54 protein-coding genes and 1 pseudogene (2 of these 55 only partly in view) are annotated in these 55,413 nt (G+C 69.8%); 31 read left to right on the top strand and 24 right to left on the bottom strand.

Annotated features, from left to right (window positions below; genetic code table 11):
* Positions 1–264, bottom strand: partial view of a carboxymuconolactone decarboxylase family protein gene (locus tag G4X40_RS16480; protein WP_277833999.1) — the 5' portion only. The gene continues 162 nt to the left of window position 1, outside the view; only the first 264 of its 426 coding nucleotides appear in the window; its start codon is at positions 262–264; the stop codon falls past the left edge of the window.
* A gap of 111 nt (positions 265–375) precedes the next feature.
* On the opposite strand from G4X40_RS16480, the gene G4X40_RS16485 reads away from it, so the two are divergent.
* Entirely contained in the window at positions 376–1,311 is a 936-nt protein-coding gene (locus G4X40_RS16485; protein WP_277834001.1) for a LysR family transcriptional regulator, read from the top strand.
* On the opposite strand, the gene G4X40_RS16490 is transcribed toward G4X40_RS16485, so the two are convergent.
* Positions 1,271–2,296 carry an AraC family transcriptional regulator gene (locus G4X40_RS16490; protein ID WP_277834002.1) on the bottom strand — a complete coding sequence of 342 codons (1,026 nt, stop codon included), beginning with the start codon at positions 2,294–2,296 and terminating at the stop codon, positions 1,271–1,273. The two genes, G4X40_RS16485 and G4X40_RS16490, sit on opposite strands and share 41 nt — an antisense overlap.
* A gap of 167 nt (positions 2,297–2,463) precedes the next feature.
* On the opposite strand from G4X40_RS16490, the gene G4X40_RS16495 reads away from it, so the two are divergent.
* The gene (locus tag G4X40_RS16495) at positions 2,464–3,606 is read left to right on the top strand and encodes an acyl-CoA dehydrogenase family protein (protein ID WP_277834003.1); all 1,143 of its coding nucleotides are present in this window, start codon (positions 2,464–2,466) and stop codon (positions 3,604–3,606) included.
* Between the two features lie 2 nt (positions 3,607–3,608).
* Complete coding sequence (locus tag G4X40_RS16500) at positions 3,609–4,694, top strand: CaiB/BaiF CoA transferase family protein (RefSeq protein WP_277834006.1); 1,086 nt, start codon at positions 3,609–3,611, stop codon at positions 4,692–4,694.
* A 65-nt stretch (positions 4,695–4,759) separates the two neighbouring features.
* Here the strand turns inward: G4X40_RS16500 and G4X40_RS16505 are convergent, their stop codons facing one another.
* The 3 genes from G4X40_RS16505 to G4X40_RS16515 form a co-directional block, all read right to left on the bottom strand.
* Positions 4,760–5,830 carry a hypothetical protein gene (locus G4X40_RS16505; protein WP_277834008.1) on the bottom strand — a complete coding sequence of 357 codons (1,071 nt, stop codon included), beginning with the start codon at positions 5,828–5,830 and terminating at the stop codon, positions 4,760–4,762.
* 46 nt (positions 5,831–5,876) lie between these two features.
* Complete coding sequence (locus G4X40_RS16510) at positions 5,877–8,423, bottom strand: ATP-binding protein (RefSeq protein ID WP_277834009.1); 2,547 nt, start codon at positions 8,421–8,423, stop codon at positions 5,877–5,879.
* A 154-nt stretch (positions 8,424–8,577) separates the two neighbouring features.
* Complete coding sequence (locus G4X40_RS16515) at positions 8,578–9,738, bottom strand: pyridoxal phosphate-dependent aminotransferase (RefSeq protein ID WP_277834010.1); 1,161 nt, start codon at positions 9,736–9,738, stop codon at positions 8,578–8,580.
* Between the two features lie 232 nt (positions 9,739–9,970).
* Between G4X40_RS16515 and G4X40_RS16520 the strand changes: the two genes are divergently transcribed.
* Both G4X40_RS16520 and G4X40_RS16525 read left to right on the top strand, forming a co-directional pair.
* Positions 9,971–11,185 carry an acetyl-CoA C-acetyltransferase gene (locus tag G4X40_RS16520; RefSeq protein WP_277834011.1) on the top strand — a complete coding sequence of 405 codons (1,215 nt, stop codon included), beginning with the start codon at positions 9,971–9,973 and terminating at the stop codon, positions 11,183–11,185.
* A 31-nt stretch (positions 11,186–11,216) separates the two neighbouring features.
* Positions 11,217–13,358 carry a 3-hydroxyacyl-CoA dehydrogenase NAD-binding domain-containing protein gene (locus G4X40_RS16525; protein WP_277834012.1) on the top strand — a complete coding sequence of 714 codons (2,142 nt, stop codon included), beginning with the start codon at positions 11,217–11,219 and terminating at the stop codon, positions 13,356–13,358.
* A gap of 111 nt (positions 13,359–13,469) precedes the next feature.
* On the opposite strand, the gene G4X40_RS16530 is transcribed toward G4X40_RS16525, so the two are convergent.
* Entirely contained in the window at positions 13,470–14,885 is a 1,416-nt protein-coding gene (locus G4X40_RS16530; protein WP_277834014.1) for an amidase, read from the bottom strand.
* A gap of 277 nt (positions 14,886–15,162) precedes the next feature.
* On the opposite strand from G4X40_RS16530, the gene G4X40_RS16535 reads away from it, so the two are divergent.
* Entirely contained in the window at positions 15,163–15,543 is a 381-nt protein-coding gene (locus tag G4X40_RS16535; protein WP_277834016.1) for a nuclear transport factor 2 family protein, read from the top strand.
* A gap of 66 nt (positions 15,544–15,609) precedes the next feature.
* Entirely contained in the window at positions 15,610–16,194 is a 585-nt protein-coding gene (locus G4X40_RS16540) for a carboxymuconolactone decarboxylase family protein (RefSeq protein WP_277834017.1), read from the top strand.
* On the opposite strand, the gene G4X40_RS16545 is transcribed toward G4X40_RS16540, so the two are convergent.
* A complete protein-coding gene (locus G4X40_RS16545) occupies positions 16,191–16,811 on the bottom strand; it encodes a TIGR03086 family metal-binding protein (RefSeq protein ID WP_277834018.1) in 621 nt (206 codons plus the stop codon). The genes G4X40_RS16540 and G4X40_RS16545 overlap by 4 nt on opposite strands.
* A gap of 75 nt (positions 16,812–16,886) precedes the next feature.
* On the opposite strand from G4X40_RS16545, the gene G4X40_RS16550 reads away from it, so the two are divergent.
* The gene (locus tag G4X40_RS16550; RefSeq protein ID WP_408642237.1) at positions 16,887–17,288 is read left to right on the top strand and encodes a MarR family winged helix-turn-helix transcriptional regulator; all 402 of its coding nucleotides are present in this window, start codon (positions 16,887–16,889) and stop codon (positions 17,286–17,288) included.
* 14 nt (positions 17,289–17,302) lie between these two features.
* On the opposite strand, the gene G4X40_RS16555 is transcribed toward G4X40_RS16550, so the two are convergent.
* The 3 genes from G4X40_RS16555 to G4X40_RS16565 form a co-directional block, all read right to left on the bottom strand.
* Positions 17,303–17,971, bottom strand: a complete 669-nt coding sequence (locus G4X40_RS16555; RefSeq protein WP_277834022.1) for a DUF3239 domain-containing protein — start codon at positions 17,969–17,971, stop codon at positions 17,303–17,305.
* A gap of 20 nt (positions 17,972–17,991) precedes the next feature.
* Positions 17,992–19,650 carry a DNA repair helicase XPB gene (locus tag G4X40_RS16560; protein ID WP_277834024.1) on the bottom strand — a complete coding sequence of 553 codons (1,659 nt, stop codon included), beginning with the start codon at positions 19,648–19,650 and terminating at the stop codon, positions 17,992–17,994.
* 95 nt (positions 19,651–19,745) lie between these two features.
* A complete protein-coding gene (locus G4X40_RS16565; RefSeq protein ID WP_277834026.1) occupies positions 19,746–22,055 on the bottom strand; it encodes a helicase-associated domain-containing protein in 2,310 nt (769 codons plus the stop codon).
* A gap of 59 nt (positions 22,056–22,114) precedes the next feature.
* On the opposite strand from G4X40_RS16565, the gene G4X40_RS16570 reads away from it, so the two are divergent.
* The 4 genes from G4X40_RS16570 to G4X40_RS16585 are packed head-to-tail and all read left to right on the top strand — an operon-like array spanning position 22,115 to position 23,764.
* Complete coding sequence (locus tag G4X40_RS16570; RefSeq protein WP_277834028.1) at positions 22,115–22,303, top strand: hypothetical protein; 189 nt, start codon at positions 22,115–22,117, stop codon at positions 22,301–22,303.
* A gap of 11 nt (positions 22,304–22,314) precedes the next feature.
* The gene (gene moaC / locus G4X40_RS16575; RefSeq protein WP_277834031.1) at positions 22,315–22,836 is read left to right on the top strand and encodes a cyclic pyranopterin monophosphate synthase MoaC; all 522 of its coding nucleotides are present in this window, start codon (positions 22,315–22,317) and stop codon (positions 22,834–22,836) included.
* A complete protein-coding gene (locus tag G4X40_RS16580; RefSeq protein ID WP_277834032.1) occupies positions 22,833–23,333 on the top strand; it encodes a MogA/MoaB family molybdenum cofactor biosynthesis protein in 501 nt (166 codons plus the stop codon). The genes moaC and G4X40_RS16580 overlap by 4 nt, the downstream gene beginning before the upstream one ends.
* Positions 23,330–23,764 carry a molybdenum cofactor biosynthesis protein MoaE gene (locus G4X40_RS16585; RefSeq protein WP_277834035.1) on the top strand — a complete coding sequence of 145 codons (435 nt, stop codon included), beginning with the start codon at positions 23,330–23,332 and terminating at the stop codon, positions 23,762–23,764. Before G4X40_RS16580 ends, G4X40_RS16585 begins: the two co-directional genes overlap by 4 nt.
* Positions 23,765–23,950: 186 nt before the next feature.
* On the opposite strand, the gene G4X40_RS16590 is transcribed toward G4X40_RS16585, so the two are convergent.
* The 3 genes from G4X40_RS16590 to moaA all read right to left on the bottom strand — a co-directional run bounded on the left by G4X40_RS16590 (position 23,951) and on the right by moaA (position 26,499).
* Positions 23,951–24,598: a transglycosylase family protein gene (locus tag G4X40_RS16590; protein ID WP_277834037.1), complete on the bottom strand. Its 648-nt coding sequence runs from the start codon at positions 24,596–24,598 to the stop codon at positions 23,951–23,953.
* Between the two features lie 511 nt (positions 24,599–25,109).
* Positions 25,110–25,424, bottom strand: a complete 315-nt coding sequence (locus G4X40_RS16595) for a MoaD/ThiS family protein (protein ID WP_277834039.1) — start codon at positions 25,422–25,424, stop codon at positions 25,110–25,112.
* A 1-nt stretch (position 25,425) separates the two neighbouring features.
* Complete coding sequence (moaA, locus tag G4X40_RS16600; protein ID WP_277834041.1) at positions 25,426–26,499, bottom strand: GTP 3',8-cyclase MoaA; 1,074 nt, start codon at positions 26,497–26,499, stop codon at positions 25,426–25,428.
* 104 nt (positions 26,500–26,603) lie between these two features.
* On the opposite strand from moaA, the gene G4X40_RS16605 reads away from it, so the two are divergent.
* Positions 26,604–27,707: an ATP-binding cassette domain-containing protein gene (locus G4X40_RS16605; RefSeq protein WP_277834043.1), complete on the top strand. Its 1,104-nt coding sequence runs from the start codon at positions 26,604–26,606 to the stop codon at positions 27,705–27,707.
* A 4-nt stretch (positions 27,708–27,711) separates the two neighbouring features.
* Here the strand turns inward: G4X40_RS16605 and G4X40_RS16610 are convergent, their stop codons facing one another.
* Both G4X40_RS16610 and G4X40_RS16615 read right to left on the bottom strand, forming a co-directional pair.
* Positions 27,712–28,119, bottom strand: a complete 408-nt coding sequence (locus G4X40_RS16610) for a YccF domain-containing protein (RefSeq protein WP_277834045.1) — start codon at positions 28,117–28,119, stop codon at positions 27,712–27,714.
* Positions 28,120–28,172: 53 nt separating this feature from the next.
* A complete protein-coding gene (locus tag G4X40_RS16615) occupies positions 28,173–28,427 on the bottom strand; it encodes a hypothetical protein (protein WP_277834048.1) in 255 nt (84 codons plus the stop codon).
* 177 nt (positions 28,428–28,604) lie between these two features.
* Between G4X40_RS16615 and G4X40_RS16620 the strand changes: the two genes are divergently transcribed.
* A complete protein-coding gene (locus G4X40_RS16620) occupies positions 28,605–29,012 on the top strand; it encodes a cold-shock protein (protein WP_277834182.1) in 408 nt (135 codons plus the stop codon).
* Between the two features lie 94 nt (positions 29,013–29,106).
* Here the strand turns inward: G4X40_RS16620 and G4X40_RS16625 are convergent, their stop codons facing one another.
* Complete coding sequence (locus G4X40_RS16625) at positions 29,107–29,622, bottom strand: DUF2771 family protein (protein WP_277834050.1); 516 nt, start codon at positions 29,620–29,622, stop codon at positions 29,107–29,109.
* The gene (locus tag G4X40_RS16630) at positions 29,619–31,406 is read right to left on the bottom strand and encodes an MFS transporter (RefSeq protein ID WP_277834052.1); all 1,788 of its coding nucleotides are present in this window, start codon (positions 31,404–31,406) and stop codon (positions 29,619–29,621) included. The genes G4X40_RS16625 and G4X40_RS16630 overlap by 4 nt, the downstream gene beginning before the upstream one ends.
* Before the next feature lie 102 nt (positions 31,407–31,508).
* Between G4X40_RS16630 and G4X40_RS16635 the strand changes: the two genes are divergently transcribed.
* The 6 genes from G4X40_RS16635 (at position 31,509) to G4X40_RS16660 (ending at position 38,184) form a co-directional block, all read left to right on the top strand.
* Positions 31,509–32,444 carry a DUF3027 domain-containing protein gene (locus G4X40_RS16635; protein WP_408642227.1) on the top strand — a complete coding sequence of 312 codons (936 nt, stop codon included), beginning with the start codon at positions 31,509–31,511 and terminating at the stop codon, positions 32,442–32,444.
* Complete coding sequence (locus G4X40_RS16640; RefSeq protein ID WP_277834053.1) at positions 32,441–35,239, top strand: sacsin N-terminal ATP-binding-like domain-containing protein; 2,799 nt, start codon at positions 32,441–32,443, stop codon at positions 35,237–35,239. The genes G4X40_RS16635 and G4X40_RS16640 overlap by 4 nt, the downstream gene beginning before the upstream one ends.
* Positions 35,229–35,387: a hypothetical protein gene (locus G4X40_RS16645; protein WP_277834054.1), complete on the top strand. Its 159-nt coding sequence runs from the start codon at positions 35,229–35,231 to the stop codon at positions 35,385–35,387. Before G4X40_RS16640 ends, G4X40_RS16645 begins: the two co-directional genes overlap by 11 nt.
* A gap of 18 nt (positions 35,388–35,405) precedes the next feature.
* Entirely contained in the window at positions 35,406–35,798 is a 393-nt protein-coding gene (locus tag G4X40_RS16650; protein WP_277834055.1) for a GntR family transcriptional regulator, read from the top strand.
* Positions 35,799–35,802: 4 nt separating this feature from the next.
* Positions 35,803–36,789, top strand: a complete 987-nt coding sequence (locus G4X40_RS16655; RefSeq protein ID WP_277834057.1) for a hypothetical protein — start codon at positions 35,803–35,805, stop codon at positions 36,787–36,789.
* Positions 36,790–36,969: 180 nt separating this feature from the next.
* The gene (locus tag G4X40_RS16660) at positions 36,970–38,184 is read left to right on the top strand and encodes a phosphatase PAP2 family protein (protein WP_408642238.1); all 1,215 of its coding nucleotides are present in this window, start codon (positions 36,970–36,972) and stop codon (positions 38,182–38,184) included.
* Here G4X40_RS16660 and G4X40_RS16665 read toward each other — a convergent pair.
* Positions 38,113–38,313: pseudogene (locus G4X40_RS16665) on the bottom strand (DUF2530 domain-containing protein); the annotation flags it as partial. The gene G4X40_RS16660 and the pseudogene G4X40_RS16665 sit on opposite strands and share 72 nt — an antisense overlap.
* 42 nt (positions 38,314–38,355) lie before the next feature.
* On the opposite strand from G4X40_RS16665, the gene G4X40_RS16670 reads away from it, so the two are divergent.
* The 5 genes from G4X40_RS16670 (at position 38,356) to G4X40_RS16690 (ending at position 42,894) form a co-directional block, all read left to right on the top strand.
* Complete coding sequence (locus G4X40_RS16670) at positions 38,356–39,804, top strand: NCS2 family permease (RefSeq protein WP_277834058.1); 1,449 nt, start codon at positions 38,356–38,358, stop codon at positions 39,802–39,804.
* A gap of 75 nt (positions 39,805–39,879) precedes the next feature.
* The gene (locus G4X40_RS16675) at positions 39,880–40,311 is read left to right on the top strand and encodes an Rv0880 family HTH-type transcriptional regulator (protein ID WP_277834059.1); all 432 of its coding nucleotides are present in this window, start codon (positions 39,880–39,882) and stop codon (positions 40,309–40,311) included.
* A gap of 115 nt (positions 40,312–40,426) precedes the next feature.
* Positions 40,427–40,948 (top strand): hypothetical protein, encoded by a 522-nt coding sequence (locus tag G4X40_RS16680; RefSeq protein ID WP_277834061.1) that lies wholly within the window; start codon positions 40,427–40,429, stop codon positions 40,946–40,948.
* A 78-nt stretch (positions 40,949–41,026) separates the two neighbouring features.
* The gene (locus G4X40_RS16685; RefSeq protein ID WP_277834063.1) at positions 41,027–42,211 is read left to right on the top strand and encodes a sensor histidine kinase; all 1,185 of its coding nucleotides are present in this window, start codon (positions 41,027–41,029) and stop codon (positions 42,209–42,211) included.
* Positions 42,190–42,894 (top strand): response regulator, encoded by a 705-nt coding sequence (locus tag G4X40_RS16690; RefSeq protein ID WP_277834065.1) that lies wholly within the window; start codon positions 42,190–42,192, stop codon positions 42,892–42,894. The genes G4X40_RS16685 and G4X40_RS16690 overlap by 22 nt, the downstream gene beginning before the upstream one ends.
* Before the next feature lie 52 nt (positions 42,895–42,946).
* On the opposite strand, the gene G4X40_RS16695 is transcribed toward G4X40_RS16690, so the two are convergent.
* Entirely contained in the window at positions 42,947–43,846 is a 900-nt protein-coding gene (locus G4X40_RS16695) for an amidohydrolase family protein (RefSeq protein ID WP_277834066.1), read from the bottom strand.
* 98 nt (positions 43,847–43,944) lie between these two features.
* Between G4X40_RS16695 and G4X40_RS16700 the strand changes: the two genes are divergently transcribed.
* From G4X40_RS16700 to G4X40_RS16710, 3 genes are read left to right on the top strand one after another with little or no spacing between them, the layout of a single operon-like run.
* Positions 43,945–44,751, top strand: a complete 807-nt coding sequence (locus tag G4X40_RS16700) for a TrmH family RNA methyltransferase (RefSeq protein WP_277834067.1) — start codon at positions 43,945–43,947, stop codon at positions 44,749–44,751.
* The gene (locus G4X40_RS16705) at positions 44,741–45,022 is read left to right on the top strand and encodes a DUF2537 domain-containing protein (protein ID WP_277834069.1); all 282 of its coding nucleotides are present in this window, start codon (positions 44,741–44,743) and stop codon (positions 45,020–45,022) included. The genes G4X40_RS16700 and G4X40_RS16705 overlap by 11 nt, the downstream gene beginning before the upstream one ends.
* 18 nt (positions 45,023–45,040) lie before the next feature.
* Positions 45,041–46,189, top strand: a complete 1,149-nt coding sequence (locus G4X40_RS16710) for an acyl-CoA dehydrogenase family protein (RefSeq protein ID WP_277834070.1) — start codon at positions 45,041–45,043, stop codon at positions 46,187–46,189.
* On the opposite strand, the gene G4X40_RS16715 is transcribed toward G4X40_RS16710, so the two are convergent.
* The 5 genes from G4X40_RS16715 to G4X40_RS16735 form a co-directional block, all read right to left on the bottom strand.
* Positions 46,122–46,832: a DUF6928 family protein gene (locus G4X40_RS16715; protein ID WP_277834071.1), complete on the bottom strand. Its 711-nt coding sequence runs from the start codon at positions 46,830–46,832 to the stop codon at positions 46,122–46,124. The genes G4X40_RS16710 and G4X40_RS16715 overlap by 68 nt on opposite strands.
* Positions 46,833–46,873: 41 nt before the next feature.
* Positions 46,874–47,830, bottom strand: coding sequence for a septation protein SepH (gene sepH / locus G4X40_RS16720; protein WP_277834072.1), 957 nt, complete (start codon positions 47,828–47,830; stop codon positions 46,874–46,876).
* Positions 47,831–47,918: 88 nt separating this feature from the next.
* On the bottom strand, positions 47,919–49,373 hold the full coding sequence (locus G4X40_RS16725) for a flavin-containing monooxygenase (RefSeq protein ID WP_277834073.1): 1,455 nt from the start codon (positions 49,371–49,373) through the stop codon (positions 47,919–47,921).
* Between the two features lie 137 nt (positions 49,374–49,510).
* Positions 49,511–50,629 carry a phosphoserine transaminase gene (gene serC, locus G4X40_RS16730; protein ID WP_277834074.1) on the bottom strand — a complete coding sequence of 373 codons (1,119 nt, stop codon included), beginning with the start codon at positions 50,627–50,629 and terminating at the stop codon, positions 49,511–49,513.
* Between the two features lie 62 nt (positions 50,630–50,691).
* A complete protein-coding gene (locus tag G4X40_RS16735) occupies positions 50,692–51,825 on the bottom strand; it encodes a citrate synthase 2 (protein WP_277834075.1) in 1,134 nt (377 codons plus the stop codon).
* A gap of 282 nt (positions 51,826–52,107) precedes the next feature.
* Between G4X40_RS16735 and pdxH the strand changes: the two genes are divergently transcribed.
* The 3 genes from pdxH to G4X40_RS16750 form a co-directional block, all read left to right on the top strand.
* Positions 52,108–52,758, top strand: coding sequence for a pyridoxamine 5'-phosphate oxidase (gene pdxH / locus G4X40_RS16740; RefSeq protein ID WP_277834188.1), 651 nt, complete (start codon positions 52,108–52,110; stop codon positions 52,756–52,758).
* A 37-nt stretch (positions 52,759–52,795) separates the two neighbouring features.
* Positions 52,796–54,052 (top strand): MFS transporter, encoded by a 1,257-nt coding sequence (locus G4X40_RS16745; protein WP_277834190.1) that lies wholly within the window; start codon positions 52,796–52,798, stop codon positions 54,050–54,052.
* Positions 54,053–54,251: 199 nt separating this feature from the next.
* Positions 54,252–55,413, top strand: partial view of a citrate synthase gene (locus G4X40_RS16750; protein ID WP_277834077.1) — the 5' portion only. 137 nt of this gene lie beyond the right edge of the window; 1,162 of the gene's 1,299 nt are visible here — the first part of the coding sequence; its start codon is at positions 54,252–54,254; its stop codon lies off the right edge, out of view.

The raw sequence follows: 55,413 nt of genomic DNA on the forward strand, positions 1-55,413 counted from the left end.
GTGGACCTCCAGCTCGATCTCGCATCCGCCCAGCGCCGCCAGCACGCCGAGGGTCACCAACTGGCGCTCGCGCGCCACGAGTTCGGGACGGGCGTACATGTCGCCGAAGGCCCACGCGACCACCTGGTGCCCCAACTCCGGCGAGATGTCGGCCAGCGTATCGACGATCCGTCGGCCGGCCTCGCCGTCGATCCGCCGCAGGACCTCCATTCCGTCGGTGTAGCGGTCGGCGCGGGAGGCGGCGGGGGTCTGGGTGGTGGTCATGGCGGGCTCCTTCGAGTCGTGGGTTCGGGATGGACCAAGGTTCTCCCGGCGCCGGAGCCGCTACGCCTATTAGGCTTCGGAAGGTATGGGTTCCATGCTCAGGAGGCATTGATGCTGGAGCTTCGGCTCCTCGGCTACATCGTGGCCGTGGCAGAGGAGGGCGGGGTCAGTGGCGCTGCCCGACGCCTCGGCGTCACCCAGCCCACCCTCAGCCGCCAGCTCAAAGACCTCGAACGGCGATTGGGTGTCGAACTCTTCGAGCGGGACGGCCGTCACCTCACGCCCACAGACGCTGGGGCCGCGCTCGTGCGCCGGTCCACCGCATTGCTCGCCGCGGCCGAGGCCGCTGTCGAGGACGTCCGGTTCGCGGCCGAAGGCCGCAGCGGACAGCTCACCGTGGCCTTCGCCGGCTCCGGCATCAACGGACCACTGGGCGCCGCGCTCGGTCGCGTCCGGCGCGAACTGCCTCGGGTGGCGCTGCGACTGGAGGAGAGCTTCAGCGACACCGAGATGTCGCAGGGGGTACTGGACGGCCGCTTCGACATGGCGGTCCAGCGACTGCCGCTGCGCGATGCGCGCCTGGTGGCGCAGGAGTGGTGGCACGAGCCGCTGACGTTCTTCCTGCCCGAGGGACACCCCCTCGCAGGCAGCCGAGGTCCGGCGCCCCTGACAGAACTGGGGCGGATCCCGCTGGTGCTGTGGCCTCGTGACGTCTCTCCGCAGTCACACGACGAGATCTACGCGCTGTGCGCGCGGGCGGGCGTCGTGCCACGGATCGGCGCGGAGGGACGCAGCGTGCAGACGGTCCTGGCCCTGGTCGCTGCGGGTTTCGGCGGTGCGGTCATGTCGCAGTCGCATCGGGCCCTGCGCCGCGTCGGTGTCGTCCCACGCGACCTGGCCGGCACGCGCACCACCCTCCACCTCGTCGGGCGGGCCGCGGACCGCAGCCCGCTCGTCGAGCGCTTTCGCGAGGTCCTGGCCGACGTCGTCGAAGGACGAAACCCTCCTACCGATACGCCCCAGGCGGCCGCCCGGTCCAGCGTTTGAACGCCCGGCGGAACGCACTTGGCTCGGAGAAGCCCAGCCTGTCCGAGATGTGCTCGACCGAGTCGCCGCGCATGAGGGCGGCGATGGCCTTGTCGCGCAGCACCTCCTCGCGCAGCTGGTTGATCGTGGTGCCCTCCTGGCGCAGCAGGCGGCGCAGGTGCGGTTCGCTGATCGACAGCCGCGCGGCGATGGTCGCGGCACTGGCGAAGCGTCCCCGCGAGCCGGACTCGGGGTCGGTCTGCAGGCCGGTCTCGAGCAGCTTGCGCACCCGCGCGGACACCCCGGTGTCGTAGTCGCGTTCGGCGAACAGCCGTCCGGGGGAGTGCCGCAGATAGTCGGTGAGGGTCTCCTCGTCCTGCACGATCGGGCAGTCGAGCAGTGCCGTGTCGAACTCGACCGCGGCGACCGGACGGGCGAAGTCCACCGGCACCCCGAACATCGCGGTGTAGGCGGCCGCCATGACCGGATCGGGATCGACGTAGGGCAGTTCGACGGCGAGTGGCCGGATCCGCTGACCGATCAGCCACGCCGCGAACCGGTGGATCACCATCAGGCCGAAGTCACACACCAACTCGGTGGTCTCGTCGACGGTGCGCATGCCACGGGTGTCGAACTCAATGCGCACCCGCTCGTCGCCGAAGGTCATCTTCACCGGCGACGACGACGGCAGCGCCGGCAGGAACCCGGCCATCCGCCGCCAGGCGGTGCCCAGGTCGGGGGCGTGGATCAACGCGAAACACAACAGCTGGAAGGTGCCGCGAGGCACCGGCGCGAGCCCCAGCCCGAACAGTTCGTCGTCGGTGATCTCCCAGCCGACCTGGACGAAACGGGCCATCTGCTCGCTGGTCAGCCGCGCCGCCGGGTCGAGCAACTGGGCACGGTCGATCGCGGCGGCGGCCAGCGCCGGGTCCAGGTCGTCGCCCTGCCGGGCGGTCACGTCCAGCAGCCGTGTCACAAAGCTGATGGGGATGGCGGGTGCGGCCACCGCGGGTTCCTCCCGTCCACATGATCGGTACGGCTTTCACTGTAGGCAGCGTCCGATCCGGTCATGGACCGTGCTCAGTTCGGTCCTACTCCGACCACTGTGACGAGCGTTACCGTCGGTTGCAGACAAGTCTGTCATCTGGCCTTCTCGTGACTGGAGCCTGCTTCATGGAGCGCACCCTCTTCGATAGCGATCACACCCTCTTCCGCGACTCGTACCGCAGCTTTCTCGCCGAGCACGTCGCCCCGCACCACGACCGGTGGGAGGAGCAGAACATCGTCGACCGCGACGTGTGGATCGAAGCCGGCAAGCACGGCTTCCTGGGCATGTCGATGGACGAGGACTTCGGTGGCGGCGGGGTCAAGGACTTCCGCTACAACGCGATCATCGACGAGGAGACCACCAAGGGCGGGTTCAGCGGCATCGGCTTCACGCTGCACAACGACGTCGTCGAGCCGTACCTGCGCAAGCTCGCCACCGACGAGCAGAAGCAGCGCTGGTTCCCCGGCTTCTGCAGTGGCGAGCTGATTACCGCGATCGCGATGACCGAGCCCGGCACCGGCTCGGACCTGCAGGGCATCAAGACCAACGCCAAACGCGACGGCAGCGACTGGATCCTCAACGGCGCCAAGACGTTCATCACCAACGGCATCAACGCCGACCTGGTCATCGTCGTCGCGCAGACCGACCCCGACAAGGGCGCGCAGGGTTTCTCGCTGTTCGTCGTCGAGCGCGGCATGCCCGGCTTCGAGCGGGGCCGCAACCTCGACAAGGTCGGCATGAAGGCGCAGGACACCGCGGAGCTGAGCTTCAGTGATGTCCGGGTGCCCGCCGAGAACCTGCTCGGCGAGGAGGGGATGGGCTTCGTCTACCTGATGCAGAACCTGCCGCAGGAGCGGCTGTCGATCGCGGTGGTCGCCGCCGCGGCGATGGAGTCGGTGCTGGCCAAGACCGTCGAGTACTGCCGCGACCGCAAGGCCTTCGGCCGCAGCATCGGCACCTTCCAGAACACCCGGTTCGTCATGGCCGAGCTGGCCACCGAGACCAAGATCGCGCGCATCTTCGTCGACCGCTGCATCGAGGCACTGAACGAGTCGAACCTGACCATCGAAGAGGCCGCCATGGCCAAGTGGTGGACCACCGAGAAGCAGGTCGCGCTCATCGACCGGTGCCTGCAGCTGCACGGTGGCTACGGCTACATGCGCGAATACCCGGTCGCGAAGGCGTATCTCGACTCGCGGGTGCAGACGATCTACGGCGGCACCACCGAGATCATGAAGGAGATCATCGGCCGCGGGTTGGGGATGTAGTGATGGCTGAATCGAAGGGCCCGCTCGCCGGGCTGCGCGTCCTCGAACTCGGCGGCATCGGGCCGGGACCGCACGCGGGCATGGTGCTCGGCGACCTGGGCGCCGACGTGGTCCGCGTGCGCCGCCCCGGCGGCCTGGTGCTGCCGGCCGAGGACCAGGACGTGCTGCTGCGCGGGCGCCGCGTCGTCGACCTGGACATCAAGGCGGAGAAGGACGCGCTGCTCGACCTCGTCGAGTCGGCGGACGTGTTGCTGGAGGGCTTCCGGCCCGGCGTATGCGAGCGGCTCGGGATCGGACCGGACGTGTGCGCGGCCCGCAATCCGCGGCTGATCTACGCCCGGATGACCGGGTGGGGGCAGGACGGGCCGATGGCGCAGCGCGCCGGTCACGACATCAACTATCTCGGTCTGACGGGCATCCTCAGCACGATCGGCCGCGACGGCGAGCCGCCGGTTCCGCCGCTGAACCTGGCCGCCGACTTCGGCGGCGGATCGATGTTCCTGGTCGTCGGCATCCTGTCGGCGCTGTTCGAACGGCAGCGGTCCGGGCTGGGTCAGGTGGTCGACGCGGCGATGGTCGACGGCGTTAGTGCGCTCGCGCAGATGTCGTGGTCGCTGCGCGGCGCGGGCATGTGGCACGACCGGCGCGAGGCGAACATGCTCGACGGCGGTGCCCCGTTCTACCGGGTCTACGAATGCGCGGATGGCGGGTACATGGCGGTCGGCTCGATCGAGCCGCAGTTCTACGCCCAGTTGCTCGAGGGCCTCGGGTTCGAGGATCCAGAGGAACTGCCGTTCTACCTCGACCAGTCCCGTTGGTCCGAGCTGCGGGAGCTGTTCGCGCAGCGGTTCGCGACCCGCACCCGCGACGAGTGGACGAAGGTGTTCGCCGACGTCGACGCCTGTGTGACACCGGTGCTGACGATGGCCGAGGCGCCGGACAACGAGCACCTGCGTGCCCGCGGCACGCTCACCGACGTCGGCGGGACGATGCAGGCTGCGCCCGCCCCGCGGTTCTCTCGCACCCCGGCCGCGCCGCCCGGCCTGCCGCCGCAGGAGTCGACGCCGCGCGATCAGCTCGGCTGGTGAGAATTAGTACTCTCTCGGCCCAGGGCGCGCAGCCGACGGACGGGCAGGCCCGACTCTATGCGTCGTCAGCTGTCGGCCTTGGGCATCGGATCAAGATGGAACAGTCCCATCGAGCCGGCGAGTGCTTCGGCCTTAAACTCTGTGATATTGGTGCCTAGTTCATCGAAATGGAAGCTCATTCCGGTGACGAAGGCTAATTCGGGCACTAATGGGTGATCGACCTGAACAAGGGCTGTACGGGGGAGGTGCGAGTTGGAGTGAAAGCTGATTCGGGTTCCTTCGCGTTCGACCTCTCGTGCGTCGGCTATTAGGGCTGGCTGACCGTAGACAACGAGCTGACCGAGAACCCGGAGAGAAACCCAATCAATCATTTCATCGACCCGTTTGAAAGCAATAGCGTATTCCTTCGTGAAATGCGTTAGATCGTCGATGACAGAGTCGAGTTGGCAGCGGCGATAATCCTCTCGGCGCGCCATGCGCGTGGGTTCGTACTTGTCCACGGCGGTCGGTGAGAGAAGTATGCGTAGGCGTTTACGCGCCTCGCGGAGTTCTCGCCGCGACGTTTCCGTGAGCTCCGTAGCTAGGTGGGAGTAGGAGGTCCACTCAGCACTAACCTGCAGCGACTCCGAGAGCGCCTGGATCGCATGGTTGTATGAGCGCTGCTCGATGCCCAGCAGCTGGTCGACTCCCTGAGGTGCTGCTTGAAACTGGAGACCGCCCTGGATTGCTTCACGGCGCCAGCCAAGATCTCGTCCGATCTCGGGCGTCGTTCGGTGTGTACCCGGCACAAGGTGCGGTGCTGGGATCATCGGATATCCGGGCAAACGTGATCGCAGCCAGGCAGTTTGGACCTCGGCGGCAAAGCCGATCGGTTGTACTGAGCTTAGGAATGCTCGCCCTACCGAGTCGAGCGTGACTGACGGCATCTGCAGAGCGAAGTCTTCCCAGCTATTGGGAATGAGTGGTTGCCGCGATACAAGGCGGGTGCCGGCATCGAGATTCCGCAGCATTTCTGGAACCCCATTATTTGAGCGATTATTCGCGGGTAACTGCGCTGCAAATCGTTGAATCAAGGCGCTTTTCCGCCATTGCTCCGCCAAGTTGTGAGTCGCGGACCATACGGCTGAATTTGTCATCAGATTACCTCCATATTCGCGGAATTCTGAAACCTCGCCCAACATGTCAAAGCCAAATTCTGTTGGTTAGCCTATTGACGGACTGGATGGTCATTGTTGACGCTCTATGGGAGGGATCTTCGTCAAGAAACGAATCCACGCACCCCTGTCCTGTCCAGGTTCCATCTGGATTGAGCTCCATTTCCTGCACTGCAGAATGGGAGTGATCCTGGTCGTTGACGTATCGAAATAGTACGCCCCGATTACGTTGGTCGGCGGCGTCACGGTTGCTGTCGAGAGCGAATTCAATGCGGCATGGACCAACAGCGCCAGCCAGAACTTCGGTCTGGCCCGGTGGTGCGATTTCTCGAGTCAGTTTATGCGACGCGCTCGCGAGTGCGTCCGAGAAGTTTTCAAGCGCGGTGACAGTTTCCTCGTGCGTACGGGGTACCGATGCTGTACCTTGGCGCGCACGATCAAGTTCGATATGCAACTTGTGTCGCCAGATCCGGGCTGCCACGGATAAGGGGCCGTTTGCTGCCTCAAACGTGTAGGCGTCAGTCGCCACCTCGCTATAGGTGCATTCGCCGAGCCAACCGGAAGAATTTCCATTTACGGTGACGAAGCAGGAGTCCGCCGCATTCCAGAATGCGACGCAGGGGGCCTCGGTGGCGCTTGGCCACACGTTCGACAAAATTGCCTTGGTTGTTTCGTACCAGGCTTCTTCTGGCTGGAGATCTTCTCGTTCGGCAGCTTCGGGTATGAGAAACGGAAGATCTGAAGATATCTGGATAGAGAGGCTTCTCGTCAACCCGGCGAGTTCGATTAGGAAACGGACTCGGGCGGTATCTCGTGATTTGAGCTTGCGCGGAATTCGGGCTACGCCACGGGCATGTGCCACGGCAGCGAAGTAGTCCGCGAATGAATCATGGACAGCTCTGACCAGATCGCCACCAGATCGGTGGACGAATCCTGATTCAAATCCAAATTCGCGCAGATCTGAGGTGGTTATGTCATGGCCATCGTCCCGGAGTGCTCTGACGGCGGAGTTGAGTTGTTCGGTCCACTCAAAGCTGTCACAGTAGCGCCGCCCAGAATCTGCAAGTGCAGCGAACGCCACCCCTAGCCCAACCTCCAAAACCGTTATGTTCGAATAGCCGCAGTCTTGCGCGCGACTGTGAACGTGTTGCCGATACATTGATGCCGGATTGTTAAATTTGTAACCTGAGGCGATCAGCGCGGCGCCGACTGCGAATAGTTGCGGATTGTCAGCAGCCCCTTTTAGGGCGTGTTCAACCCGTGCTGTAATTTGCCTTTCGATGTCTGGACTCAGTGCACCATGTGAGGCGGTAGACAGAATCTCAAGACGCTGTGCCCTGCAGAGTCGCTCGACCATCATTGGGTGTGTCGGTGAATGCCGTGGAAGCATGCTTTGCAGGATCGTCGAATCGCGGCCAGCGAGCACCAAACTTGCGCGAGCATCGGATGCGAGGAGTTGTCGTAACTCATTCTTCAGTGCGGATCGCTCCTCGGGCGGGATTTCAGACACCCCGTCGATGATCACTGTGACTTCGGGGTCGCGCAATGCGCTGAGTCCGGTTGTTGAATAGGCGCCGAGAAATCTGGAGGTGTTAATTGCCTGAGCCACTAGAGATCCCAGACGTTTCGGGATATATGCTTCCGCATCGACAACGATTACGATCTTTTGGTGTCGGGCAGCAATGATTTGAGCTCTTCTGATAACGGTAGATTTTCCGGAGCCAGAAGGGCCGCTCAGGAGTGGAATCAGAGCTGCTCCGATAATATCTGCAAGGCTGCAGGCTCGATTGCTGGGAGAGTCGCCGACTTGTGCGCCGGTACCGGTGGCCTCACATCGCAATTCCACACCTTCTGGTGTCTCTTGTCTTAGTGCCTGGATGAACTCATTCTTGAGATCTGTGGACCAAGATTCACTGGCTACGTACTCGCTGCGGCTAGAAAGCAGCACATTTAGTTCGGTCTTGGTGATCACACGTGCTTCAGGGTCGAGGTCGCCACTTCGTTGGACAACTATCCGGAGAAGCTCATGGACGAGTTGGGTGCCGCGCTCCTCGGCCTCCAGTTGTCCGCTGACGGTCGGCAATAGGGCGATCACCCGGTCGATCGCGTTAGCGAGGAGCTGATCGAATCCGGGGGTGTCTGCCACGATCCACGCACGGGCGCATTGAACGGGGTCGAGGCTGGCCTGACGGCTCTGCGCCAGCTCGGCGAGGGCCGTGTTCTGCCCCGCTCGCACAGCCTCCAACGCCGCTTGGACCTTGCGACCCGTTGGTCCAAGGCGACCATCAGTAACGAACTCGTATTGAGCGTCAGGGCACGCGACTGCTAACGCTGACCATCGGGCTAGCTCGTCGACTAACTCGGCTTCTCCCCAGGTGTACCTTCTGTCTCGGATCTTGTACTGCGCCGCGTGGACCAGCCTGTCATCCGTGGCAAAAATTTCGACGTCGACAACGTCGTTCGCAGCTTCGACTCGCAGATAGTCGCCATCGTGCAACTCGGCGAGATCGAGTAATCGATGAACGGCTTGAGCGTGCTGGTACGCAAATCCTGCCGACGCGTCGACACCGCCCATAGGAGGTTTTGTCCTTCCGATCTACTGCTGCGGCGCGCGCCCGCCCGGGCCGATATGGGATTCGAACCCTGCTCGTAGCTTGAACTGGGCAGCAGCTTATCTGCGCATACCGACACCGTTGTTGCCTGAGGCGCCGAACTCACGGTGTTGATGTCTAGACCAGCCGGTGTAGCCGCGAGACCGCCTCGGCGAGCACCTCGTCCCGTTTGCAGAAGGCGAACCGGACGAGGTGCTGCCAGTCCTGCGGGTGGTCGGTGAACGGGGTCATCGGCACCGCGGCCACCCCGATGCGGGCGGGCATGTCCCGGCAGAGTTCACCGCCGTCGTGATAGCCGAGCGGGCGCGGGTCGGCGAGCACGAAATAGGTCCCCGCGCTGGCATGCACGCCGAAGCCGACCTCGCGCAGCGCGGCCGAGAGCATGTCCCGTTTCGCTTGCAGCGCCGTGCGATTCGCATCGATCCAGGCCTGCTCGGTGCGCAGCGCCAACGCGACCGCGGGCTGGAACGGGGTGGCGCCGACGTAGCTGAGGAACTGCTTCGCGCCGCGGACCGCGTCGATCAACTCGGCCGGCCCGACCGCCCAGCCGGTCTTCCAACCGGTGACGTTGAAGGTCTTGGCCGCCGACGAGACGGTGACCGTGCGCTCGGCCATGCCTGGCAGCGCCGCGAGCGGGGTGTGCGCGGCGCCGTCGAACAGCAGGTGCTCGTACACCTCGTCGGAGAGCACGAGGACGTCGCGCTCGCAGGCGATCTCGGCGATCGCGGCGAGGTCGTCGGCGGTGAGCACGGTGCCGGTCGGATTGTGCGGGGTGTTGACGATCAGCAGTCGTGTCCGGCCGGTCACCGCGGCGCGCAGCGCGTCGTGGTCGAGCGCGAACCCGTCGCCGTCCGGGACCAGCGGGACCGTGCGGCGCACACCGCCGGCCAGCGCGACCGTCGCGGCGTAGGAGTCGTAGTACGGCTCGATGAGCACGACCTCGTCGCCCGGTTCGACCAGTCCCAGCACCGCCCCGGCGATCGCTTCGGTGGCGCCGACGGTGACCAGCACCTCGCGGTCGGGATCGGTCTGCAGCCCGTAGCGGCGGGCGCGGTCCTCGGCGACGGCGTGGCGCAACTCGGCCATGCCGATGCCGGGGGCGTACTGGTTGAGGCCGTCGGCGATCGCCGCGCGGGCGGCCTCGAGCATGGCGGCCGGGCCGTCCGTGTCGGGGTAGCCCTGGCCGAGGTTGATCGCGTCATGACGCTGCGCGAGCGCCGACATCTCGGCGAAGATGGTCGAGCCGAACGGTCGCATCCGGCGCACGAGGGCGGTCATCCGCGGAGTGTATCCGCCACCGCCGACGAGTCCTGGATTGATCGGCTCGGTCACAGAGCTCGATCGGCTCGGTCCTGGACCCAGTTTTGGAACACGTTCTACTATGACTTGCGTCGAGGCCTGCGCCTCGGGCCGGCGCCGCGTGAGTCGGTGCCCGGAGCAGAAATCGAACTGCCATTGGGACCATGCGGTCCTGCGCCCATGCGCTGGGACGTGCACAGGAAGGAACACCGTGACCACAGAGGCGTTCATTTATGAAGCCATCCGAACCCCCCGCGGTCGGGGGAAGGCGACCGGATCGCTGCACTCGGTGAAGCCGATCGACCTGGTCACCGGCTTGATCGGTGAGCTGCGCACCCGGTTCCCGAACCTCGACGAGGATCGCATCTCCGACGTCGTCCTCGGCGTCGTCTCGCCGCTCGGCGACCAGGGCGCGGACATCGCGCGCACCGCGGTCACCGTCGCGGGCCTGCCCGACACCGTCGGCGGCGTCCAGATCAATCGCTTCTGCGCCTCCGGTCTCGAGGCCGTGAACATGGCCGCGCAGAAGGTGCGCTCCGGCTGGGACGAGCTGGTCATCGCCGGCGGCGTCGAGTCGATGTCCCGCGTGAAGATGGGCTCCGACGGCGGCGCGTGGATGCAGGACCCGGCCACCAACTTCGACACCTACCTGGTGCCGCAGGGCATCGGCGCGGACCTGATCGCCACCATGGAGGGCTTCAGCCGCGAGGACGTCGACGCCTTCGCGGCGCGCTCGCAGGACCTGGCCGCCAAGGCCTGGACCGGCGGCTACTTCGCCAAGTCGATCGTCCCGGTCAAGGACATCAACGGCGTCACCGTGCTCGACCATGACGAGCACATGCGCCCCGGCACCACGGTCGAATCGCTCGCCGGTCTGGCCCCCGCCTTCGCCGGAATCGGCGCGATGGGCGGCTTCGACGCGGTGGCGCTGCAGAAGTACCACTGGGTCGAGAAGATCAACCATGTCCACCACGGCGGCAACAGCTCCGGCATCGTCGACGGCGCCGCGCTGGTGCTGGTCGGTTCCGAGGACGCGGGCAAGGCCATGGGCCTGACCCCGCGCGCCCGTGTCGTCGCGACCGCCACCTCCGGCGCCGACTCGACGATCATGCTGACCGGCCCGACGCCGGCGACGAAGAAGGTCCTCGCCCAGGCCGGGCTGACCATCGACGACATCGACCTGTTCGAGATCAACGAGGCCTTCGCCTCCGTCGCGATGAAGTTCCAGAAGGACCTGAACATCCCCGACGAGAAGCTCAACGTCTGCGGTGGCGCCATCGCGATGGGTCACCCGCTCGGCGCGACCGGCGCCATGATCACCGGCACCATGGTCGACGAGCTCGAGCGCCGCGGCGCCAAGCGTGCCCTGGTGACGCTGTGCATCGGCGGCGGCATGGGCGTGGCCACCATCATCGAGCGCGTCTGACGCTCACGAACCGATTCAGGAGAGACGAAAAGTGAGCGAACAGAACATCATCGCCTGGGAGCAGGACGCCGACGGCATCGTCGTGCTCACCATCGACGACCCCAACCAGGGCGCAAACACCATGAACGACCGGTACATCTCCTCGATGCAGGAGACCGTGGACCGGCTGCACGCGGAAAAGGACTCCATCGCGGGTGTCGTGCTCACCTCCGGCAAGAAGACGTTCTTCGCCGGCGGCGACCTGAACAACCTCCTCGCGGTCCAGCCCGAGCAGGCCGAGCAGATCTACAACCACAGCCTGACCCTCAAGGCCGACCTGCGTCGCCTCGAGACCCTCGGCAAGCCGGTCGTCACCTGCATCAACGGTGCCGCCCTCGGCGGTGGCCTGGAGATCGCGCTGGCCACCCACCATCGCATCGCCGCGGACGTCAAGGGCGTCAAGATCGGCCTGCCCGAGGTCACCCTCGGACTGCTGCCCGGCGGCGGCGGCGTCGTCCGCATGGTCCGCAAGTTCGGCATCCTGACCGCGCTGACCCAGCACCTGCTGCAGGGCCAGCAGCGGGGTCCGCAGCAGGCGCTCGAAGCCGGCGTGATCGATGCGGTCGTCTCGTCGGTCGACGAGCTGGTCCCGGCCGCGAAGGCGTGGATCAAGGCCAACCCCGAGTCCGGCGTGCAGCCCTGGGACGTCAAGGGCTACAAGGTCCCCGGCGGCACCCCGGCCACCCCGGCCCTCGCGGCGAACCTGCCGGCGATCCCGGCGAACCTGCGCAAGCAGCTCAAGGGCGCCAACATGCCGGCGCCGCGCGCGATCATGGCGGCCGCGGTCGAGGGCAGCCAGGTCGACATCGACAACGCGCTGAAGATCGAGTCGCGCTACTTCACCTCGCTGGTCACCGGCCACGTCGCGAAGAACATGATCCAGGCGTTCTTCTTCGACCTGCAGTCGATCAACGGTGGCGGTTCGCGTCCGAAGGACATCCCGAAGCGTGAGATCAAGAAGGTCGGTGTCCTGGGCGCCGGCATGATGGGCGCCGGCATCGCCTACGTGTGCGCGAAGGCCGGAATCCCGGTGGTGCTCAAGGACGTCGAGCAGGCCGCCGCGGAGCGCGGCAAGGGATACGCCGAGAAGATCGAGGCCAAGGCGCTCTCCCGGGGCAAGACCACCGAGGAGAAGTCGAAGGCGCTGCTGTCGCTGATCACCCCGACCGCCGACCCGGCCGACTTCGCCGGTGTCGACTTCGTCGTCGAGGCGGTCTTCGAGTCGCCGGAGCTCAAGAAGAAGGTCTTCCAGGAGATCGAGGACATCGTCGAGCCCGACGCCCTGCTGGGCTCGAACACCTCGACGCTGCCGATCACCGACCTGGCGACCGGCGTCAAGCGCTCCGAGGACTTCATCGGCATCCACTTCTTCTCGCCCGTCGACAAGATGCCGCTGGTGGAGATCATCCGCGGCGAGAAGACCTCGGACGAGACCCTCGCCCGCGTCTTCGACTTCGTGCAGAAGATCCGCAAGACCCCGATCGTCGTGAACGACTCGCGCGGCTTCTTCACCTCGCGCGTCATCGGCACCTTCGTCAACGAGGCCATCGCGATGGTCGCCGAGGGCATCGAGCCGGCCACCATCGAGCAGGCGGGCATGCAGGCCGGCTACCCGGCGGCGCCGCTGCAGCTGTCGGACGAGCTGAACCTGACGCTGATGCAGAAGATCCGTGCCGAGTCCAAGGCCGCCGCCGAGGCCGAGGGCAAGACGCTCCCCGCGGACCCGGCCGGTGACGTCATCAACTACCTGGTCCAGGGCAACGACCGCAAGGGCCGCCTCGGCGGCGCCGGCTTCTACGACTACGAGGACGGCAAGCGCACCGGCCTCTGGCAGGGCCTGCGCGAGCACTTCAAGTCCGGCTCGGCCACCCCGCCGATCCAGGACCTGATCGACCGGATGCTGTTCATCGAGGCGATCGAGACCGTCAAGTGCTTCGACGAGGGCGTCATCACGTCCTCGGCCGACGCCAACATCGGCTCGATCATGGGCATCGGCTACCCGGCGTGGACGGGCGGCGTCAGCCAGTTCATCACCGGCTACCCGGGCGGCAAGGCGGGCTTCGTCGCCCGCGCCCAGGAGCTGGCCGCCGAGTACGGCGAGCGCTTCACCCCGCCCGCCAGCCTGCTGAGCTGATCTCGAGTCCGAACCGCCCCGGGTGCCGCCCGGGGCGGTTCGCGTTTGCGTGGGATTGCCGCCGGAAGCCGGGCGGAATCCCACGCAAACGGATCGACCGCGTGCCTGAGCTCAGTTCACCGGCGGCCACACCGGCGCGATCGACCACGGCTGCGCGGTCTCCAGCTGGGACGCGATCCGGATCAGCAGATCCTCGCGGCCGAACGGGGCGGCAAGTTGCACGCCGAGCGGCATGCCGGTGGCGTCGCGACCGAGCGGCAGCGAGATCGCCGGCTGACCGGTCACGTTGAACGGGCTGGTGATGGCGCCGTACACCCCGCCGTGCTGCCAGGCCTTCTGTAGATCGTTCGCGTCGAGCAGACCGAGCGGCGGCGTCGGCTGGGCCAGCGTCGGGGTCAGCAGCAGGTCGTGGTCGGTGAAGAACGCGCCGACCTGGGCGGCGGTGCGGCCGAGTTCGCGCATCGAGACGTCGAAATCGCCGGCGCTCTTGGTCTTGATGCGGTCGTAGATGGCGCGCGGCAGCGCCTCGAGGTCGTCGTCGCGCAGTTCCCGGCCCAGCCGGGCAAGGCGCTCGTCGATCTGCACCGTCATCGGCACCGCCATGCCCATGGTGAACGCCGCCATCAGCGACTCCATCGGGTAGTCGGGGGCGTCGGCGGTCACCTCGTGGCCCAGTTCGGCGAGCAGCGCCGCGGTCTTCTGCGCGACGGCGGCGCAGTCCGGGTGGACCGGTTCGCCGGTCGGGGTGGTGGTGGAGACGGCGATGCGCAGCCGGCCCGGGTCTGCGCCGACCTCCCGGATGTACGGGCGCTGCGGCAGCGTGATCGGCAGCGGTGCGCCCGGCCACGGGGCCGAGGCGATGTCGAGCAGCAGCGCGGTGTCGCGGACGCTGCGTGTCAGCGCGTGCTGCACTGACAGCGGCGCCTCGAGCGGATTGCCGGCCGCGGTGCGCCCGCGTGAGGGCTTGAGCCCCACCAGCCCGGTCATCGACGACGGGATCCGCAGCGACCCGCCGCCGTCGGAACCGTGTGCGGCGGGCACGATCCCGGCCGCCACCGCGGCCGCGGAACCGCCGGAGGACCCGCCGGGGGAGTGGGAAAGTCGGTGCGGGTTGCGGGCCGGGCCGAACAACAGCGGCTCGGTGCTCGCGTTCTGGCCGAACTCGGGGATGTTCGTCTTGCCGAGCACCACCAGTCCCGCGGCCCGGTAGCGCCGGACCAGTTCGGAATCCCGGTCGGCGACGACGTCGGCGAACAGTCGTGATCCCTCGGTGCTGGGCAGCCCCGCGACGTCGGCGTGCAGGTCCTTGATCAGGAACGGCACGCCGCGCAGCGGGCCGTCGGGGAGGCCGGCGTCGACCTCGTCGAGCGCCTGCTCGATCCGGGTGCTGACCACCGCGTTCAGTGCCGGGTTGCGCTCGGCCAGACGAGCCGCGGAGAACTCGACCACCTCCCGTGGTGAGACCTCGCCGGCGGCGACGGCCTCGGCGAGCCCGGTCATGTCGCGGGCATCGAAGAGTTCCTGCATCCCATCACTCCTGTTCTCGACGAGCTGCCGGCCGGGGGACCGCGCCCGCGACCGGAACCTCTTTGATAGCGCGCCGCGGTGATCGGCGTCACTTCATGATCTCTGACAGCGGGATTCCGCGTCTTCGGCGGGCATCGCCTGCTCGACGCGCTCGTCCGCCGGCGAGGGACCGCACTCACCGGCTTTCCGGCGGATCCGGATCGAGGATGACCGAGACATTCTCGGCGCGGCAGCGCACCATGGACAGTGTCCGATCCCGTTCGAGGAAGGTGGACAGATGCCCCACGGTCCGGCCGGTGACTCTCCCGCGCTGCGCACGGCACTGGCCTACTTCGAGGCCTGGACGAACAAGGATCTGGATGCGGCGGCGGCCCACCTCGCGGACGGCTTTGTGTGCGACGCACCCCCCGGGCGGCTCGAGGGGGTTGCGGCGTTCCGCGCGTTCATGGCGCCGTTCGTGCAGATCCTCGTCGGCGCGCGGTTGATCGCGTCCTTCGGCGACGACACGACTGCCGTCCTCGTCTACGACACCGAGACCGTGCCGGTCACGAGTGCGCCGGCCGCCGAGACCCTCACCGTCGTCGACGGCAAGATCACCTACAACCGCTTCATCTTCGACCGGCTCCCGTTCGATGCCGCCCGGAAGGCCGGTGGCTGAGCGCCCGCCGGAAGTCGGGTGCCGTCGCGTCGTGACCGCGACGGAGTAACCGTGAGGAGGAATGTGATGACCAGGATCGCGGTCGTCACCGCCGAGCAAGCCGGCCCGGCGACCAAGCTCGCCTACCGCTACGCCAAGCGGCGGTTCGGCGAGGTGCCCGAGCCGTTCGCGGTGGCGGCCAACCATCCCGGCTTGTTCCGGGCGAACGCCGTGCACGAGATGCTCGCCGACTGGGCGTCGAAGGTGTTGCCCGCCAACGTCCGGGACATCGCCGTCTATCGGGTGGCGAGCACGGTCGGCTGCTCGTGGTGCGTCGACTTCGGCACCATGCTGCAACGGCTCGAGGGGCTTGACGTGGACCGGTTGCAGTCGATCGACGACTACGACACCTCGGCGTTGTACAGCGACGACGAGCGGGCGGCCATCGCCTATGCCGACGCGGTGTCGGCGACCCCGCTGACCGTGACCGACGAGCAGGTCGCCGACCTGGAACGCCGCTTCGGCAGGGACGGGGTTGTCGAGCTGACCTATCAGGTCGCGCTCGAGCAGATGCGCTCGCGGATGAACGCCGCACTGGGCACCGTCGACCAGGGCTTCAGTTCCGGCGCAGCGTGCCGGATTCCGGGTGCGGCGCAGGAGGATCGGGGCTAGGGCTGCGCCGGCCACCCCGGCGACCGGCCCAGCAGTGTCAGCACGCGGTCGAGGGTGTCGGGGTCGTCGGGTGCGTCACGGCGGGGTGCGAACGCCGCGCCCGGGACCGTCCGCGCCTTGCCGTCCGGGACCAGTTCCGCGGTGACGAGGGCCGCCGCGAGCGTGTCGCGGTCCGGGGCGTAGGGCAGATTCAGCGACCGTGCGACGTCCCAGCCGTGGACGAGATAGTCGAGGAAATGGAAGCTGGTGGCCTGCCCGGCCGGAAACCCGTGGTCCGGCAGGAGTTCTGGAAGTGCGAACGTCCGGTCCTCGGGTGCACGGGCGAAGGCCTCCAGCACGTCGTCGGCCGCGGAGAGATACGCGCCGATCGGGTCGTGATGGTCCCGGACCGCCCAGCGGTCCCGGTCCGCGCCGTGCCCGCGGGCGGCCGCGGCGAACCCCAGGTGCTGGGCGGTCATGTGGGCGAGCAGGTCGGCGAGCGTCCAGCCCGCGCATGGGGTCGGCCGCGTCAGGTCCTCGGGTGCCGCAGCTCGGACCAGGTCGCAGCTGCGGCCGACCACGCCGTGGTCGAGTTCCCGGATGTCCACGGTGTCGAGTAGATCGTCAATCGTAGTCATGTGCATACGGTAAGCATGAACGTACGATATGTCCAGGGGTATCTTTCGGTGGTGGAACGTAGAGACCTCGCGGCGATGGTGGTCCCCCTCGGCCGCGCCCTGACCGAGGCCGAGCTGCCGATCCTGCAGGCGCACGGGTTGACGATGTGGGCCTATGTGGTGCTGTCCGCGCTGCGGGAGCAGCCGGTCCGGACGCAGAGTGCGCTGGCGGCGACGATCGGCGCGGACAAGACGCGGATCATCAAGGTGCTCGACGACCTGGAGGCCAGGGGACTGCTCGAGCGTCGGCCGGATCCGGAGGACCGCCGGGCCCGGCTGCTCTCGCTGACGCCCGAGGGACGCAGCCTGCACGCGGACGCGCAGCGGGAGATCCAGCGCGGGGAGCGGCTTCTCCTCGACCGGCTCTCCGAGGAGGACCGCCGCGGCTTCCTACGGGCTCTGCAGATCCTCTCGCGCCCCACAGATCTCTCGGAGTAGCGAACCAGGGGCCGTCAGCGCATCTCGGTGGGCAACTCCCGCGCCTGCAGTGCCAGCAGCCTGGCCGGCGCCGCGTCGACCTCTTTGAACCGCTTGGTGTTGCGCGCCAGGAACGCCCACTCCCAGGCCGGGATCTCCGCGATGCCCCGCGCGATGACCGCGCGGTCGCGGGTGCCCCACGCGATCGGCATGGGCCCGGCGAGCTGCCAGACGTCCTGCGGCCCCCGGCTGGTGCGGTCGCCGAGGACGGCGGCCGACGGGATCTTGGCACCCACGGCCCAGTTGTGGCCGGGCAGGTTGCTGACGCTGCGGGTCACCAGCGCGTACCGCGGATCGGTGTCCGGGTGCTTGGAGACGTTCACCAGTGCCAGCAACGTCACCCCTCGGGGGCGCTTCTCCGCGATCACCGCGGGGACCAGCTCACCCTTGGCGTACAGCGACGCGAGGGTCCCGACCTGGCGCGGCAGCCAGAACGACAGGAAGATCGCACCCACCGCGAACACCGCGAGGATCACGCCGAGCACGACCACCCAGGTGGAGCCGAAGACGAACGACAACACGGCGCCGGCGATCAGCAGCGCGGCGACGATCAGCGCGGAGATGCGCAGCCGACGCACCTCGGTGTGGTTCTCGTTGACCGACTTGGCATGGTTCAGATCCAGCGGGAATGACAGATTGCGCACCCCGACGATCGTAGTCGCGGTCAATCGAGGGCGGGTCCGAGCAGGTCGTCGGCGTCGGTGATGCGGTAGGCGTACCCCTGCTCGGCGAGGAAACGCTGCCGGTGCGCGGCGTACTCGGAGTCGAGGGTGTCGCGGGCGACCACCGAATAGAAGTGCGCCTGGCCGCCGTCGTGCTTGGGCCGCAGCAGCCGGCCCAGCCGCTGTGCCTCCTCCTGCCGGGAGCCGAACGTGCCCGAGACCTGCACGGCCACCGACGCCTCCGGCAGGTCGATCGAGAAGTTCGCGACCTTGCTGACCACCAGCGTCTGGATCTCGCCGCGGCGGAACGCGTCGAACAGTGCCTCGCGCTCCTTGTTGCGCGTCGAGCCCTGGATCACCGGCGCGTCCAGGGCCTCGCCGAGCTCCTCGAGCTGGTCCAGATAGGCGCCGATGACCAGCGTCTGCGAGTCCGGGTGGCGTTCGAGGATCGAGCGCACCACGGCGACCTTGGTGTGCGCGGTCGAGCACAGCTTGTAGCGTTCGTCCGGCTCGGCGACCGCGTACGACATCCGCTCGGCCTCGGTGAGCGTGACCCGCACCTCGATGCAGTCGGCGGGCGCGATCCAGCCCTGCGCCTCGATGTCCTTCCAGGGCGCGTCGTACCGCTTGGGACCGATCAGCGAGAACACGTCGCCCTCGCGGCCGTCCTCACGCACCAGCGTCGCGGTCAGGCCGAGCCGGCGACGCGACTGCAGGTCCGCGGTCATCCGGAACACCGGCGCCGGCAGCAGGTGCACCTCGTCGTAGATCACCAGCCCCCAGTCGCGCGAATCGAACAGTTCCAGGTGCTTGTACTCGCCCTTGGACTTGCGGGTGATCACCTGATAGGTCGCGATGGTGACCGGGCGGATCTCCTTCTTCTCGCCCGAGTACTCGCCGATCTCCTCCTCGGTGAGCGACGTGCGCGCGATCAGCTCGCGCTTCCACTGCCGGCCCGCCACCGTGTTGGTGACCAGGATCAGCGTGGTCGCCTTGGCCTTCGCCATCGCGGCGGCGCCGACCATCGTCTTGCCCGCCCCGCACGGCAGCACCACCACGCCGGAGCCGCCCGCCCAGAACGAGTCCGCGGCCATCTCCTGGTAGTCGCGCAACTGCCAGTGCCCCTCCTCGAATGCCAGGTCGATGGGGTGGGCCTCGCCGTCGACGTAACCGGCGAGATCCTCGGCCGGCCAGCCGATCTTGAGCAGCATCTGCTTGAGGTGACCGCGTTCGGAGGGATGCACGATCACGGTGTCGTCGTCGATCTGGGCGCCCAGCATCGGGGCGATCTTCTTGTGCCGGCGCACCTCGGTGAGGACCGCGCGGTCCAGGCTGACCAGCACCAGCCCGTGCGCCGGGTTCTTCATCAGCTGCAGCCGGCCGTAGCGGGCGATGGTGTCGACGATGTCGACCAGCAGCGGCTGCGGGACCGCGTAACGCGAGTAGCGCACCAGCGCGTCGACGACCTGCTCGGCGTCGTGACCGGCCGCGCGCGCGTTCCACAGGGCGAGCGGGGTGATCCGATAGGTGTGCACGTGCTCGGGGGCGCGCTCGAGTTCGGCGAACGGGGCGATCGCCTGGCGCGCCTCGTTGGCCAGTTCGTGGTCGACCTCGAGGAGCAGGGTCTTGTCGGACTGGACGATGAGCGGTCCGTCGGTCAACGTGCCTCCACAGCTGGGGGATGTGTGCGCACCTATTGTCCTGTCCGCGGCGGCCTGCTGCCAAGCGGCCGGATCCACCGGTGGCGAGGTCGCGGTCAGTCGACGAGCGCGACCGACGTCACCCGGTGCAGCGTGAACTGCCGCATCGTGCCGGTGACCGGGTCGAGTGCGTCGAGGTGGCCGCCGCCGACGCCGATCGGCACGACGATACGGTCGGTGGCGGTGCCCTTGTCGTCGACGTAGCCGAGTGAGACGCTGCGCCGCTCGCGGACCGCCAGGTTCAGCAGCGCAACCGCCGCGGCGCCTCCGTTGCGCGACCCGTCGGCGCGGACGGTCTCGGACCGGTTGGCGGTGGCCGCGCGGTCGCCGGCGCGGATGCGTGCCACCACGTCGTCGAGTTGCTCGTCGCGCAGCGCGGCTGGAATGCGGCCGGGGGTGCGCCGGGCCGACTGGCGACGCGGGTGCACCCGTGACCCGCGCGGACGCAGGTCGACGAGCGCGCCGGAGGAGTCCTCGCCGGCGGCGGCGTGACCGGAGGCGCGGAGCTGCTCGAGCACCTCGGCCAGCGGGGCCGGCGACACCGCGACCGTCGGTGCGAGCGCGCGCAGCGCCAGGTGCTGCGCGACCGGCGAGGCCATCACCTCGGCGAGCAGCGCCGGGTCCTCCGAGCGCACGAACGACGACGCGACCCCGGCCCGCAGCCGGCCGTGGCGGCGGGCGACGTCGTCGATCAGGTAGCTGAGCGACTGCGGCACCGGGGTGCGCGAGTGCGTCGCGAACAGCGTCTGGATCTCGGCCCCGGTCAGTCCGGCGTCGAGTGCCCGCCGGATGCTGCCCTCGCTGATCCGGAACACCGTCGCGGTGCCGGCCGACTCGACGTCGGCGACCAGATCCATGCGGTCCTGCAGGGCGGGCACCAGCGGCCCCGGCGCGAGCACCGTCAGGTCCGCCTGCACCAGGACGTGGTCGACCGGCTCGGGCAGGGCGGCCTCCATCGCGGCCGTCACGTCGGCCCCGCCGAGCAGCGCGCGGCCCGGGCCGGACAGTGCGCCGTGCGCGACCAGCCCGACCGCGGTCGCCTCGGCGAGGGTCTGCTCGACGATGACCGGGGCGATCCGTGCGGCCCGTCTGGGGTTGCGCCACTGCAGGATCCGGATCAGGCTCGCCGCGGTCGTCGCATGCCCCGCGCGCAGCGCGGCGAGCTGCTGCAGGACCGTGCGCCGCTCCGACTCGGCGGCCGGCGCGCGCACCTCCTCGGACAGGGCGGCCACCGGTTTGTCCGACGCATCGCGCCGTCCGATCATCCAGGGCCGCCGCGGCAGCGTGAGCCAGGCGGTCGCCAGTTGGTCCCACCGCGGCGCGGGCGGCTGGTGCAGCCACAGATCGGCGGCCGGGGTCGGGGTCCAGCAGTCGTCGCCGGTGTCGACGGGCGGGGGAGGATCGGGTTGTCCGAGCGCGACGAGCCCGGCGGCGTGGAGCACTTCGACGACGAAGCCGACCCGGGTCTCGGTGAGCCCGGTGGTCTTCGCGATCCGGCGCAGCTCTCGCACGCCCAGCCCGCCGGCGCGCAGTCCGGGAGCCGGGACCACGCCCAGCGCGGCGAGCACGTTCGCGCCCTGCCGCAACAGTTCCAGCGCCTCGCCTGCCGCGGCGGCGTCGATGTCCGCGGTCTTGTGCCGGGAGGTCTCGACGACCGGCTCGTCCAGGTCGCGGCCGGCGTCCGGGTCGTGGCCGAGCAGGATCCGGCGGACGCGGTGCGGCAGTTCCACGGTCTGGTCGTCGATCCAGACCAGCAACCCGGCGGCGAGCAACCGCTGGACCGGCCGGTCGGCGGGGGTGCCGCGCCCCGCGTCCCGGGTCCGCCCGATGGGCGACCCCTGGGCGAGCGTGTCGAGCAGCGTGCGTTCGGCGGGCGTCAACTCGGCGACCCGTTCCCGGATCTGTTCGGCCGACTGCTCGTCGTCGTCCGGCGGCGCCAACAGCCCGGTGCGCCACGGCAGCGTGTCCGCGGCGGTGGTGACCAGCTGCAGATCGTCGTCGCCCCAGACCAGCGCGAGCCGGCGCAACTGCGCGATCCGCCGGTCGATCGCGTCGTCGGCGGCGCGACCACCGAACGCGGCCAGGACCGCGGCACGCGGCACCGGCTGTTCATAGGCGCGGGCGGCGGTCAGCGCCTCGATCACGGTCAGCGCGAGGGTGTCCAGATCGTCGGCGGCGCGCTGCACCGAGGCGCGCTGTTCGGCCCGGGCGGCGAGCACCGAGGCGTTGGCCGGTGGCTGCAGGGCGAGGTCGGGCCGGGCGCGCAGCAGATCGGCGAGTTCGGCATCGGACCGCCCACGTAACCAGTCGGCGAGGCCGGTGCCGCCCGTACCGGCGTGGCCCGCGAGGGCGGTGGTGGACGTCATCACTACAAGATTAGGCACCTGGAGTGGCAGGTGATGCGGCGTGCTGTCAAAATGACGGCGTGGCCAATAACAAGAGCAACCAGTACGTCGACAATGGCTGGCCGGAGATCGGCGACGGCGAGCACGCCGTGACCGAACTCTCCTCCACCCGTTCGGGTTCGTTGTCGCCGTTCGGCGAGACCACCGCCTTCCCGCTGCCGCAGGACGAACTGCCGTACGTGCACCCGGTCACGGTCGTCAACCGCTGAGGACGGACGACATGAGCGGCTCCGACGGCGTGGTGCTCCCCGGCAGTTCCGAGGGGCGGCCGACTTCGGAGCTCACCCATCTCGACGAACACGGTCGCGCCCAGATGGTGGACGTGACAGCGAAGACGGTGACGGCCCGCGAGGCCGTCGCCGTCGGTGTCTTCCGGACCACAGCGCAGGTGATCACGCTGCTGGCCGAGGGCGGATTGCCCAAGGGCGACGCGCTGGCGACCGCGCGGATCGCCGGGATCATGGCCGCCAAGCGGACCCCCGAGCTGATCCCGCTGTGCCATCCCATCGCCATCTCCGGGGTGCGGGTCGAGTTCGCGCTGCACACCGACGCGGTGGAGGTGACCGCCACGGTGCGCACCGCCGACCGGACCGGCGTGGAGATGGAGGCGCTGACGGCCGTCGCGGTCGCCGGGCTGACCCTGCACGACATGGTCAAGGCGGTCGATCCGCAGGCGCAGATGGACCAGGTCCGGGTGGTCGCCAAGGAAGGCGGCAAGACCGGATCCTGGAGGCGGACATGACCGCTCGGCCTGCCGAGCCGGCCCGGCGCCGCGCCACCGTCGTGGTGGCCTCGACGCGTGCCGCGGGCGGGCTGTACCCGGACCGGACCGGACCTCTGATCGCCGGGTGGCTGCACGAGCGCGGCTTCGCGGTCACCGGGCCGATCGTCGTCGTCGACGGTGAGGCGGTCGGTGAGGCGCTGCGGATGGCCGTCGACGGCGGGGCGCACCTGGTGCTCACCACCGGCGGCACCGGCATCACCCCGACCGACCGGACCCCGGAGGAGACCGCGCCGCTGCTCGACTTCGAGATCTCCGGGCTGGCCGACGCGATCCGGCGCTCCGGGCTGCCCGCGGTGCCGACGGCGGTGCTCTCCCGCGGCCTCGCCGGCGTGTGCGGCCGCACCCTGATCGTGAACCTGCCCGGCTCGACCGGCGGTGTGCGCGACGGGCTCTCGGTGCTCGCCGACGTGCTCGACCATGCGTTGGACCAGATCGCCGGGGGTGATCACCGGTGAGCGCGGAGGCGACGGTGCTGCGCGCGGACGTGACCGAGGACCCGATCAGCCTCGTCGAGCACGAGGAACTGGTCGCGCACGAGTCGGCCGGCGCGGTCGTCGGGTTCTCCGGCGTGGTGCGAGATCACGACGGCGGGCGATCCGTTCGGGCGCTGGACTATTCGGCCCACCCGAGGGCGGGGGAGGTGATCGCCCGGATCGCCGCGGAGGTGGCCTCGACCTCGCCGGGCGTGCGGGCCGTCTCCGTCAGTCACCGCATCGGCCACCTGGAGATCGGCGACCCCGCACTGGTGTGCGCGGTGGCGGCCGACCATCGACGCGCCGCATTCGAGACCTGCGCGCGACTGGTCGACGAGGTCAAGGCGCAACTTCCGGTGTGGAAGCACCAGCTCTTCGCCGACGGCACGGATGAATGGGTCGGCAGCGCCTGACGGTGCGTTCGGCGATGGCGATTACGCGCCCCTGACGCGCCCCTGACGGGCCCCGGGAGCGCCGGACGAGGGTTCTTGGTCGCCCCTCGGCACACACGACGTACATACGAAGGACCCCGCATCGTCTCGGCGATGCGGGGTCCTTCGGCGGGATGAGGGAGTGCGACGGAGGTCGTCGCGAACTCGCTACTTGGCGAGTGCGTCCTTGTTGGCCTGGAAGATCGAGACGGCGCTCGGGTCGACGTGCACCCCGTGATCGGAGGCCGCGGCAAGCGCGTTGTCGACGCCCTGGATGACGGTCGGATCGACCTTGATGCCGTGCTGCTTGGCGATGTCGAACGCCTTCTGCAGGACCGAGCCGGCCTGGTCGACGGCGGGAGCCGGTGCGGGGGCGGGGGCCTCGGGGGCGGCCTGCTGGACCGGGGCGGCGGGGATCTCGTTGACGGCGTCGGTGGGGACGTCGCGCTCGCTGGCGGCGCCGAGGCCGGTGCCGCAGACGGGCCAGGCGCCCTTGCCCTGACCGGCCAGCACCTTCTCGGCGACGGCGATCTGCTGGTCCTTGGTGGCGTCGTTGGCCGACTGCGCGTACTTGGTGCCGCCGTAGGCCGCCCAGGTGCTCTGCGAGAACTGCAGGCCGCCCTGGTAGCCGTTGCCGGTGTTGATGCCCCAGTTGCCGCCCGACTCGCACTGCGCGACGCGGTCCCACTGGGAGTCGGTCGCGGCGTTGGCGGTGCCGGCGAAGGCCACCGAGGCCCCGCCGATCACGACGCCGGTGACGGCGACCTTGGCGACGGTGGAGCCGGTGGTACTGGGCTTGCGATGGCGTCCGCTCATGTGAAGTCTTCGTCCCTCTCCGCACGCGCCTGCGAGGTCAGCTGTCGGGTTCGGGCTGAGAGGTCGCCCGGCCTCGCCGCTCGTGGCATGAGCGGGTCTGGCTTCACCCCAAGGGTTCATGCCGCTTGCGCGACACGAGCCCGGTGTCCGGCCGGAAGTGGCGGTCGCCCCGAGAGGCTTGCCGTCTTCCTGGAGGACCTTTGGGTCCCCCGTCCCCGTCCCTGGGTGGATCGTCGGTATCCGGTACCCGCGGGACGAGGTTTGGCGCGGCGGGCCGGTGGCGGTCGAAGTTTTTCGACCGCGACTGACGGTAATCGGCGGGGGTCGGCCAGTCACATCTTTCGTTGCTGCCGGTCGGCAGCGGGTGATTTGCCCGAGATGTCGGTGGAGTCCGCGAAAGTGGCAGGTCAGAGCGGGGAAATTACGTTCCGTTGCGTCTCTGTTATCGGGTCGTTATGTGACGTATGTCACGGGTTGGTCAAGGGTTGTGCCTTGCCTGTGGCGCGCCGTTTCACCCGCCCGCGAAGGGCGGCAACACGTCGATCGTGCACCCGGGAATCAGGCGCTTTCCGGTGTCGCGCACGGCAATTCCGTCGCACAGATACGAGCAGCGGGCGAGCACGCGGGCCAATTCCCGGCGGCCGGCGCCGAGTCGGGCGACCAGGGTGTCGACCGTTGCCCCGTCCGATACCGGCCAGGACTCCTCATCCGTCTGCGCCGCGGCGGCCGCCGCGGCGAAGAATCGGACGGTGACCGACCCGGTTCCGGGGTCGGCTTCGGCGACCGTGCCGTCGACGGCGGGGACGTTGCCGGAAGGTGTGGTCATCTCATCCTCCGATCGCGCTCATCGGCCGGCCGGGCTGGGTGAAGTCCGGGTCGCCGATCCCGTGCCCGGCGCGCTTGGACCACATCGCGGCCCGCCAACGCCGCGCGATCGCGGCGTCGGAGGCGCCGGACCGGAGCAACGACCGCAGATCGGTTTCCTCGCGTGCGAAGAGACAGTTGCGGATCTGACCGTCCGCGGTGAGCCGGGTGCGGTCGCACGCCGCGCAGAACGGCTCGGTGACCGACGCGATGATGCCGACCGTGGCCGGACCACCGTCGACCAGCCAGCGCTGGGCCGGCGCCGACCCGCGGGGCGTCGGCTCGGGGGTCAGCGTGAACCGCCGCGACAGCAACTCCCGGGCCCGTTCGGCGGTGATCATGTCCGACCGCCGCCAGTCGTGGCCGGCGTCGAGCGGCATCTGCTCGATGATGCGCAACTCGAAGTTGTGGTCCAGACAGAACTGCAGCAGATCCGGCGCGTCGTCGTCGTTGCACCCCGGGCGCAGCACTGCGTTCACCTTGATCGGTGCCAGGCCCGCGTCGTGCGCCGCGCGCAGCCCGGCGAACACGTCGTCGATCCGGTCACGTCGGGTGATGGACTGGAACTCGACGCGGTCGATGGTGTCGAGCGAGACGTTGACCCGGTCCAGCCCGGCCGCGCGCAACTGTCCGGCCCGGCGGGTCAGGCCCAGCCCGTTGGTGGTCAGCGAGATGTCGGGCCGGGGGTCGAGCGCCGCGGCCGCCGCGACGATCTGGGGCAGGTCCTTGCGCAGCAGCGGCTCGCCGCCGGTGAAGCGGATCTCCTCGACGCCGAGGTCGACGACCGCGACCCGCATCAGCCGGGCGATCTCGTCGGCGGTGAGCAGTTGCTCGGTGGGCATCCAGTCGAGCCCCTCGGCCGGCATGCAATAGGTGCAGCGCAGGTTGCACCGGTCGGTCAGTGAGATGCGCAGGTCGGTGGCGACCCGGCCGTAGGTGTCGAGCAGCGGCCCGGAGGCGAAGCGGTCGTCGTTCTCGTCGACCTCCGGTGGTATCTGACCTGCGACGGCGGGTATCCCGAGCGCGACCTGAGTCATGCCCCCAGCGTAGTCACGGTGCCGGCTGAACGCGGGCCCTAGGATGCTTGCGCAGTGGGTGTCCGGAGTGCGCCGGAACCCGGACGCGGAGGGACTGCAGCGGCGTGAGCGAGTGGCTGAAGATACGGGCGCAGCTCGTCGAGCGTGGCATCGATGCCGGCTTCGACGTCTCCCGGGGTGAGGTACTGGCGCTGCTGGGGCCGGAGGGCGCCGGCAAGTCGAGTGTCCTGGCGATGATCGCCGGCACGGTCACCCCGGACCGCGGTGAGGTCACGCTCGCGGATGCGGTGTTGTTCGACAGCGCCGCATCGGTCGACGTGGCCGTGACCGGCCGGCCGATCGCCCTGATGCCCCAGCGCCCGGTCCTCTACACGAGCCTGACGGTCCGGGAGAACGTCGAATACGGACCGCGCAGTCGCGGATCGTCGGCGACGGAGGCCGCGCGGGTGGCGCTCGAGTGGCTCGGCGCGGCGGACATGGCCGACCTGGTCCGGCGCCGGCCCCGCAAGCTGACCGCGGCGCAGGCGCGGGTGGTGGCGCTGACCCGTGCGTTCGCGGAGGAGCCGCGCGTGCTGCTGCTCGACGACCCGTTCGGCGGGCTCGAGCCCGCGGATGTCGCCCCGGTCCGCGCCGCGCTGCGGCGGCTGCTGCGTCGGCGGGCGGATGCGGCCCGGTCGACCTCGACGGTGATCGCCAGCGCGGAGTTCGTCGACGGTCTGGCGTTGGCCGATCGCGCGGTGGTCATGGAGAACGGAATGGTCGTCGACGCCGGCACGCCGACGGGAGTGCTGGCCGAGTCGCGGAGCCTGTTCGCGGCCGACCTCGCCGGGACGAATCTGCTCTTCGGCACCGCGGTCGAAGCCGATCCGGCGCGGCGACCGGCACTGGCGATGAGGACCGAGGCCGGTGCACAGATCGGTGGCGCGGTCGCCGCGGACCTCGGCGCGGGCGACCCGGCGGTCGCGGTGTTCGCGCCCCGGGCGGTGACGGTGCGCCGGGCGCAGGACGGGATGCCGGGTATCCCCGTGCGGGTGGCTCGCCTGCAGGCGTACGGCGCCCGGATCCGGGTGCGGGGAAGTCACGACGATCGGCGTGAACTGATCGCCGAACTCGGCCCGGCGGCGGCGCGGGAGTTGGCGCTGGAAGTCGGGGCCGAGGCGGTGTTCGTGGTGGATCCGGACGCCGTCGAGATCTTCCCGGCGGGCTAGTGCGTCAGTACCGGGGCGCCGGCGGGTAGAGGCCCTGCTGGTCGACCGGCACGATCTCCTTGCCCAGAGGGACCAGCGAAATCGGCACCATCTTGAGGTTGGCGACGGCCAGCGGGATGCCGATGATCGTGATCGCCTGGACGCAGGCGGTGACGATGTGGCCGAGGGCGAGCCAGATGCCGGCGAAGATCAGCCAGATGATGTTGCCGATCAACGCACCGGGGCGGGTGCCGGGCTTGCTGACGACCGTGGAACCGAAGGGCCACAGCGCATAGGCCGCGATGCGGAACGACGCGATCCCGAACGGGATGGTGATGATCAGCACACAGCAGATCACGCCCGCCACGACGTAGCCGAGCGCCAGCCACAGCCCGCCGAACACGAGCCAGATGACGTTCAGGAGGATCCGCACGGGCCCAGCCTACGCAGATCCGGGCGGGTTTTTCCGGTGTTGCCCCGACTGGACTACTCGCGTGCGCGACGGCCCGAGACCAGCGCGGCGACGACGCCGAGCACCAGTCCGAGCGGGCACAGCATGGAGAGCAGGTAGAGCGTGAGATCGGGCTCGCCGCCGCCGAGGGCGGGGATCAGGAACACCGCGGCGATCGAGGCGATGCCGACGAAGAAGGCGACGACCGCCACCCCCATCAGGATCGCGCCGGGCTTGCGGGCCGGGGACGGCTGTGCGATGGGGGTTGCGGCAGGTACCTCGTGTGACACCCCTTCACGGTAGTCCGCGGGCGGCCGCACCGGATGTGAGGCTCACCTGAGCGGGTTAGACTCGGCAGGGTTCGCGCCCTGCGAGAGCGGGGCGCGTTCGTCGTGCAGCGGGCGTTCGCCGGGTGCACGGCAACGTAGTCAGCAGATTCCCAGTCAAGCGATGAGCAGGTGAGCACGGTGCCGACCGGCAGGGTGAAGTGGTACGACGTCGAGAAGGGCTTCGGCTTTCTCTCCCAAGAGGGCGGCGAGGACGTGTACGTCCGCGCGCCGGCCCTGCCTGCCGGAGTCGAGGGGCTCAAGGCCGGTCAGCGCGTCGAGTTCGGCATGGCCGCGGGGCGACGCGGTCCGCAGGCGCTGAGCGTGACGGTGCTCGACCCCACCCCGTCGGTGCGCCAGGGTGCCCGTAAGGAAGCGGCCGCGAAGAAGCACACTCCCGACGAGCTGCACGGCATGGTCGAGGACATGATCACGCTGCTCGAGGCGAAGGTGCAGCCCGACCTGCGCAAGGGCAAGTACCCGGATCGTCAGACCGCGCGACGCATCTCCGAGGTGGTCCGGGCGGTGGCCCGCGAGCTCGATTCCTGAGATTGCGCGCCGGCCTTCACTCAGGCCGGCCGACACACGACTGTGGCCTCCTCCCGTTCCGGGGAGGAGGCCACAGTCGTGTTCGCGGTGCGGTTCAGCGGCGCAGCAGGCCGGCCGGGGTGGTGTCGAGCGCCCAGTAGGCGCGCGAGAACGGCTCACCCTGGGGGTTCACCACCGACGACGGGAGGTTGATCTCGACCGTCAGCAGCTGGCGGTGCTCGCCCGCGCCGCCCACGGCGACCGCGGTGCGGTCGTTGGGGGCGAAGGTGCGCAGTTCGTACTCCGAGCGCATTCCCGGGCCGAGGTATTCGAGCGTCATCGTCCACGGCGCCCGCGAGATCTCCTTGGGCAGCGAGATCTGCACCGGAGAGCCGGTCGGCACGTCGAGGTGCGCCTTGGTGCCGGAGACGCAGTCGGTCACCTTGATCGAGCAGTACTTGACCGGCCCGGCCTGGACCGACTTGCCGTTCGCATAGAACGTGATCTGCGGCGGCGGGGTGGTGGTGTTCGCGTTGACGACCAGTACCCCGACGACGATCAGCACGATGGCGAGCACGGCCGCCCCGCCCAGCCGCAACAGGATCGTCTTGCCGCTCGCCGGGCGGCTCATCGCACGTTCTCCGCGGACGCGCCGGACGTGACGTTGCCCTCGGGGGCGGCCTGACGGGGCCGGTGGCTGCTGCCGAGACCGGGCAGTACGGAGTATCCGCGATAGCTCAGGATGGTTTGCACGAGTCCGATGGTAAGCAACACCGAGATCACGGTGAATCCGATCCAATACTCGGTGGGCAGCAGCACGCCGAGTGCGCCGCCGAAGACCCAGCTGAGCTGAAGGACCGTCTCGGACCGCCCGAAGGCCGAGGCCCTGGACTCGTCGGGCAGATCGTTCTGGATCGACGCGTCGAGCGACACCTTCGCCAGTGCGCTGGCGATGTTGGCGATCAGGGCCGCGACGGCAACGGTGATCATCGTGTGGGTTCCGGCGGCGAGGGCGGCGACCGCCGTGGCCGCGATGGTGCACCGCAGCACCACCATCCCCGGCCGGCCGAGCTTGAGCCGGGCGCCCAGTGCGTTGCCGGCGATGTTGCCGATGCCTGCCGCGGCGCCGATCGCGCCGGCCATGGCCAGCTGGACCAGACCCTCCTTGTCGGTGTGTGCCTTCGCGACGAAGGGGACGTAGAGAAAGAGGAACCCGATCAGCATCTTGATGGTCGCGGTGCCCCACAGGCTGACGATGATCGTGCGGCCCAGCGGTTGACGCAGCCGGCCCGACGTCGCCGACTTGGGGCGATGGGCCAGGTCCTCTTGCCCGGTGGCGGTCTGGTGGCCGTGGTAGCTCAACGTCGCGGGGACCTCGCCCTCGGTCACCTCGACCCAGGACGGGATGCGCATGCTCAGATAGGCGCCGCCCGCGGCGAGCAGCGCGGTGAACCACAGCGCGCCCGCCGAACCTGTGAGCAGCGCGATGGCCCCCGCGATGGCGCCCGCGACGGTCGTGCCGCCGAGCAGGCCGAAGATCTGCAGCCGTGAGTTGACCCGCACCAGATCCATCTCCGGCGGCAGCACGCGCGGGGTCATGGCGGATTTGAGCACGCCGAACGACTTGCTCATCACCAGCATGCCCAGTGCGGCCGGGTAGAGCACCCACGAGTTGAAGTTGAGCGCCAGCACGACCGCCAGGCCGATCCGCACCACGAACGACGCCGCCAGCGCCAGACGTCGACCGCGTTGCAGCCGGTCCAGCGCCGGGCCGATCAGCGGCGCGATGACCGCGAACGGGGCCAGGGTGATCAGCAGGTACAGGGCGACCTTCGACTTGCTCTCGCCGGTGGCCGCCGAGAAGAACAGTGTGTTCGCGAGTGCGACCGCCAACGCGGCGTCGCAGGCGAAGTTCGCCATGTAGGCGTAGATCAGTGCGGTCAGCCCGGACTTGCCCGCGCCGTCGGCGGTGGCGGCCCGGTGGAACGTGGCGATGCCCTGCCGGGTCAGCTCCCGGCTGCGCATCGCGGCGACGCGGGTGACGGTGATCTTGCGGGGCATCCGCGGTGGCCGGTGCGGTCCGTTGGCGCCGTCGGCCGGGTGCCCCCCGGCGCCGTGTCCCGGGCCGAGGTGGGCGCCGCCGTGTCCGGTGCCGGGGCCGTTCAGCGGCGGCAGTCGACGGGAGCTGTGCGCGCTGTGGGTGCCCGGATGCGGGTCGATCGGGTGGTGGTCGACGGGTCGGCCGGTCGGGGTGTCCGCGGGGGTCTCCTCGGGGTAGGGGTAGTTGGCGAATCCCGGATGGCGGGGGTGCTGGGTGACCGGTTCGTCGGCGGACGACGCGCGTGCGCCGGGCAGTGGGTGCCCACCGCGCGCGGGAGTGCCGCGGCGTTCGCCCGGAATGTTCGGATCGGTCACGGCTCGATTCTTCCCCAGGTGCGAGCCATTCGGCCACAGCCGACCCGGGGGTGTTGGACACAGCCGACCGGGCGTGCCGGGCATTTGCGCTGATACGGCAAGATGGACGTCGTGAACGCACTTGACGCCCATGAAGTCGATGCGACCTCCGGTGCCGACGGCGCCGGCCGGACCGTGCAGCCCACGCTCGCAAGTGCCGTGGACCTCGCCCGGGCCGCCCTGGTCGATCTCGACGAGGGAGTCGTCGGTGCGCATCTGGGTGTGCGCGCCGAGGACGAGTTCTCGGCGACGCACCGGTTCGCCGCGGAGTTGCCCGGCTACCGCGGGTGGGAGTGGGTCGCGGTGGTCGCGACCGTCCCGGGATCCGATCGGGTCACGGTCAGCGAACTCGCGCTGCTGCCGGGTGCGGATGCGTTGACCGCGCCGGAGTGGCTGCCGTGGGACGAGCGGGTGCGGCCCGGCGACCTCGGCCCCGGTGATCTGCTGCCGCCGGCCCCGCAGGACCCGCGGCTGGTGCCCGGGTATGTGGCCAACGGAGACCCGGTGGTCGACGAGATGGCCCGCGAGGTCGGCCTGGGGCGCAAGCAGGTGATGAGCCTCGACGGTCGCCTCGATGCCGCGCAGCGCTGGTACGGCGGCGCGCACGGGCCCGAGTCGGACATGGCTCGGTCGGCGCCGTCGATCTGCGCGCTGTGCGGCTTCTATCTGCCGCTGGCCGGGTCGCTGCGCACGGCCTTCGGCGTGTGCGGCAACGAGATGGCCGCCGACGGGCAGGTCGTCTACGCCGAATACGGCTGCGGTGCACACTCGGACACCATGCTTCCGCACGGCGCCGGGTCGCCGGCCTTCGCGCCGTACGACGACGGGGCACTCGAGGAGGTCGTGCTGCCGGCGCCGGCCGAGGTGGAAGCTGCGATCACTGAAGAGGCCGTCACTGAAGAGGCTGCCGTCGAGAGCCCGGAAGGCGACGAAGCCCCCGAGGTGACCGAAACCTCTGACACGGCCGAAGCGTCGGAGTCCACGCAGTCGGCCGAATGAGCCCACGCGACCCGTTCGGTACGGAGTCGCTGCGCGCCGCGACGCTGCAAGCCTGGCTGGCGTCGCCCACCCGGCTGCGTGAGGACGCCGCGACCGAGGCGGATCTGGTCCGCGGCGGGTACCGCGACCGGGTGTGGACCGAGCTCGCGCAGAACGCCGCCGACGCGGCCCAGCGCGCGGACCGACCCGGTGCCCTCACCGTCTGGCTCGACCGCGACCTCGCATCGGACGACCAGGGCGGCCGCGAGCGAATCCACGTGGCCAATACCGGTGCGCCGCTGGACCGGTCGGGCGTCGAGGCGCTGTGTGCGCTGCGCGCCTCCGGAAAGACCGGCGGGGTGGGACGGTTCGGCGTCGGGTTCACCGCGGTGCTGGCGGTGGCCGATCTGGTGGAGGTCCGCTCGAGCACCGGTTCGGTGCGGTTCTCCGCGGAGGAGACAGCGCGGGCGCTCGCGGAGGCGGGTCTAACGCTGCCGCGCGAGGGCACGCCGACGCTGCGGCTCGCCTGGCCGGCGCCCGAACCGCCCGCCGAGGGCGACACCGAGGTGGTGTTGTGGCTGCGGCCGGATGTGGGTGGCCGCGAATTGCTCGACGCCCTGCGCCGGCAGACAGCGGATCTGCTGTTGGAACTTCCCGCGCTGCAGCGCATCTCGGTCGGCGATGCCATGGTGGAGCGGATCTCGGCCGCGGGTCCGGAAGGTCTGGTGGAGCACCGCATCGGCGGTCGGCGCTGGTTCGAGCATGCAGGCCCCGGCGCGCGCTGGCTGGTGCCCATCGAGCACGACCGTGTTCGACCTGTCGGTCACGACGTGCTGCGGGCGCCGACCGCCTCCGACGAGGAGCTGTCGCTGCCGGCGGTGCTGATCGCGGACGTCCCGATGCAGCCCGATCGTCGCCGCGTGCTGCCGGGTGCCCCGCTGGGTGGTCTCGCGCGGTCGTATCCGGATCTGCTTGCGGCGCTGCCGCGTTCGGACCGAGTCGTGCTCGTGCCGCAGGCGGGGTTCGCCCGCGGAGAGGTCGACGGGCTGCTGCGCGAGGCGGTGTTCGCGGCGTTGCGCACGACACCGTGGCTGCCGGCTGCGGACGGCCCCGACCTCGCCGGTGACGCGGCCGTGCTGGTCCCCGGGCTGACGGACGAGCTCGCGGAACTGCTCGCCGACGTGCTGCCGGGCCTGGCCGCGCCGGAGGTGTCGGCCACGGCCCACGCGACGGTGCTCGCACAGGTCGGCGTCCGCGTGTTCGGACCCGCCCGGCTGACCGAGGAACTGGCCGCCGTCGAGCGTTCACCGCAGTGGTGGGGACGGCTGTACGACGCGCTCGAACCGCTGGTGGTGGACGCGGTCGCGGCGGAGGAACTGGCCGCGTTGCCGGTGCCGTTGTCGGACGGCCGCACGGTCACCGGTCCCCGCACCGCGCTGCTCGGCGTCGACCTGCCGGCGCAGACGCCGCCGCTGCCGTGGCTGCGGCTGGTCCACCCGGCCGCCGCCCATCCGCTGCTGGCGCGCCTCGGCGCGGCGACCGCCACCGCCGCCGACCTGGTGGAGGATCCGGCTATCCGGGCGGCGACAGACGACCTCGAACACGACTTCGCCGGAGACGACCCGGTCGAGGACGCCGCCGGGCGACTGGCCGATGCGGTGCTGGCCCTGGTGGCGGCGGCGGGGTCCGGCTATCGGGCCCCTGAGTGGCTGGGCGCGCTGCTGCTGCCCGACACCACGGGGGAGCTGCGGGCCGCGGATGAGCTGCTGCTGCCGGGCGCCCCGCTGGCCGAGGTGCTGGCGGACGATGCGCCGTTCGCCGCGGCGGCGCAGGCGGCGGTCGACCGATACGGCCGCGACGCGCTGCGGGCGGTCGGGGTGGGGTGGGGTTTCACGGTGCTGCGGGCCGAGTTGCCCACCGGACCCGACCACGACCTCGCCGACGAGGAGCAATGGTGGGAGGGTCTGACCCACGAGCCCGAGACCGTCGTCGCGGTCCGCGACCTGGACCTGGTCGACGACGCGCGGTGGGCGCGCGCGCTCGACCTGCTGGCCGCCGACCCGCAGATCCGGGAGGCGCTGGCGGACCGGGACGGATACACCTGCTGGTGGCTGCGCCGGCACGCGCTGCTGCAGGGTGTGCCGCTGGGACTGCACCGATCCGATGGCGGTGCGTTCGCCGGACTGCTCGACCTGCTCGACCACCCGGCGGCGTCCGCACTGACCGCGGTGGTGGCCGGCGACCGCGTCGACTCGCCCGCGCTGGCGCAGTTGCTGGTCGACCGGCTCGCCGATCCGGACCGCACCCCGGCGCCCGCGGTGGTGGCCGACACCCATCGCCGGCTGGCGGCGGCGGTCGACGCCGGCGCGCTCGACCCGCTTGAGGTCACCCCGCCGGAGCGGGTGCGCGCGCTCGACGCGGCGGTCGCCGAACCGGAGACCGCGCTGGTCCTGGACCTGCCGTGGTTCGGCGAGGTGGTCCCGGCCGACCGGCTGGTGCTCGGCGACCTCGCCACCGCCTCGGCGCTGGCCGAGCTGCTCGACCTGCCGCTCGCGTCGAACGCGCTGGTCGTCGAGGTGATCTCGCACGGCCGCACGAGCACGTGGGACAGGGAACCCGGCGCCGTGCTCGCAGCGGTCCAGCTCGGACGGGAGCTGCCCTCGGGAACCGTCGTCGTCCACGACCGGCTCGTCGTCCGGGTGCGCCGGGACGAGGCCGGGGCGCCCGCGACGGAGCACGAGATCGGCTGGTGGGTCGAGCCCGACGGTGTCACGCACTGCACGCCGGGCTGGGTGCGACCGCGTAGTGGTCGTTGACGACGCGGTGACCGGCTGGGTCGTCGAGCACCGGATGCCCGTGCTCACGGCGGTGTTCGAGGTGATCCCACACCTCGGGGGCTCCCGACCGCCGGGCGAGCCGGACGCCGAGCTCCGACGAAGAATCCAGTTGTTCTATCTGAACTAGAACAGTAAAGTCGGGGGCATGCTGTTGCGCGTCGACCACCGGTCCGAGGTGCCGCTGTATCGGCAGTTGGCCGATTCGGTGCGCGCGGCCGTCGTCCGGGACGAGTTGCGACCGGGTGAGCGGCTGCCGTCGGCCCGCGAGGTGGCCGAGGCCCTCGAGGTGAACCTGCACACCGTGCTCAAGGCGTATCACCAGCTGCGCGAGGAGGGTCTCGTCGAGCTGCGCCGGGGCCGCGGCGCGGTGATCGCGCGGGCAGGTCGGGGCGACGACCGCGACTACGGCCGCCTGCGGGATGCCCTGGGCGTCGTCGCCGACGAGGCGCAGCGCCTCGGACTGTCGGGCGAGGCGGTGGCCGCGTTGCTGCGCGACCACACCGACCCCCGCGCACACACCGAATCGAAAGGTCGCTGATCCGATGTCCCGCATCCGTTCGATCCCGCACCTGGGCCGGCTGGTTCTGCTCACGGCGGGTGTGCCGCTGGTGTTCCTCGCGATCTCGCTCGCGCTGATCTCGTCGTGGTCGGACCGGCTGCCGAGCCGGGTCGCCACCCATTGGGGCTCCGGCGGGGTCGACGCCACCGGCACCCGGGCCGGTCTCGTCGTGCCGTTCATCGTGGTCGTGCTGGTCCTGGCGGTGCTGTTCACCGTGATCGGGCTGTGGGCGGGCGCGGGTGCGCTCGGGCGCAGGCTCGCCGCGGGCTTCGGGGTCGGCGTCACCGCGATGATCTGCGCGCTGATGCTGACGCTGACCCACGGGCAACTCGGCCTCGACGACGCGTTGCGCGCGCCGTCGCCGACCGTCCTGCAGATGCTGCTGGTTCTGTTGATCGCACTGGTCTCCGGCACCGCCGCCGCGCTCGCGGTCGGGGCGGATCCGAAGCTGCCCGCCGAGGGTCCGGTCGACCCGGACGCGCCCAGAGCCACGCTGGCGCAGGGCGAGTCGGCGATGTGGACGGGCATCGCGGCGAGCGCACCGATGCTGTGGCTGGGCATCGCGCTGACCGGTGCGCTGGTTCTGGTGCCGCTGTTCACCGGAGGTGCTGCTGCTGCCGCCGTTCCGGTCGGGATCGTCGCGGGGGTGATCGTCGTCGGTGCCTCGTACTGGCGGGTGACGGTGGACCGTCGCGGACTCCGGTGCGTCGGCGTGTTCGGGGCGCCGCGGCTGTCGGTGCCGCTGGACGAGGTCGAGTCCGCCCACGAGACGCAGGTGCGGGCATTGCGCGACTATGGCGGCTACGGGCTGCGGATGGGACGCGACGGGCGTCCGGGGGTGGTCCTGCGCAAGGGGCCGGCGCTGGAGGTGCGCCGCACCGGTGGTCGCGGACTGGTCGTCACCGTCGATCGGGCAGGGGAGGCCGCGGCGCTGCTGAACACACTGGCCGAGCGGCGGGTCTCGCCCTGACGGCAGCTTTCGTGCCGACAGGGCGAGACCCGGCGGGCCACACTGACAGACAGTTTGCAGCCGAATGACAGCGCGCTCCCGGTGCCCGTCCCTAGTCTGAACGAATCGGCGCCACCCGGGTTCCGATGAGACGCGGACGGTGGCCGGCCGACCGACGACGGGAGGTGGCGACCGGTGACCGTGACCCGGACCGGACCGTCTCCTCGGCAGTCGGAGACCGTCGAGCCTGCGGCGGTGGCTGCGGCGCAGCGCCGTCGCCGACGGCTCACGGCAGTCCGGTGGACCGCCCTCGGGATCTGGCTCGCCGTGGTGGTGTTCCGCACGTGGACAACGGGTTTGGCGTTCAACCGGGAATTGCTGCTGCTGTACATCTGCACCGGGCTGATCGCCGCGAGCATCGGCCGGCGCCGGGTGCTGCTGGTGGTGCGCGACTGGCTGCCGTTCGCGCTGATCCTCATCGTCTACGACCTCAGCCGAGGCGCCGCCACGCTCATCGGACGCCCCACGCTGTGGACTGTCCAGCCGGCGGTGGACCGCTGGCTGTTCTTCGGCCACGAGCCGACGGTGTGGCTGCAGGAACACCTGAAACTACCGCAGCCGCCCTGGTGGGAGGTGATCATCAGCACCGTCTACATGTCGTTCTTCATCCTCCCGTACGTGGTCGCTGGGGTGCTGTGGCTGCGCAACCGCGCGGACTGGCGCGCGTTCGTCGTCCGGTTCGTGACCCTGTCGTTCGTGTCGCTGATCGTCTACGCGATCGTCCCGGCGGCCCCGCCCTGGGCGGCGGCGCGCTGCACAGCCGCGCAGGTCGCCGGCGGACCCTCGAACCCGGACTGCATGTCCGCGGCGGCGGGCAGCGCCCCCGGCGACGGACTGCTCGGGGCGATGCACGCACTGCAACCGGGTGCGCACTCGTATGTGGAGCGGCTCTCGACGCGGGGCTTCGACGTACTGCACCTGCACGCGGCGAGCGCGTTGCTCGACGAGGGACAGGCCGGCGTCAACCAGGTCGCCGCGATCCCCTCGCTGCACGCGGCGTTGTCGGCGATGGTGGCGGTGTTCCTGTGGACCCGGGTGCGCCGTCGCTGGCGTCCGCTGCTGGCCGCCTACGCGCTGACCATGGCCTTCACGCTGGTCTATGCGGGCGAGCACTACGTGTTCGACATCCTGCTCGGGTGGGCGACGGCCGCCATCGTGCTGGTGGTGATCAGCCGACTCGAACGCCGTGCCCTCGACCGCCGGGCGCACCCCCGGTCAGTCGATGCCCTTCTGGGCGCCGCGCCGGCCCAATCGGACCGCGCGACGCTGGATCATGAAGATCAGATAGCCCAGGCCGCCGATGACGATCCCGGCGTAGCAGGTCGACAGCAGGGAATCCCAGCGCGACCCGGATAGCAGGATCGCCACGGTAGCGACCACCCAGGCGAGCGTTCCGGCGGCGACCACGGGCCGGGGATCGGTCAGGCGTGCGGGGAGCGGCGGCGCCTGACGGGTGGTCGTGTGATCTGTGCCGTCTTCGCTCACGACGAGCAGGTTACCGGGGCCGCGGTCCTTTACGCTTCCGCTATGTCCTTCCGCACCCGCACGCTCGACGGTTATTTCAAGATCTCCGAGCGTGGCTCCAGTGTGTCGAGGGAAATCCGCGGCGGCGTCATGACGTTCGTCACGATGGCGTACATCATCGTGCTCAATCCGCTGATCCTGGGCAGTTTCTCGGCCGACGACGCGACCGCCAAGCGGGATGTGCTCGGTCACATCCTGCCGGTCAGCCAGGTCGCCGCGGTCACCGCGCTCGTCGCCGGAGTGATGAGCCTGCTCTTCGGTGTGATCGCGAACTTCCCGTTCGGCATCGCCGCGGGGCTGGGCGTGAGCAGTCTGCTGGCGGTGACCATCGCCCCGCAGGTCACCTGGCCCGAGGCGATGGGCCTGGTGATCATCGACGGTCTCGTCATCGTCCTGCTGGCGGTGTCCGGCGTGCGGACCGCGGTGCTCAACGCCATTCCCGGCGCACTGAAGTCGGCGATCACCGTCGGCATCGGCCTGTTCATCGCGTTCATCGGCATGGTCGACGCGGGATTCGTGCGGCGCCTGCCGGACTCGGCGCACACGACCATCCCGGTCGGGTTGGGCATCGACGGGTCGATCGCCTCGTGGCCCACCGCACTGTTCGTGTTCGGGGTGCTGCTGATGGGCGTGCTGGTGGTCAAGAAGGTCCGCGGCGGACTGCTCATCGGCATCGTGGTGACGACGGCACTCGCGATGCTGGTGCAGGCGATCACCCATGTCGGTTCTTCGTCGGGCAACCCGAAGGGCTGGAACCTGTCGGTGCCGGGGGTGCCGCACGTGCTCGCGGAACTGCCCGACCTCTCGCTCGTCGGCGACGTCAGCTTCGGCGCGTTCACCCGCATCGGGGCGCTGTCGGCGAGCCTGCTGGTGTTCACGCTGGTGCTGGCCAACTTCTTCGACGCGATGGGCACCATGACCGGCCTCGGCAAGGAGGCGGACCTGACCGACGAACAGGGAAACCTGCCGGGCATCGGCAAGGCGCTGATGGTCGAGGGCACCGGCGCCATCATCGGCGGCGCGTGCTCAGGGTCGTCGAACACCGTCTTCGTGGAGTCGGCGGCCGGTATCGCCGAGGGAGCCCGCACCGGCCTGGCCAACGTGGTCACCGGGCTGCTGTTCCTCGGCGCGATGTTCCTGACCCCGCTGTATGCGGTGGTGCCGATCGAGGCCGCGGCCCCGGCGCTGGTGGTGGTCGGTGCGCTGATGATCGGGCAGGTTCGGGACATCGACTTCAGCAGCTTCCAGGTGGCGCTGCCGGCGTTCCTGACGATCGTCGTCATGCCGTTCACGTATTCGATCGCCAACGGCATCGGCGTCGGGTTCATCGCGTGGGTCGCCACGCACACCGCCGCGGGCCGGGCACGGGATGCGCATCCGCTGATGTGGGCGGTGGCGCTCGCGTTCGTCGCGTACTTCGCGGTCGGGCCGATCACCGCCGCACTTACCTGAATCCCGCACTGCCGTGGCACCCGCGCTGGCCTGAAAGCGACTGAGCGGTCGGCCCGGTACCGTATCGTTTCGTTTGTGAATGACGGAGACCGCACCCTGGCCGGCGACCTCTCGCTGGCGGTGGTTCGACTGGCTCGGCACCTTCGTGGCCGACGTGGCGACGCTCCGGTGTCCCTGACCCAGCTGTCCGCGCTGTCGACCCTGTACCGGGAGGGGCCGATGACGCCCGGCGCGCTCGCCTCGCGCGAGTGGGTCCAGCCGCCGTCGATGACGCGGGTCATCTCGTCGCTGGCGGAATCGGGTCTGGTCGATCGGGCCCCGCATCCCACCGACGGACGGCAGATCATCGTCTCGCTGTCCGAGTCCGGTAACGCGCTCATCGAGGGCGAGGCGAGCGCCCGCGAGGCGTGGCTGTCCGAGCGCCTCGAGACGCTCGACCCCGCACAGCGCGACGCGCTGCGTTCGGCCGTCGACGTCATCACCATGCTCGTCAACGAGCACGACTGACGCCCGCCCCCGCCCGGATCTCCACCCCCGCCTCCACCCGAGGGTGGATCCGCCGCGAACCCGGACTTCCTAGCGTTGCAGGTGTTCACGACCGCCGCACCAGGAGCCGAACATCATGGGACCCGCCCAGATCGTCCTCGCCGTCGCCGCCGTCTGCTATCTCATGTATCGCCGCTACCTCGGCGACGTGCTGCAGGCCAAGCGGCTCCTGATCCTGCCGGTCGTGCTCACGATCATCGGGCTGAGCAGCCTGGGGGACCTGCGGACACTGTCGGTCGCCGCGCTGGTCCTGATCGCCGTCTCGGTGGCGGTCAGTCTGGTGCTCGGGGTGCTGCGCGGGTTCACCGTGCAGGTCGGGGACCGCGACGGCGTGGTGTGGATGCGCTACCGCGCGGTGACCCTCGTGCTGTGGGCGGTCAACATCGCCGCGAAGGTCGGGCTGGGTATGGTCGCGCACGTCGTCGGCGCGGCGGATTCGACCGGCACCGGCGTGATGGTGGCGCTGGGACTGGGCATCCTGGCCGAGTCGCTGGTCGTCCTGGCCCGCGCGATGAGGATGGAGTCGACGCTGCTCTGGAGCAAGCGGGACCGCCGCACCGGTGCGCCCGTCGCGTTCGGCCCGTCCCTGCCGCGCTGACCCGTGACGGAGCCGGGGACCATGCGTGAGTTGCGGGGCCGGGACCACGCAACTCACGCACAGGCGATACTGTCCGACATGACGTTTCGCGAGCGGTCCGGTGAACGGGATGCGCCGGCGTTGCTCGCGAGCGACCGGATGCGGGACGGCATGCAGCCGTTCGTGTCGCTCGCGCTGATCATCGGATCGGCCTGGACGGTCCGGCCACTGGGTCTGCACGGTTTCGGTCTGGTCCAGCTGATCCTGCTGGTGATCAACTCGTTGGTCGTGCTGCAGCGGTCGATACCGGACCGCTTTGTGCCGGAACGGGTCCGGGCGGGGACGATCTGGATCGGGATGCTCGCCTCCGCAGCCATCCTGGCGACGGCATCGAACAGCATCGCGTCGGCCTTCCCGTTCTTCCTCGCCGGGCACGCCGGCTACCGCTACCCGCTGCGCCGCGCGGTGACGGTCGGCGCAGCGACGGCGCTGTGCAGCGTGGTAGCCCTGCTGATCGCGGCGGCCGTCGGACATGACGCGATGGCGTGGCCGTTCGGTCTGCTCACCGGACTTCCGGTGCTGGCGGGGATCGCCCGGCGGCAGCGCACCGAGGCGCTGCGCAACGCGCGGATCGCCGTCGAGCAGACGCGGCGGGCTTCAGCCTCCGAGGCGCGCGAGCACGCCCTGGCCGAGCGCGCCCGGATCGCCCGCGACATCCACGACGTGCTCGCGCACTCGCTGTCCGGGGTGAACATGCAGCTGCAGCTGGCCGACGCCCTGATCGGACGGGATCGGGTGGTGGAGGGGCGGGTGGCCCTGGGGCAGGCGCAGTCGATGGTGCGCGAGGGCCTCACCGAGGCGCGTAAGGCCGTCTACGCGCTGCGCGACGAGACGTTGTCGCCCGCAGGGGCGATCGCCGCGATGCTCGAGACCGACCCGGCCGCCACGGATTTGGAGCTGACCGGCACCGAGCGCGCCGTCGACACCGCCGTCGCGCAGGCGCTGGTGCGCGCGGTGCAGGAGTCGCTGACCAACGCCCGCAAGCACGCCCCCGGGGCGACGCTCTCCGTACGGCTCGGTTACGGCGACGCGGAGGTGACGGTCGAGGTGCTCAACGGTCCGGGCACGCAGGCCCAGCCGGAACTCGGCCGGTCCGGCGGCGGGATGGGGCTGGTCGGGATGCGTGAACGCGTGAACCTGTTGGGCGGCACGATGGAATCCGGGCCGGTCACGACCGGTCCGTTCGCGGGAGGATGGCGGGTATGGGTGCAGATCCCGGCGTGAAGGATTCGGAACCACGGGACGAGGGCGCCGTGTTGCGGCTGGTGGTGGCCGACGACCAGGCGGTCATCCGCGAGGCCGTGGCCACCATGCTGGACATGATGGACGACGTCGAGGTCGTGGCCCGTGCTGCGAACGGGGCGGAGGCGATCGCCGCGGTCGAGCGGGAGCGCCCGGCTGTCGTGCTGATGGACCTGCGGATGCCCCAGGTCGGCGGCATCGAGGCGACCCGGAACATCACCGAACGGTTCCCGGACGTCGCGGTGCTGGTGCTCACCACATTCGACGACGAGGACTCGATCGTCGCGGCGCTCGGCGCCGGGGCCCGCGGCTACCTTACCAAGGACGCCGGCATCGACGACATCGCCCGCGCAGCACGGTCCGCCGCCGCCGGACAGTCCGTCCTCGATCCCGCGGTGCAACTGCGACTGGTCGCCGCGGCACGCCGCGGGGCGCCCCCGGCCGAACCTGCACGGTCGCCGTCCGGGCCGCCGGTCGACCTGACCGCCCGGGAGGCGGAGGTGCTCGGCCTGATCGCGGAGGGGTTGAGCAACAAGGACATCGCCGCGCGGCTGTTCATCGGCGAGGCGACCGTCAAGACCCACATCAACAACCTGTTCGCCAAGGCACGACTGCGTGACCGCGCACATGCGGTGCACTACGCGTTCACTCACGGCATGGTGTGAATTCGGCTGTGCCGCTTCGGTGTCGGGCGTGGATCGGTGTCGGGCAGAGCCGTCACAGGTCGAACAGCCGCACCGCGTTGTCGTGGCAGACGCCGCGCACCCAGTCGTCGCCGAGGTCCAGGCGGGTCAGCGCGGTGAGCGCGTCGAGATACCGGTAGGGGATGTTTGGGTAGTCGCTGCCGAACAGCACCCGGTCCCCGAGGTCGGCGAGCCGTGGCAGGTCGGCGGCCGGGAACGGGTGGTTCTCCTCGGTGAAGTCGGTGAACGCCATCGTCGTGTCCAGGTGCACGCCGGGATGGTTCTCGGCGAGGTCGAGGAACGCGCTGTACTCGGGCAGCCCCATGTGCGCGACGATCAGCCGCAACTCGGTGTAGCGCGACAGCAGCGCCGCGATCGGCTCGGGACCCGTGAAGGTGCCCGGCGCCGGCCCGGAACCGCAGTGGATCACCACCGGCACCGCGGCGTCCTCGAGGATCCCCCAGACGTGGCTGAGCAGCGGGTCGTTCGGGTCGTAGTCGCCGACCTGCACGTGCGCCTTGAACACGCGCGCGCCGGCGTCGATGGCCGCGGTCACATACTCGGCGGCGCCGGGCTCCGGATGGAAGGTCGCGGTGTGCAGGCAGTCCGGGGTTCGCGCCGCGAACTGCGTCGCCCACTCGTTGAGCCACTGCGCCATGTCCGGCTTGTGCGGATACACCAGCGAGGTGAACGCCCGCACGCCGAACTCGCGCAACCGGGCGACACGGGCGTCCTCGTCCATCCGGTACGTGATCGGCCACTCGCGGGCGGTCAGCGGACCCACCGCGTCGAAGTAGGCCCACACCTTGTCCATCACGTTCTTCGGCATGAAGTGCGTGTGCACGTCGACGAGGCCCGGCAACCCGAGCTGCCGCCAGAACTCGACGACCTCGGCCGCCTCGTGGTCGCCCGCGGTCGTCCCGGATTCGCTCATCGGGCCAACCTAGCGCCGTGCGTGAGTTGCGGGGTCCCGACCCCGCAACTCACGCACGGCGTCGCCTTCCTGCAGTGCACGTTTTCTACAATGACCAGGTGGTTCACGTTATCGACATCGACGACCCCGCCGACCCGAGGCTGGACGACTACCGGGATCTGAACTCCTCGGACCGTCGTCCCGACCTGCCCGACGGCAAGGGACTGGTGATCGCCGAGGGTGTGCTGGTCGTCCAGCGCATGATCGACTCGCGTTTCGACCCGATCAGTCTGCTCGGGGTGGACCGGCGACTGACCGAACTCGGCGCCGACCTCGACGACCTCGGCGTGCCGTTCTACCGCACCTCGGCCGAGGTGATGGCCGAGGTGGTCGGCTTCCACCTCAACCGCGGGGTGCTGGCCGCGGCCAAGCGGGCACCGGCGCTCGCGCTCGACGAGGTGCTCGACGGCGCCCGCACGGTCGCGGTGCTCGAGGGTGTGAACGACCACGAGAACATCGGCTCGATGTTCCGCAACGCCGCCGGCCTCGGCGTCGAGGCGGTGTTGTTCGGCGACCGCTGCGCCGATCCGCTCTACCGGCGCGCGGTGCGGGTGTCGATGGGCCACGTGCTGCGGGTGCCGTTCGCGCGGGCGGCGAACTGGCCGCACGACCTCGAAGCGCTGCGGGAGAAGGGCTTCCAGACCATCTCGCTCACGCCCCATCCGGAGGCGGTCCCACTCGCCGAGGCGATGACGGGCGAGAAGGTCGCGATCCTGCTCGGCGCAGAGGGACCAGGGCTGCAGGAGCGCACCATGCGCGGAACCGATGTGCGCGCCCGCATTCCGATGGCGCCGGGGACCGACTCGCTCAACGTCGCGACCGCCGCCGCGATGGCCTTCTACGAACGGGTGCGCAATGGATGTTGACCGGACCGACTCGGTGACCGCAGCGGCCGGGCTGACCGTGGCGGTGGCCGTGACCATCTGGACCGCACTGGCCGTGGTGTCGCTGAGCATGGCACTCGCGGGGGTCAACCCGTGGCTGGCCTCGGTGACCAACGTGCTGGTCGCGGTGGGTGCGGCCCCGGCCCTGTGGCATCGCCGGCGCGAGCCGGTGTGGCGCTGGTGTGTGTGCGGACTGGCCACCGGAGTGGTGGCGGGCTGGGTCTGGCTACTGGCGAGCGCGCTGTGGGGTTAGGCGCTACCCTGCTCAGTTATGCGCCGTTCACTGTTTGACTCCGATCATGAGGCCTTCCGAGACAGCTTCCGCACGTTCCTGCAGCGTGAGGTGGTCCCGCATGTCGACGAGTGGGACGCGGCCGGGATCGTGTCGCGGGAATTGTTCGCCAAGGCGGGCGCGGGCGGCTTCCTCGGGATGGCGATCCCCGAGGAGTTCGGCGGCGGCGGCGTCGAGGACTTCCGGTTCAACACCGTCATCGGCGAGGAGTTCGCCGCGGCGGGAGCCGGCGCGATCGGCCTCGGACTGACGCTGCACAACGACATCTGCCTGCCCTACTACCTGTCGCTGTGCAACGACGAGCAGAAGCGCCGCTGGTTGCCGGGGATCGCCGCCGGCGAACTCATCACCGCGATCGCGATGACCGAGCCCGGCGTCGGCTCTGACCTGGGCAGCATCGCGACCACCGCGATCCGCGACGGCGACGAGTACGTCCTGAACGGCTCGAAGACGTTCATCACCAACGGCATCAACTCGGATCTGGTGATCGTCGCGGCCAAGACCGACCCCGGCCAGAAGCACAATGGCCTGAGCCTGCTGGTCGTCGAGCGCGGGATGGCCGGCTTCGACCGTGGGCGGAACCTCGACAAGCTGGGACTGCACGCGCAGGACACCGCCGAGTTGTTCTTCGACGACGTGCGGGTGCCGGTGGCGAATCTGCTGGGCGAGGAGGGCAAGGGCTTCTCGTACCTGATGGTGAACCTGCCGCAGGAGCGGCTGTCGATCGCGGTCGCCGGGGTGGCCGCGGCCCGGTCGGCGCTCGAGTGGACCAAGACGTACGTGCGCGAGCGCAAGGCCTTCGGCCAGTCCATCGGTGCGTTCCAGACCACCCGGCACACGCTCGCGGAGATCGCCACCGAGGTGGAGGTGGCCCAGCACTATCTCGACCAGTGCGTGATCGCGCTGAACGCGGGCGAGCTGAGCGCGACCGACGCGTCGATGGCCAAGTACTGGTGCACGGAACTGCAGGGCCGCACCGTCGACCGCTGCCTGCAGCTGTTCGGCGGTTACGGGTTCATGACCGAATACCCGATCGCGCGTGCCTATGCGGACGCCCGCGTCACGCGGATCTACGGCGGAACCACCGAGATAATGAAGGAGATCGTCGCGCGGTCGCTGGACGTGTGAGGCCGGTGCCTGCGGGCCGCAGGCGGAACCCCAGCAGCGGAATCTGTGCGGCATCGACGGCCGCACCGGTGCCGGCGCCCGCCGAGTGGTCGAAGCCAAACCACTCGCGGTGCGCCGCATCGGCGAACTCGGTCGGGTGGAACGGCAGTGCCTGCAGCGGACTGGCCTCACCGTCGTGGAACTGGGGGTGTTCGCCCGCCCAGTACGACCCCTCGAAGACCATGGGCAGGCCGAGGTTCTCGCCGATGTCGCAGGCGCCGGCGCTGAAGGAGCGGCACAGCCTGCCGCGCTGCCAGTGCGCGAACGCGCCCCAGTGTGAATCCTCTTGCAGGACAACCAGGTAGATGTGTTCCGCCGGGTTCGGACCGATCCAGACGGACGGCAACGCGGACGGCAACTGGGTGCCGAGTTCGGGGCTGCAGACCACCGTGAGACCGGGGAAGACACCGACATGGAGGCAGTGGGCGTCGAGGTCCGGACCGGGCGCCAGCGCACCGTCGCTCAGTTGCTCGATCCTCGCGTCCGGATGCAGACGCTGCGCCAGCGCACGGGAGGCGGCGGGATCGGGGCGAGGTCGCGCACGCAGTACCGCGAGCGGATCCTCGACATCGACGTACCAGATCGTCGCCACCGAAGTTCCCACCGCGCCACCTCTCAGCCGGTTCGGTCCCGTGGAGTGTCCGGTCAGCCCCTGCCGTTGCTGCGCACGCCGAGCAGGACGTCCTCCCAGGACGGCATCGCCGGCTTGCCCTTCTTGGTCTTCGACTGCGCCGCTTGAGGACTCGACCCCGCGTGTGAGGTCGGATCGGGCGTAGCCGAGTCGGTTCCGGTCCGGGCGGCCGACAGGGCGAGCTCGGCGGGGGCGACGGACTCCGACGAGACCTCGTCGGAGTCCGTCGACTCCTCGATCGGCTCCATCGGCTCGTCGTCCACGGAGTAGGCGTCGACGTCGACCGTGCGGTCGCCCTCGGCGATCGCCGGCGGGCACGCCTCGGCGACGATCTGCTGACGGTCGGAACCGGTCAGTCGGGACACCGGGGTGAGCGTCCGCAGCGGGCGTGAGAAGTCCGGGTCGATCAGCCCGGTGGCGGCGTCGTCCAGCGCGACGACCGTGCCGCCGTGCCCGTCGCGCTGAAAGCGCCAGTGGGCCTTGTTGTCCGAGTGTCCGGTGCGCCAGATCAGCTGGGCGATCCAGTTGCCGTCCTCGCCCTTCCAGGCGTCCCACTCGGCAGTCGACGGGTCCTGGCCGCGGGCCCCGAACGCGGTGGCGACGACCTCGGCGAGGGTCTGCGCGGCCGGACCGTCGGACCGCACCGGATGTGCCGCCATGGCCAGCTCCGCTGCGCGGGCACGTTCGAGCAGCACCGGATGGGCGAAGCGTTCGACGCGGGCGGTCGAGACCCCGGCCTGCGCGGCGACCTGCTCGACGCTGGCGCCGGAACGGATGCGTGCCTGAATCTCCCTGGGGCGCAGGGTGCTCTCCGCTTCGATCTCGATCTGGCCGAGCCGGCTCAGATCACCCCGCGCGGCCGCTCGCAGGCGGTCGTCCGCTGGTACGGAGAACTTCTCGCCGGTGCCGGGCTCCTGGAAGATCACGTTCTCGCCGTCTGCGTCGAGACCGATCACTCGAAGTTCTCGCACGTGGACCTCCTGTGTGGCAGACGCGGGTGCTACCACACTGTAATGGAATTGCCGCCGCCGTCTGGGAATTGCGGCCAAACGTCACAACTCAGGCGCTGAAACGCATGGCGGCGTCGTCGAGCCTGCCGTGCCGCAGGGACACGAGATCGTGGAAATAGCTCATGCCGAGCTGCCACGGCGCCCTCGAACCGGCGCGGGGGAACTGCGCCACACCGCGCTGGACGTAGCCCGCCTCGAAGTCGAGCAGCGGGCGTGTCTCCAGGGCCGGGTCGTCGTTGACGGCGACGAACACCGACTGGCCGCGCTCGGCCATGCGGGCGTACAGCCGGCAGAAGTACTCGGCGACCAGATCGGCCTTGAGCGTCCAGGATGCGTTGGTGTACCCGATCGTGAAGACGAAGTTCGGCACGTCGCTGAGCATCATGCCCTTGTACGCCAGCGTGTTCGGGAACGACACAGGTGCGCCGTCGACGGACAGTTCGATCCCGCCGCAGACGAGCAGGTTCAGCCCGGTGGCCGTCACGACGATGTCCGCCTCGAGTTCGGCGCCGGACTCGAGTGCGAGCCCGGCTTCGGTGAAGGTGGCGATCCGGTCGGTCGCGATCGAGGCCTTGCCGTGGCGGATGGCGCGGAACAGGTCGCCGTTGGGAACCAGGCACAACCGCTGGTCCCACGGGTTGTAGCGCGGGGTCAGGTGGGTGTCGATGTCGTAACCGGTGGGCAGGCGCCGCTGCTGTGACCGGCGCAGGATGGCCTTGACCAACCGCGGCAGTCGCTGGCTCGCCTGGTAGACGCCGACCGAGACGGCGATGTTCTTCCAGCGGCTGATCGGATAGGCGATCCGGTTGCCCAGTGCCCGGCGCAGTGTGTTGGCGATCGGGTCCTTCGCCGGCAGTGACGCGATGTAGGTGGGGGAGCGCTGCAGCATCGTCACGTGCGCGGCGTCGTCGGCCATCGACGGCACCAGCGTCACCGCGGTGGCGCCGCTGCCGATCACCACGACCTTCTTGCCGGAGTAGTCGAGGTCGGCCGGCCAGTGCTGCGGGTGCACGATCTGCCCGCGGAACCGCTCGGTGCCCGCGAAGTCGGGGGTGTAGCCCTCGTCGTAGCGGTAGTAGCCGGTGCACGTGTACAGGAACCGGCTGGTCAGGGTGACGCTTTGCGTGCCGTGCTCGGCGGTGACCGTCCAGCGGCTCTCGGCCGACGACCATTCGGCGCGCACCACGCGGTGCCCGAAACGGATGTGCCGGTCGATGCCGGTCTCGGCGGCGGTGTCGCGCACGTACTCCAGGATCTTGTGACCGTCGGCGATGGACTTCTCGTCGGTCCACGGGCGGAACCGGTAGCCGAGCGTCTGCATGTCCGAGTCCGAGCGCACGCCCGGGTAACGGAACAGGTCCCAGGTGCCGCCGATCGCCTCGCGGGCCTCGAGGATCGCGAAGCTCGCATCCGGCAGCGAGTCCTGCAGGTGGCGGGCCGCGCCGACGCCGGACAGGCCGGCTCCGACGATGAGGACGTCGACGTCCGCGGTGATGGGGCGCATGGGGCGGCCTTTCCGGTTCGGCGGGGCTACCTCACCATGGTAACTGTGAACTGCGGTATCGCATAGATGCGGTCGGGGCGCCGACACGAACGGCCCCCGGCTGGGCAGCCGGAGGCCGTTCGCGAGCAGGTGCGGACTCAGAGCTGTCCGACGACCCAGTCGATGCAGGCGGTCAGCGCGGTGACGTCCTCGGGGTCGATCGCCGGGAACATGCCGATGCGCAGCTGGTTGCGGCCGAGCTTGCGGTACGGCTCGGTGTCGACGATCCCGTTGGCGCGCAGGATCTTCGCCACCGCGGCGGCGTCGACGTCGTCGTTGAAGTCGATGGTGCCGACGACCTGCGAGCGGTGCGCCGGGTCGGTGACGAACGGGGTGGCGAAGCTCGACGCCTCGGCCCAGTTGTACAGCCGCGAGGAGGAGTCGGCGGTGCGGCCGGTGGTCCAGGCCAGGCCGCCGTTGCGGTTCATCCACTCGATCTGGTCGGCGAACATCAGCAGCGTGGCGAGTGCCGGGGTGTTGTACGTCTGGTCCTTGAGGCTGTTCTCGACCGCGATCGGCAGCGACAGGAAGTCGGGGGTCCAGCGGCCCGACGCCTTTATCTCCTCGACGCGGGCCAGCGCCGCCGGGCTCATCAGCGCGATCCACAGGCCGCCGTCGGCCGCGAAGCACTTCTGCGGCGCGAAGTAGTACACGTCCGCGTCGGCGGCCTCGACCGGCAGACCGCCGGCGCCCGAGGTCGCGTCGATCGCGATCAGCGCATTCTCCGAGCCGGCCGGACGCTGCACCGGCACGGCGACCCCGGTCGAGGTCTCGTTGTGGGCCCAGCCGATCAGGTCGACGGAGGAGTCGGCGACGATCTCGGGTGCGCCGCCCGGCTCCGCGGAGACGACGACCGGGTCGCCGATGAACGGGTTCTTCTTGGCGACCGACGCGAACTTCGACGAGAACTCGCCGTAGGTGAAGTGCTGCGAACGCTCGCGGATCAGGCCGAACGCCGCCGCATCCCAGAACGCGGTGGAGCCGCCGTTGCCGAGCACGACCTCGTAGCCCTCGGGCAGCGCGAACAGGTCACGCAGGCCGGAGCGCACCCGCGCGACGACGTCCTTGACCGGCTTCTGCCGGTGGCTGGTGCCGAACACGGAGGCACCGGTGTCGACGAGGTGCTGCAGCTGTTCGGGACGCACCTTGGACGGACCGCACCCGAATCGTCCGTCGGCTGGCAAGAGGTCGGCGGGGATGATCGGGCTCGTGGTCATCGGTGACAGCGTCCTTACGTCTCGTGCTGAAGGGTTACCACTGGGTATGGTCCGGCTCGAGTTTAGTCGCCGCCGTGGGTGATCTGATCCCAGCCCTCGACGGACTCGGGGCTGCGGGGCTCGGGGCCGACGTACAGCGCGGCCGGCCGGACCAGCTTTCCGAGCCGCTTCTGCTCCATGATGTGCGCGCACCAGCCGGCCGTGCGGCCGCACGTGAACATCGCGGGCATCATGTGCGGCGGCACCTCGGCGAAGTCCAGGATGACCGCCGCCCAGAACTCCACGTTCGTCTCGATGGCGCGGTCGGGGCGGCGCTCGCGCAACTCGGCGAGCGCAGCCTGCTCGAGTGCTGCGGCCACCTCGTAGCGCGGGGCGTCGAGCTCCTTGCAGGTGGCCCGCAGCACGCGGGCGCGCGGATCCTCGGCCCGGTAGACGCGGTGCCCGAAGCCCATCAGCTTCTCCCCGCGGTCGAGAATGCCCGTGACCAGTGCGCGCGGGTCGCCGCTGCGCTCGGTCTCCTCGATCATCGGCAGCACCCGGGCCGGGGCGCCGCCGTGCAGCGGACCGGACATCGCACCGATGGCGCCGGACAGCGACGCGGCCACGTCGGCGCCGGTGGACGCGATGACCCGTGCGGTGAAGGTGGACGCGTTCATGCCGTGCTCCGCCGCCGACACCCAGTAGGCGTCGATCGCGCGGATGTGCCGCGGATCCGGGTCGCCCTTCCAGCGGGTCATGAAACGCGCTGTGATGGTGGGACATTCGTCGATCACCGACTGTGGCACGGCGGGCTGGTAGATGCCGCGGGCGGACTGCGCCACATAGGACAGCGCCATCACCGAGGCGCGGGCGAGGTTGTCGCGTGCGGTCTCGTCGTCGATGTCGAGCAGTGGGCGGTAACCCCAGATGGGTGCGAGCATCGCGAGGCCGGCCTGCACGTCCACGCGTACGTCACCGGTGTGGATCGGCAGCGGGAACGGCTCGGCGGGCGGCAGACCCGGGCCGAAACGCCCGTCGACGAGCAGTGCCCAGACGTTGCCGAAAGTGATGCCCCGCGAGACGAGTTGCTCGATGTCGACGCCGCGGTACCGCAGTGCGCCACCGTCTTTGTCGGGCTCGGCGATCTCGGTGGTGAAGGCCGTCACGCCCTCGAGTCCGTTGACGAAGCCTTCGGGTACTTCCGCGATGGGTGCCATGGTGTCGCATCTCCTCGTCGGCCTGCGGGTCGGCAGGCCCTGGTGTGCGGGGCCGGGCCGGCGTCGCGCCGGCGAACCCGGATGCGGTTCGGGGGCGGGCGGCGTCGTCCGTCGGACCGAGCCTAGACCGTGGTGGTCGGGCGGGGGCGCTTGTGCCGGAGCCGGCTCCGCGCGAGTAGCGTTTTCGCGGTGCAGCCACACGATCCCACGGCCGGTCCGGGACGCCGCGACGACACCGATCCGACGGTGTTCTCGCCGCCCGCCGAGCTCGATCTGGCGGCGATGCGGCAGGCGTACGCCGCGCCGGTGGCGGATGTGCTCGACGAGGCCGCGGTGGGTGGCGGATGGCTCGCGCTGCTGCAGCGCTGGCTCGGCGAGGCCGCCGACTTCGTCGGCCCCGAGGGCGGCCGGGTCGCCGAGCCGAACGCCATGGTTCTGGCCACCGTCGACGAGCACGGCTACCCGCAGTCGCGGGCGGTGTTGTGCAAGGGGGTCGACGAGCGCGGCGCGCGGTTCTTCACCAACTACGACTCCGACAAGGGGCGCGCGCTCGCCGCACTGCCCCGTGCCGCGGTGACCTTCCCCTGGTTCGCGATGCACCGGCAGGTCCATCTGCGCGGCCCGGTCGAGCGGCTCGGTGCCGCCGAGACGCAGGAGTACTGGCGCAGCCGACCCCGCGGCGCGCGGCTGGGCGCGTGGGCGTCGGCCCAGTCGCGGCCGGTCGGCTCGCGCGCCGAACTCGAGGCGAAGCTGGCGGCCGTGGCCGAACGGTTCGCCGGCGTCGACGACATCCCCGTGCCGCCGCAGTGGGGCGGACTGCTGCTGCGCCCGGTGACGGTCGAGTTCTGGCAGGGCCAGGCCGACCGCCTGCACAACCGGATCCGGGTCACCAGGGACGGGGACGAGTGGCGGGTGGCGAGGCTGCAGCCGTGAGCGGGGGAGCGGGAACCGGGTGACGACCTTCCGGCACATGCTTGCCGACACCACGCCGTTGCGGCAGCCGGACTTCCGGCGCCTGTGGACGGCCGGCATCGTCACCGTCATCGGTGCGCAACTGACGGTCGTGGCGGTCCCTGCCCAGGTGTACGACCTGACCGGCAGTTCAGCCTATGTCGGCCTGACCGGGCTGTTCGGGCTGGTGCCGTTGATCGTGTTCGGCCTGTGGGGCGGTGCGCTGGCCGACGCGATGGACCGGCGCACGCTGATGATGATCACCACGGTCGGGCTGTGTCTGACCTCCGCCGGCTTCTGGCTGCAGGCGCTGCTCGGCGCGCGCAACGTGTGGCTGGTGCTGTGCCTGTTCGCGTTGCAGCAGGCGTTCTTCGCGGTCAACTCACCCACCCGCAGCGCGATCTTCCCGCGGCTGCTGCCCGGAGACCAACTGCCCGCGGCGAATTCGCTGCACATGACCGTCATGCAGTTCGGCGCGATCGTCGGCCCGCTGCTCGGCGGGGTGTTCCTGGCCGCGTTCGGGCTCTCGGTGCTGTATCTGATCGACCCGGTCAGTCTGCTGGCCACACTGTGGGCGGCGGTCCGGCTGCCCGCGCTGGCGCCGACCGGACCCGTGCGCCGAGCCGGACTGCGTTCGGTGCTGGACGGATTCGCCTACACGGCACGGCACAAGGTGCTGCTGGCGTCGTTCCTCGTGGACATCATCGCGATGGTGTTCGGCATGCCGCGGGCGCTGTTCCCGCAGATGGCCCACGAACAGTTCGGCGGTCCGGTCGAGGGTGGCACGGTGATGGGCCTGCTGTTCGCGGCCATGTCGGTCGGTGCGGTGTTCGGCGGCGTCTTCTCCGGGTGGTTGCCGCGGGTGAGCCGCCAGGGTCTTGCCGTCGTGGTGGCGATCGTCGTCTGGGGGCTGACGATGGTGGGCTTCGGGCTGGCCGCGGCCGGCGGCACCGGGTGGCTGTGGATCGCGCTGGCATTCCTGGCGGCGGGCGGGGCGGCGGACATGGTGTCGGCGGCGTTCCGCTCGACGATGCTGCAGCAGGCCGCCGGTGACGAGGTCCGCGGACGACTGCAGGGCGTGTTCACGGTGGTGGTCGCCGGGGGCCCGCGCATCGGCGACGTGGCGCACGGCTACGCGGCCGGGATCGTCGGCACGTCGGCCGCCGCGGCGGGCGGTGGAGTGCTGGTGGTGATCGGCGTGGTGATCGCCGCGCTGGCGCTGCCGGCGTTCGTGCGATACCGCGTCGGGCGCAGTGAACCCGAGCACATCGGATGAGAATCGGGCGCTCATCGGTGCAGGTCACCCGGCGTCTCATTTGCGGAGGTAACGATTCGTTGTCCCGCCCGGAGGGGACCTGGCTAGGCAGGGGATCGGGCAACGGACTAGATTTCTGAAGTGGCCGGTACCGCCAAACAGGGGATATCTGGCCTGATGACTTTCACGTTACGCGTGACCGACTTGAGAGGGATGTTCCGTGCCCGCTGAGAATGACCAAAACGCCGTACTCAGCTACCCGGGTGGTGAGCACACCATGTCGGTCACCCGGGCCACCGAGGGCAACGACGGAATCGCGCTCGGCAAGCTCCTGGCCGACACCGGCTATGTGACGCTCGATTCCGGCTTTGTCAACACGGCTTCGTGCAGTTCCGCGATCACCTACATCGACGGCGACCAGGGCATCCTGCGTTACCGCGGGTACCCGATCGACCAGCTGGCAGGGAAGTCCACCTTCCTCGAGGTCAGCTACCTGCTCATCTACGGGGAGCTGCCCACGCAGGCGCAGCTCGACGACTTCACCACCCGCATCCAGCGGCACACGCTGCTGCACGAGGACCTCAAGCGGTTCTTCGACGGGTTCCCCCGCAACGCGCACCCGATGCCGGTGGTCTCCAGTGCGGTCAACGCGCTGTCGGCGTACTACCAGGACTCGCTCGACCCGAGCGACCCCGAGCAGGTCGAGCTCGCGACCATCCGGCTGCTGGCCAAGCTGCCCACGATCGCGGCCTATGCGTACAAGAAGTCCGTCGGGCAGCCGTTCCTGTACCCGGACAACTCGCTGAGCCTGGTCGAGAACTTCCTGCGGATGACCTTCGGCTTCCCCGCGGAGCCCTACGAGGTCGACCCCGAGGTCGCCAAGGCCCTCGACATGCTGCTGATCCTGCACGCCGACCACGAGCAGAACTGCTCCACGTCGACGGTGCGCCTGGTCGGCTCGTCCAACGCGAACCTGTTCACGTCGATCTCCGGCGGCATCAATGCGCTGTGGGGCCCGCTGCACGGCGGCGCCAACCAGGCGGTGCTCGAGATGCTCGACGAGATCAAGGCCCAGGGTGGCGACACCAAGGACTTCATGAAGCGGGTCAAGAACAAGGAAGCCGGCGTCAAGCTGATGGGCTTCGGGCACCGCGTCTACAAGAACTACGACCCGCGTGCCGCGATCGTCAAGAAGACCGCCGACCAGGTGCTCGCGAAGCTCGGCGCCAACGACGAACTGCTCGACATCGCCAAGGGCCTCGAAGAGGTCGCGCTGAGCGACGACTACTTCATCGAGCGCAAGCTGTACCCGAACGTCGACTTCTACACCGGCCTGATCTACCGCGCGATGGGCTTCCCGACGCGCATGTTCACGGTCCTGT

The sequence above is a fragment of the Speluncibacter jeojiensis genome (assembly GCF_029589495.1).
Classification (GTDB): Bacteria; Actinomycetota; Actinomycetes; order Mycobacteriales; family Mycobacteriaceae; genus Speluncibacter; species Speluncibacter jeojiensis.

Bases quoted from the DNA above. Each gene is read 5' to 3' on its own strand.
- G4X40_RS16485 (WP_277834001.1), top strand. From the start codon at position 376: ATGCTGGAGCTTCGGCTCCTCGGCTACATCGTGGCCGTGGCAGAGGAG.
- G4X40_RS16495 (WP_277834003.1), top strand. From the start codon at position 2,464: ATGGAGCGCACCCTCTTCGATAGCGATCACACCCTCTTCCGCGACTCG.
- G4X40_RS16500 (WP_277834006.1), top strand. From the start codon at position 3,609: ATGGCTGAATCGAAGGGCCCGCTCGCCGGGCTGCGCGTCCTCGAACTC.
- G4X40_RS16505 (WP_277834008.1), bottom strand. From the start codon at position 5,830: ATGACAAATTCAGCCGTATGGTCCGCGACTCACAACTTGGCGGAGCAA.
- G4X40_RS16510 (WP_277834009.1), bottom strand. From the start codon at position 8,423: ATGGGCGGTGTCGACGCGTCGGCAGGATTTGCGTACCAGCACGCTCAA.
- G4X40_RS16515 (WP_277834010.1), bottom strand. From the start codon at position 9,738: ATGACCGCCCTCGTGCGCCGGATGCGACCGTTCGGCTCGACCATCTTC.
- G4X40_RS16530 (WP_277834014.1), bottom strand. From the start codon at position 14,885: ATGCAGGAACTCTTCGATGCCCGCGACATGACCGGGCTCGCCGAGGCC.
- G4X40_RS16535 (WP_277834016.1), top strand. From the start codon at position 15,163: ATGCCCCACGGTCCGGCCGGTGACTCTCCCGCGCTGCGCACGGCACTG.
- G4X40_RS16540 (WP_277834017.1), top strand. From the start codon at position 15,610: ATGACCAGGATCGCGGTCGTCACCGCCGAGCAAGCCGGCCCGGCGACC.
- G4X40_RS16545 (WP_277834018.1), bottom strand. From the start codon at position 16,811: ATGACTACGATTGACGATCTACTCGACACCGTGGACATCCGGGAACTC.
- G4X40_RS16550 (WP_408642237.1), top strand. From the start codon at position 16,887: ATGGTGGTCCCCCTCGGCCGCGCCCTGACCGAGGCCGAGCTGCCGATC.
- G4X40_RS16565 (WP_277834026.1), bottom strand. From the start codon at position 22,055: ATGACGTCCACCACCGCCCTCGCGGGCCACGCCGGTACGGGCGGCACC.
- moaC (WP_277834031.1), top strand. From the start codon at position 22,315: ATGAGCGGCTCCGACGGCGTGGTGCTCCCCGGCAGTTCCGAGGGGCGG.
- G4X40_RS16580 (WP_277834032.1), top strand. From the start codon at position 22,833: ATGACCGCTCGGCCTGCCGAGCCGGCCCGGCGCCGCGCCACCGTCGTG.
- G4X40_RS16590 (WP_277834037.1), bottom strand. From the start codon at position 24,598: ATGAGCGGACGCCATCGCAAGCCCAGTACCACCGGCTCCACCGTCGCC.
- G4X40_RS16595 (WP_277834039.1), bottom strand. From the start codon at position 25,424: ATGACCACACCTTCCGGCAACGTCCCCGCCGTCGACGGCACGGTCGCC.
- moaA (WP_277834041.1), bottom strand. From the start codon at position 26,499: ATGACTCAGGTCGCGCTCGGGATACCCGCCGTCGCAGGTCAGATACCA.
- G4X40_RS16625 (WP_277834050.1), bottom strand. From the start codon at position 29,622: ATGAGCCGCCCGGCGAGCGGCAAGACGATCCTGTTGCGGCTGGGCGGG.
- G4X40_RS16635 (WP_408642227.1), top strand. From the start codon at position 31,509: ATGGACGTCGTGAACGCACTTGACGCCCATGAAGTCGATGCGACCTCC.
- G4X40_RS16640 (WP_277834053.1), top strand. From the start codon at position 32,441: ATGAGCCCACGCGACCCGTTCGGTACGGAGTCGCTGCGCGCCGCGACG.
- G4X40_RS16650 (WP_277834055.1), top strand. From the start codon at position 35,406: ATGCTGTTGCGCGTCGACCACCGGTCCGAGGTGCCGCTGTATCGGCAG.
- G4X40_RS16655 (WP_277834057.1), top strand. From the start codon at position 35,803: ATGTCCCGCATCCGTTCGATCCCGCACCTGGGCCGGCTGGTTCTGCTC.
- G4X40_RS16670 (WP_277834058.1), top strand. From the start codon at position 38,356: ATGTCCTTCCGCACCCGCACGCTCGACGGTTATTTCAAGATCTCCGAG.
- G4X40_RS16680 (WP_277834061.1), top strand. From the start codon at position 40,427: ATGGGACCCGCCCAGATCGTCCTCGCCGTCGCCGCCGTCTGCTATCTC.
- G4X40_RS16685 (WP_277834063.1), top strand. From the start codon at position 41,027: ATGACGTTTCGCGAGCGGTCCGGTGAACGGGATGCGCCGGCGTTGCTC.
- G4X40_RS16690 (WP_277834065.1), top strand. From the start codon at position 42,190: ATGGGTGCAGATCCCGGCGTGAAGGATTCGGAACCACGGGACGAGGGC.
- G4X40_RS16695 (WP_277834066.1), bottom strand. From the start codon at position 43,846: ATGAGCGAATCCGGGACGACCGCGGGCGACCACGAGGCGGCCGAGGTC.
- G4X40_RS16705 (WP_277834069.1), top strand. From the start codon at position 44,741: ATGGATGTTGACCGGACCGACTCGGTGACCGCAGCGGCCGGGCTGACC.
- G4X40_RS16710 (WP_277834070.1), top strand. From the start codon at position 45,041: ATGCGCCGTTCACTGTTTGACTCCGATCATGAGGCCTTCCGAGACAGC.
- G4X40_RS16725 (WP_277834073.1), bottom strand. From the start codon at position 49,373: ATGCGCCCCATCACCGCGGACGTCGACGTCCTCATCGTCGGAGCCGGC.
- serC (WP_277834074.1), bottom strand. From the start codon at position 50,629: ATGACCACGAGCCCGATCATCCCCGCCGACCTCTTGCCAGCCGACGGA.
- G4X40_RS16735 (WP_277834075.1), bottom strand. From the start codon at position 51,825: ATGGCACCCATCGCGGAAGTACCCGAAGGCTTCGTCAACGGACTCGAG.
- pdxH (WP_277834188.1), top strand. From the start codon at position 52,108: ATGCGGCAGGCGTACGCCGCGCCGGTGGCGGATGTGCTCGACGAGGCC.
- G4X40_RS16745 (WP_277834190.1), top strand. From the start codon at position 52,796: ATGCTTGCCGACACCACGCCGTTGCGGCAGCCGGACTTCCGGCGCCTG.